The 57671-nt window shown below is 70.6% G+C and carries 47 protein-coding genes (1 of these 47 running past the window's edge); 23 read left to right on the top strand and 24 right to left on the bottom strand.

Annotated features, from left to right (window positions below; all coding sequences use genetic code 11):
• The 6 genes from BL253_RS18620 to BL253_RS18595 all read right to left on the bottom strand — a co-directional run.
• A protein-coding gene (locus BL253_RS18620; protein ID WP_076818393.1) for a transglutaminase-like domain-containing protein crosses the window boundary here: on the bottom strand, window positions 1–956 show its beginning. The gene continues 1729 nt to the left of window position 1, outside the view; 956 of the gene's 2685 nt are visible here — the first part of the coding sequence; it begins with the start codon at window positions 954–956; the stop codon falls past the left edge of the window.
• Entirely contained in the window at window positions 953–2098 is a 1146-nt protein-coding gene (locus BL253_RS18615) for a DUF58 domain-containing protein (RefSeq protein WP_076818392.1), read from the bottom strand. The genes BL253_RS18620 and BL253_RS18615 overlap by 4 nt, the downstream gene beginning before the upstream one ends.
• A complete protein-coding gene (locus BL253_RS18610; protein WP_076818391.1) occupies window positions 2095–3078 on the bottom strand; it encodes an AAA family ATPase in 984 nt (327 codons plus the stop codon). Before BL253_RS18610 ends, BL253_RS18615 begins: the two co-directional genes overlap by 4 nt.
• Before the next feature lie 132 nt (window positions 3079–3210).
• Window positions 3211–3903 carry a hypothetical protein gene (locus BL253_RS18605; RefSeq protein ID WP_076818390.1) on the bottom strand — a complete coding sequence of 231 codons (693 nt, stop codon included), beginning with the start codon at window positions 3901–3903 and terminating at the stop codon, window positions 3211–3213.
• A gap of 442 nt (window positions 3904–4345) precedes the next feature.
• Window positions 4346–5269: a LysR family transcriptional regulator gene (locus BL253_RS18600; protein WP_076818389.1), complete on the bottom strand. Its 924-nt coding sequence runs from the start codon at window positions 5267–5269 to the stop codon at window positions 4346–4348.
• A 14-nt stretch (window positions 5270–5283) separates the two neighbouring features.
• The gene (locus tag BL253_RS18595) at window positions 5284–6468 is read right to left on the bottom strand and encodes a YeiH family protein (protein ID WP_076818388.1); all 1185 of its coding nucleotides are present in this window, start codon (window positions 6466–6468) and stop codon (window positions 5284–5286) included.
• Between the two features lie 280 nt (window positions 6469–6748).
• Here BL253_RS18595 and BL253_RS18590 point away from each other — a divergent pair, with 280 nt between their 5' ends.
• Window positions 6749–9058 (top strand): serine/threonine-protein kinase, encoded by a 2310-nt coding sequence (locus BL253_RS18590; protein WP_076818387.1) that lies wholly within the window; start codon window positions 6749–6751, stop codon window positions 9056–9058.
• Between the two features lie 180 nt (window positions 9059–9238).
• Here BL253_RS18590 and BL253_RS18585 read toward each other — a convergent pair whose 3' ends face one another.
• Window positions 9239–9724 carry a carboxymuconolactone decarboxylase family protein gene (locus BL253_RS18585; RefSeq protein WP_076818386.1) on the bottom strand — a complete coding sequence of 162 codons (486 nt, stop codon included), beginning with the start codon at window positions 9722–9724 and terminating at the stop codon, window positions 9239–9241.
• Window positions 9725–9995: 271 nt separating this feature from the next.
• Here BL253_RS18585 and BL253_RS18580 point away from each other — a divergent pair, with 271 nt between their 5' ends.
• Complete coding sequence (locus BL253_RS18580; protein ID WP_076818385.1) at window positions 9996–10937, top strand: RNA polymerase sigma-70 factor; 942 nt, start codon at window positions 9996–9998, stop codon at window positions 10935–10937.
• Window positions 10938–11152: 215 nt separating this feature from the next.
• Window positions 11153–11593 carry a hypothetical protein gene (locus tag BL253_RS18575; protein WP_131831521.1) on the top strand — a complete coding sequence of 147 codons (441 nt, stop codon included), beginning with the start codon at window positions 11153–11155 and terminating at the stop codon, window positions 11591–11593.
• Between the two features lie 62 nt (window positions 11594–11655).
• Here the strand turns inward: BL253_RS18575 and BL253_RS18570 are convergent, their stop codons facing one another.
• Both BL253_RS18570 and BL253_RS18565 read right to left on the bottom strand, forming a co-directional pair.
• Window positions 11656–13497 (bottom strand): helix-turn-helix domain-containing protein, encoded by a 1842-nt coding sequence (locus tag BL253_RS18570; RefSeq protein WP_076818383.1) that lies wholly within the window; start codon window positions 13495–13497, stop codon window positions 11656–11658.
• 444 nt (window positions 13498–13941) lie between these two features.
• Entirely contained in the window at window positions 13942–14568 is a 627-nt protein-coding gene (locus BL253_RS18565; RefSeq protein WP_198946309.1) for a hypothetical protein, read from the bottom strand.
• A 780-nt stretch (window positions 14569–15348) separates the two neighbouring features.
• Here BL253_RS18565 and BL253_RS18555 point away from each other — a divergent pair.
• The 4 genes from BL253_RS18555 to BL253_RS18540 are packed head-to-tail and all read left to right on the top strand — an operon-like array spanning window position 15349 to window position 19827.
• Window positions 15349–16596, top strand: coding sequence for an ABC transporter substrate-binding protein (locus tag BL253_RS18555; RefSeq protein ID WP_076818457.1), 1248 nt, complete (start codon window positions 15349–15351; stop codon window positions 16594–16596).
• Window positions 16593–17726, top strand: a complete 1134-nt coding sequence (locus BL253_RS18550; RefSeq protein ID WP_274535221.1) for a sugar ABC transporter permease — start codon at window positions 16593–16595, stop codon at window positions 17724–17726. Before BL253_RS18555 ends, BL253_RS18550 begins: the two co-directional genes overlap by 4 nt.
• Window positions 17726–18622, top strand: coding sequence for a carbohydrate ABC transporter permease (locus BL253_RS18545; protein ID WP_076818381.1), 897 nt, complete (start codon window positions 17726–17728; stop codon window positions 18620–18622). Before BL253_RS18550 ends, BL253_RS18545 begins: the two co-directional genes overlap by 1 nt.
• 8 nt (window positions 18623–18630) lie before the next feature.
• Window positions 18631–19827, top strand: coding sequence for an ABC transporter ATP-binding protein (locus tag BL253_RS18540; RefSeq protein WP_076818380.1), 1197 nt, complete (start codon window positions 18631–18633; stop codon window positions 19825–19827).
• Window positions 19828–19910: 83 nt separating this feature from the next.
• Here BL253_RS18540 and BL253_RS18535 read toward each other — a convergent pair whose 3' ends face one another.
• The 4 genes from BL253_RS18535 to BL253_RS18520 form a co-directional block, all read right to left on the bottom strand.
• Window positions 19911–21086 carry a PP2C family protein-serine/threonine phosphatase gene (locus BL253_RS18535; protein WP_076818379.1) on the bottom strand — a complete coding sequence of 392 codons (1176 nt, stop codon included), beginning with the start codon at window positions 21084–21086 and terminating at the stop codon, window positions 19911–19913.
• A 158-nt stretch (window positions 21087–21244) separates the two neighbouring features.
• A complete protein-coding gene (locus BL253_RS18530; RefSeq protein ID WP_076818378.1) occupies window positions 21245–22984 on the bottom strand; it encodes a non-homologous end-joining DNA ligase LigD in 1740 nt (579 codons plus the stop codon).
• A gap of 88 nt (window positions 22985–23072) precedes the next feature.
• Window positions 23073–23423, bottom strand: a complete 351-nt coding sequence (locus BL253_RS18525) for a MerR family transcriptional regulator (protein WP_076818377.1) — start codon at window positions 23421–23423, stop codon at window positions 23073–23075.
• 82 nt (window positions 23424–23505) lie between these two features.
• Window positions 23506–23931, bottom strand: coding sequence for an Hsp20/alpha crystallin family protein (locus BL253_RS18520; RefSeq protein ID WP_076818376.1), 426 nt, complete (start codon window positions 23929–23931; stop codon window positions 23506–23508).
• A gap of 439 nt (window positions 23932–24370) precedes the next feature.
• On the opposite strand from BL253_RS18520, the gene BL253_RS18510 reads away from it, so the two are divergent.
• The 3 genes from BL253_RS18510 to BL253_RS18500 all read left to right on the top strand — a co-directional run bounded on the left by BL253_RS18510 (window position 24371) and on the right by BL253_RS18500 (window position 27369).
• Window positions 24371–25651 carry a hypothetical protein gene (locus BL253_RS18510; RefSeq protein WP_081438455.1) on the top strand — a complete coding sequence of 427 codons (1281 nt, stop codon included), beginning with the start codon at window positions 24371–24373 and terminating at the stop codon, window positions 25649–25651.
• 207 nt (window positions 25652–25858) lie between these two features.
• Window positions 25859–26269, top strand: coding sequence for a VOC family protein (locus BL253_RS18505; RefSeq protein ID WP_076818374.1), 411 nt, complete (start codon window positions 25859–25861; stop codon window positions 26267–26269).
• A gap of 86 nt (window positions 26270–26355) precedes the next feature.
• Entirely contained in the window at window positions 26356–27369 is a 1014-nt protein-coding gene (locus tag BL253_RS18500) for an SDR family oxidoreductase (RefSeq protein WP_241834913.1), read from the top strand.
• Window positions 27370–27621: 252 nt separating this feature from the next.
• On the opposite strand, the gene BL253_RS18495 is transcribed toward BL253_RS18500, so the two are convergent.
• Entirely contained in the window at window positions 27622–27954 is a 333-nt protein-coding gene (locus tag BL253_RS18495; protein WP_076818372.1) for a hypothetical protein, read from the bottom strand.
• A 354-nt stretch (window positions 27955–28308) separates the two neighbouring features.
• On the opposite strand from BL253_RS18495, the gene BL253_RS18490 reads away from it, so the two are divergent.
• From BL253_RS18490 to BL253_RS18470, 5 genes are all read left to right on the top strand, one after another.
• Window positions 28309–28767 (top strand): SRPBCC family protein, encoded by a 459-nt coding sequence (locus tag BL253_RS18490; protein WP_076818371.1) that lies wholly within the window; start codon window positions 28309–28311, stop codon window positions 28765–28767.
• A gap of 218 nt (window positions 28768–28985) precedes the next feature.
• Window positions 28986–29486, top strand: a complete 501-nt coding sequence (locus tag BL253_RS18485) for a hemerythrin domain-containing protein (protein WP_076818370.1) — start codon at window positions 28986–28988, stop codon at window positions 29484–29486.
• A 387-nt stretch (window positions 29487–29873) separates the two neighbouring features.
• The gene (locus BL253_RS18480; RefSeq protein ID WP_076818454.1) at window positions 29874–31088 is read left to right on the top strand and encodes a hypothetical protein; all 1215 of its coding nucleotides are present in this window, start codon (window positions 29874–29876) and stop codon (window positions 31086–31088) included.
• Window positions 31089–31185: 97 nt separating this feature from the next.
• Complete coding sequence (locus BL253_RS18475; protein ID WP_076818369.1) at window positions 31186–31890, top strand: hypothetical protein; 705 nt, start codon at window positions 31186–31188, stop codon at window positions 31888–31890.
• Window positions 31891–32221: 331 nt separating this feature from the next.
• Complete coding sequence (locus BL253_RS18470; RefSeq protein ID WP_076818368.1) at window positions 32222–33433, top strand: zinc-dependent alcohol dehydrogenase; 1212 nt, start codon at window positions 32222–32224, stop codon at window positions 33431–33433.
• A gap of 115 nt (window positions 33434–33548) precedes the next feature.
• Here the strand turns inward: BL253_RS18470 and BL253_RS18465 are convergent, their stop codons facing one another.
• Window positions 33549–33842, bottom strand: a complete 294-nt coding sequence (locus BL253_RS18465) for a hypothetical protein (RefSeq protein ID WP_076818453.1) — start codon at window positions 33840–33842, stop codon at window positions 33549–33551.
• A 170-nt stretch (window positions 33843–34012) separates the two neighbouring features.
• Window positions 34013–35698, bottom strand: a complete 1686-nt coding sequence (locus BL253_RS18460) for an alkaline phosphatase D family protein (RefSeq protein ID WP_076818367.1) — start codon at window positions 35696–35698, stop codon at window positions 34013–34015.
• A 229-nt stretch (window positions 35699–35927) separates the two neighbouring features.
• Between BL253_RS18460 and BL253_RS18455 the strand changes: the two genes are divergently transcribed.
• On the top strand, window positions 35928–36833 hold the full coding sequence (locus BL253_RS18455; protein ID WP_076818366.1) for a Rieske (2Fe-2S) protein: 906 nt from the start codon (window positions 35928–35930) through the stop codon (window positions 36831–36833).
• A 438-nt stretch (window positions 36834–37271) separates the two neighbouring features.
• Here the strand turns inward: BL253_RS18455 and BL253_RS18450 are convergent, their stop codons facing one another.
• Window positions 37272–38132, bottom strand: coding sequence for a hypothetical protein (locus BL253_RS18450; RefSeq protein ID WP_076818365.1), 861 nt, complete (start codon window positions 38130–38132; stop codon window positions 37272–37274).
• Between the two features lie 172 nt (window positions 38133–38304).
• On the opposite strand from BL253_RS18450, the gene BL253_RS18445 reads away from it, so the two are divergent.
• Window positions 38305–38670, top strand: a complete 366-nt coding sequence (locus tag BL253_RS18445; protein WP_076818364.1) for a hypothetical protein — start codon at window positions 38305–38307, stop codon at window positions 38668–38670.
• Window positions 38671–38940: 270 nt separating this feature from the next.
• On the opposite strand, the gene BL253_RS43825 is transcribed toward BL253_RS18445, so the two are convergent.
• On the bottom strand, window positions 38941–39282 hold the full coding sequence (locus tag BL253_RS43825; RefSeq protein ID WP_241834912.1) for a hypothetical protein: 342 nt from the start codon (window positions 39280–39282) through the stop codon (window positions 38941–38943).
• Here BL253_RS43825 and BL253_RS18440 point away from each other — a divergent pair.
• A complete protein-coding gene (locus BL253_RS18440) occupies window positions 39249–40013 on the top strand; it encodes a phosphotransferase (RefSeq protein ID WP_241834911.1) in 765 nt (254 codons plus the stop codon). The two genes, BL253_RS43825 and BL253_RS18440, sit on opposite strands and share 34 nt — an antisense overlap.
• 336 nt (window positions 40014–40349) lie before the next feature.
• On the opposite strand, the gene BL253_RS18435 is transcribed toward BL253_RS18440, so the two are convergent.
• On the bottom strand, window positions 40350–42227 hold the full coding sequence (locus BL253_RS18435) for a glycoside hydrolase family 2 protein (RefSeq protein WP_241834910.1): 1878 nt from the start codon (window positions 42225–42227) through the stop codon (window positions 40350–40352).
• Window positions 42228–42374: 147 nt separating this feature from the next.
• Entirely contained in the window at window positions 42375–42866 is a 492-nt protein-coding gene (locus BL253_RS18430; protein ID WP_081438444.1) for a toll/interleukin-1 receptor domain-containing protein, read from the bottom strand.
• Window positions 42867–43218: 352 nt separating this feature from the next.
• On the opposite strand from BL253_RS18430, the gene BL253_RS18425 reads away from it, so the two are divergent.
• The 5 genes from BL253_RS18425 (at window position 43219) to BL253_RS18405 (ending at window position 51500) form a co-directional block, all read left to right on the top strand.
• The gene (locus BL253_RS18425) at window positions 43219–43842 is read left to right on the top strand and encodes a DJ-1/PfpI family protein (RefSeq protein WP_076818362.1); all 624 of its coding nucleotides are present in this window, start codon (window positions 43219–43221) and stop codon (window positions 43840–43842) included.
• A 141-nt stretch (window positions 43843–43983) separates the two neighbouring features.
• Complete coding sequence (locus BL253_RS18420) at window positions 43984–45378, top strand: mechanosensitive ion channel family protein (protein ID WP_420801685.1); 1395 nt, start codon at window positions 43984–43986, stop codon at window positions 45376–45378.
• Window positions 45379–45529: 151 nt separating this feature from the next.
• Entirely contained in the window at window positions 45530–46195 is a 666-nt protein-coding gene (locus BL253_RS18415; protein ID WP_076818361.1) for a LuxR C-terminal-related transcriptional regulator, read from the top strand.
• 126 nt (window positions 46196–46321) lie between these two features.
• The gene (locus BL253_RS18410; RefSeq protein WP_116438871.1) at window positions 46322–47032 is read left to right on the top strand and encodes an alpha/beta hydrolase; all 711 of its coding nucleotides are present in this window, start codon (window positions 46322–46324) and stop codon (window positions 47030–47032) included.
• Between the two features lie 994 nt (window positions 47033–48026).
• Window positions 48027–51500 (top strand): WD40 repeat domain-containing protein, encoded by a 3474-nt coding sequence (locus tag BL253_RS18405; protein WP_076818360.1) that lies wholly within the window; start codon window positions 48027–48029, stop codon window positions 51498–51500.
• A 54-nt stretch (window positions 51501–51554) separates the two neighbouring features.
• On the opposite strand, the gene BL253_RS18400 is transcribed toward BL253_RS18405, so the two are convergent.
• The 4 genes from BL253_RS18400 to BL253_RS18385 all read right to left on the bottom strand — a co-directional run.
• Window positions 51555–53483: a Clp protease N-terminal domain-containing protein gene (locus BL253_RS18400; protein WP_076818359.1), complete on the bottom strand. Its 1929-nt coding sequence runs from the start codon at window positions 53481–53483 to the stop codon at window positions 51555–51557.
• 25 nt (window positions 53484–53508) lie between these two features.
• The gene (locus BL253_RS18395; protein WP_158230377.1) at window positions 53509–54486 is read right to left on the bottom strand and encodes a CATRA system-associated protein; all 978 of its coding nucleotides are present in this window, start codon (window positions 54484–54486) and stop codon (window positions 53509–53511) included.
• A gap of 159 nt (window positions 54487–54645) precedes the next feature.
• On the bottom strand, window positions 54646–56058 hold the full coding sequence (locus tag BL253_RS18390) for a CATRA conflict system CASPASE/TPR repeat-associated protein (protein WP_131831519.1): 1413 nt from the start codon (window positions 56056–56058) through the stop codon (window positions 54646–54648).
• Window positions 56059–56664: 606 nt separating this feature from the next.
• Window positions 56665–57671, bottom strand: a 1007-nt coding sequence (locus BL253_RS18385; RefSeq protein WP_076818356.1) for an IS256 family transposase, incomplete at its 5' end; no start/stop codon positions are given.

Here is a 57671-nt window from a genome sequence, read left to right as displayed (position 1 = left end):
TGCACGAGTGGGTTGAGCAGGGCGATGTCGTCGACGGGCGGACTGCTGTGTGCCCTGAGGTCGTACCGGTCGGCCGAGTCGATCGGCACGACGACGCCGACCACGGTCGCCAGCACCGCGACCGTCGCGACCACCGGCAGCCCGACGGCCAGCGGCCCGGCCAGCCGGGACCGGTGCCCGGGACCGGACCGGTCGTCGACGCCGGGTCCGTCGGCGCCAGATCCGCCGGCACCGGGCCCGCCCCCGGTCGGCTCGGACTGGCCGGGGAGCAGCCCCCCGCGCGCGGAGCGCACCGCGGCGAGCGCGAGCACGAGCACGACGAAACACCCGGTGAGCACCAGCTGCGCGACCCGGCGGCGCTGCCCGGCCTCGGCGACCAGCAGCAGGAACCCGATCGTCACGAGCAGCGGCGGCAGCGCCGGCAGCAGCGCGCCGCGCCAGCGCACCGCCAGTACGACGGCGGCGAACGTGGCGACCCAGAGCACCGCGCCCAGCGGCGCCAGCAGCAGCGTGTTCGGCTCGGCGGGCACGGCCGTGGTCAGCAGCGGCCGCCAGCCGTCGCGCAGCGCCCGCAGCAGCAGGTCGACGCGGCCCGCGGCCACCGCGGTGCCGTAGAGCAGGCCGGCCAGCGCGCCGACGAGACAGACCAGCTCGACCGTGGCCAGCCGCCGGGCCGCGACCGCCGCGACGACCGCCGCGACGACGACGGCGCCAGCCAGCGGCACCAGGTACCGATAGCCGTCGAACAGCACACCGAGGGCGACCGCGGCGGGCAGCATCGACGCCCCGGCCAGGAGCACGTCACCCAGCCGGAGGCGGCGGCTGCCGGCCGTCGGAGACGGGGGCGACAGGGCCGGCCGTGGCGACCTGACCGGCGGGACGGGCGGGACCGCCGGGGTCGGCGGCGGCGACGTGACCGGCGGGGTCGGCGGGGACGACAGGAGCGGCGTGGTCATCGGCGCGCCCGGGAGCCCCAGACGGCCGCGAACTCGTCGCTGGTCCGCACGTTGACCGCGAGCGCCCCGGAGACCGTCGGCGCCGGCCGGCCGTGCAGCTCGCCGACCTGGACGAGGCTGACCATGGCGTACCGGGGCCGCACCGTCGACACGGCGCCCAGCGCCGCCGGCGCCGGCTGACCCGTCACGACCCCGAGCGCGACGCCGGGAGTGCCCGGCATCATGGCCGCCAGGGCGGCCAGGCCCGGGTCGTCGGGGCGCGTCGTCACCTCGGCGAGCAGGTCCAGCATCGCCTCCCCGGCCGCGATGTCCCGGCCGGACGCGAGGCGCCCTCGGCCGGTGGTCCACAGCTCGACCGGGAAGCCACGGGTGAGCCCGGCGGCGATCAGCGACGAGGCGACCCGCACCGCGTCCTCGAAGAAGTCGTCGGCGTAGGGGGCGGCGCTGGTGTCCAGCACGACCATCATGGTCATCTCGTTGGGCACGACGTTCTGCCGGACCATGAGCTTGGCGGCCCTGGCGGAGGACCTCCAGTGGATGAGCCGCCGGTCGTCGCCGCGTACGTACTCCCGCATCGAGTGGAACGCGACACCGCCCAGCGGGGCCTCGCGCGACGTCGGCCCGTCGAGCTCGAACGAGCCGCCGGTCGGCAGCGGCGCGACGGCGAGCACCCGCGGCCGCACCCGCAGGGTCGACCGCCCGGGCAGCTCCCGGCTCAGCTGGATGAGCCRCAGCGGATCGCTGTGGCCGACGACCAGCGGCCCGACCTCGAACACCCCGCGCCGCCCGGTCGGGATCGCGTAGCCGCGCTGGGTCCCGGCCCCGGCCGCGAGGCTGGGAAGCGCGATGCCGATCGATGTGCCCGCGACCCGTTCGGCGGCTCGCAGCGGCGGGCAGCGCCGCCCGGAGACGTTGGTGACCGTGAGGACGCCGGACGCCGGCTCGCCTTCCACCACCCCGGCCGGGCGGATCTCACGACTGATCACGACGTCCGGGGCCACGAACAACCATGCGCAGGCGACGACCAGCGCCAGCGTGGCCGCGGCCGACATCACGACGAACTCCGGGTAGCGCAGGACGAAGCCGGCGACGCCCAGCACCACCGCGAGCGCGGCCACGAGGAGCCCGGAGCGGGTGATCATCGGAAGGCCGGCCGTTCGCCGGGTACCGGGATCCCGACGAGGATCGAGCCGAGCAGCTTCTCGGCGGTCACGCCGTTCAGCTCGGCCTCCGGGCGCAGGAGCAGCCGGTGCCCGAGGACATGCGGGGCGAGCGTCTTGACGTCGTCGGGAATCACGAACGCGCGCCCCTCGGCCGCCGCGTGTGCCTGCGCCGCGGCCACGAGCGCGAGACCACCGCGGGGGCTCGCGCCCAGCCGCAGCTCGCCGCGCCGGCGGGTGGCGTCCGCGATCGTCACGACGTAGCTGAGCAGCTCGCGGCTGATGTGGACGCGCCGCACCGTCGCGGTCATCCGCTGCACGTCGGCGGCGGACACGACCGGCGCCAGGTCCTCGACCGACTGGCCGGCCGACCGGCTGGCCAGCATGTCCACCTCGGCCTCGTGGTTCGGGTAGCCGACCGCGAGCCGCATCATGAACCGGTCGATCTGCGCCTCGGGCAGGTCGAAGGTGCCGCCGTGCTCGACCGGGTTCTGCGTGGCGATGACGAGGAAGGGCCGCTCCAGCGGATAGGCGGTCCCGTCGAGGGTCACCTGCCGTTCCTCCATCACCTCCAACAGCGCGGACTGCGTCTTCGGCGATGCCCGGTTCACCTCGTCGGCGAGCACGACGTTCGCGAACACCGGGCCGGGCTGGAACTCGAACTTCCTGGTGTCGGCATTCCAGATGTTGATGCCGGTGACATCGGTCGGCAGCAGGTCCGGCGTGCACTGGATCCGGCGCATCGAGCCGGCGATCGACTTCGCCAGCGCCTTCGCGAGCGACGTCTTGCCCACACCCGGCACGTCATCGATGAGCAGATGGCCCTCGGAGGCCAGGCAGAGCACAGCCAGCCGGACGACGTCCGTCTTGCCGCGGATGAGGCGTTCGACATTGCGGACGACCAGGTCGCACCGCTGCGCGAACCACGCCACCTCGGCAGGCGACACTGGCTGCTCGGACACATGCTCTCCCAGAGGGTTGTCTGCGGTTGGACGAAGGCCGTGCGCGCCGGCCCGGCCGGGCCCGCCGGGCGAGAGCTCCCGGCGCGCTCCTCGGGCTCCCCGGACCTCTCCGACCCGTCGGACTCGTGCGGCTCATCGGACGAGCACCGCCGCCGCCGCGACCGAACCGATGACGGCCAGGAGAAGCACGGTGGCCAGGACGGCTGCCCGACGGCCGAGGACGTGGAACTGGGCGTCCCGGCTGAGCCGGCCGACGAAGACCGTGGCACCGTCGGTCGCGGTGCCGGCGTTCGGCCGTCCGAGGCTGGCCAGGTCGTCGGGCCTAGGCGGGGCGGACGCCATCGGATGGGCCGCCGGGGTCAGCCCAGCCGGCCCGGTCGGCCCCCGCGGCACCTCGCGCGGTGCCAGCACCGGACTCGGCGGCGCGGCACCCGGCAGTGCGGCAATCGGCGGCATGGCACCCGGCGGCATGGCGCCGGACGAGGAACGTCGGTCGCCGCGGCGGTCGGGCGCCGGGTCGCGCAGCGCGATCTCGCCAGCCGTCGGCGACGGGCTGGCGCCCGGACCACCGTCCGCGCCGCCTGATAACGGCCTCGTCCGCCGGGCGGCCTCGCGGCGCGCGGGCGCCGGTCTCGCGGCCGGCCGCCGGGTGGCGAGCCGCCGAAACGCGGCCACCGGGGGCGAGGACGCGGCCGGAGAACTCCGCCACACGGTCAGGAAGGCGTCGGTCGACGACTCGCCGTCCGGGAGGGACGGGCCGCCGGCGCGGAAGGGGCGGTCGCCGCTGCTGGCACCGACTCCCCATGCGCGTTCGTCGTCGTCCACTGTCTCTCTGCCGTTCTCAGGTGGTGGCCCGTACATGTGACCGGCCGGCCCCCGAGCCGGTTCTGGAATCCGCCATCAGGACTGCGGTCCCCGAATGTCCCCAGACAGCCACATGCTAGCGGCTGCGGCTATTTCTACTGCTATATGTRCTGAAGTTGGGAAACTGTTAACTTTCCCGCGCAACCAACTTTCCCGCGCGACGTTCTCGACGCGTGTCGCGGCCCGGGACGTCGCGCAACGGCGGCGGTACCTGTTCCCGACGGGCCCGCGGTGGCCTCTTGGCGCGGGCCCCATGGAGGGCGGAGTGCGCCGTCGCGTCGCCAGGTCCAGACCGGCTGCCGGAAAACCACGTGGTGACTATCAACAGGCAACGAGGGGAGAAAGTGAGGGCCTGGGTGAGTCACAGCGGACCACGGATTGTCCTAAGCGATTCTCCTATGGATTAGTCCGGCGTAGGTAGTCCGATCGCGAGCCCGATGAGCTCCGCGGCCAGCGGAGTCGGCGCGTGGCCGGACCAGACCGCGTGCAGCGGCCGGACCAGCGTCAGGTCGGCCACCCGCAGCCGGACCAGCTCGCCGGTGGCCAGGTCGGCCGCCGCCGCCCGCGCGCTGACGACACCCACGCCGCCGCCCGCGCGGACCGTGGCCAGGATCGTCGCCGTCGAGCCCAGGCTGGTCGCGCGGTGGATCGGCGGGGTGCGACCGAGCGCGCCGGCGAGGGCGCGCAGGAACGTCTCGCGCGTGCCGGAGCCGGGTTCGCGCAGCAGAAGCGGCACCTCGATGAGATCGCTGGCGCGCAGACCCCGCTCGGCCCGCGCCGCCAGGGGGTAGCGGGCGGCCACGACGAGCGCGAGGCCGTCCGTGCCGACCACTCGACGGCCGAGGTCGGCCGGGACGTCGGGCGACTCGACGAACCCGAGATCGGCCCGGCCGGAGCGGATCGCCGCGCAGACATCCTCGCTGTTGGCGACGCTGGCCGAGATCTCAAGATCGGCGTGGCCGCGCCGCAGGACCATCAGCCATCGGGGCAGCAGGTACTCGGCCACGGTCAGGCTGGCCGTGATGCGCAGGCGGGCCCGCTGGTYGGCCCGCAGCGCGAGCACGCCGTCGGCCAGCGTCTGGGCCGCGTCGACGACCGGGTGGATCCAGGCGACGACGGCCTCGCCGGTCGGGGTCAGAGTGCTTCCACGCCGGGTCCGGACCAGGAGCGGCACGCCGAGCCGCCGTTCCAGCCGGGCCAGCCGCTCGCTCGCGCTCGGCTGGCTGATGCCGTGTGCCTGGGCGGCGCGGCCGACGCTGCCGGTCTCGGCGACGGAAAGCAGCAGGTCGAGCGTCGCCAGATCGGTGGCCCAGCTCGGGAGGGGCATCGCCGGACAGCGTGTCACACCGCCCCGGCGACGGCCAGGCTGGTCAGGCTCACCGTCGCCCACAGGAGCAGGCCGAGCAGGAGCGGCCGGTACCCGGTGCGGCGCAGCGCCGCGACGTCCGTGGCGAGGCCGATCGCGGCGAGGGCGACGGCGATGAGGATCATCGCGCCGAGGCGCAGGGGCTCGTGGCTGGCGCCGGGGAGAAGCCCGGCCGAGTTGGCGGCCGCCACCACAACGAACGCGATGAGGAACCCCGGGACCAGGCGGACGGCGCGGCGCGCCGCGGCCAGTTGGCGCCGCGCCGCGGCCAGCCGGCGCCGCGCCTGGTGGTCCGGCTGACGGCGCGGCTTGGCGTGCGGGTCGGACGAGGCCTCGCGGTCGCGGACGAGCGCGCCGAGCGCCAGCACGATCGGAATGATCATGAGTGTGCGGACGAGCTTGACCACGACGGCCTGCTGGACGGCGGCCGGGTCGTACGCGCTGGCCGCGGCCACGACCGAGGACATGTCGTTGACGGCGGTGCCGGCGAACAGGCCGAACGCTTCCGGGCTCAGGCCGAGTGCGTGCCCGAGCGGCGGGAAGACCAGCGCCGCGGCCACGTTGAACACGAAGATCGTCGAGACGGCGTAGGCGACGTCGGCGTTCCTGGCCCTGATCGCCGGGCTGGTGGCGGCGATCGCCGACGCGCCGCAGATCGCCGTCCCGACGCCGATGAGGACGCGCAGGTCATGTCCCACCCTGAGACATCGGCCGAGCAGCGCCGCGCCGGCCAGGCAGGCGGCGAGGGTGGCCAGCATGACCGGCAGCGAGGCCAGCCCGACGTCGGCCACCTCGCCCAGGGACAGCTGGGCACCCAGCGCCGCGACGGAGACCCGCGACAGGCGGACCCGCGCGACGTCGAGACCAGGCTGAAGGGCGCCTCCCCATCTCCGGGCGAGCGGACTGAGCAGGGCGCCCCCGACAACCGCCACGACCGGCGCGCCGATCACCGGGCAGGCCATGCCGACGGCGGTCGCGGCCAGGCCGATCGCGCCAGCGAACGCCAGCCCACCAGACATGCCGGACGCGGCGCGCGCGGCGGACACGGTCCGCACGGCAGGCACGGCGCGCATGGCAGACGCGCCGGAGACGGTGGACACGGGTGGCACGAGCCGCGTGGGCCGGGCGAGCTGGCGTTCCCGGGCGGGGGCGGTGGTCATGACTCCCAGCCTCAAACGGCCGCGGACTCCTGGGTAGCGACCGACTGCCAGGGATGGTCATAGCAAAGCCCTATGACCGGGACGGGCTCGCCGCCGACGCGTCACTCGGTCATCCCTGTTCAGCTGGGCCGGCCGCTGCGCCCGGCGCACGCGACGGAGCCACCGTCTCCGAACGGTGCATGTCCGACGACGCCGACAAGACCGATGCGGGTGTTGTCGTTGTCGCCCTGGGTAGATGAACCCCAAATTCCAAGAAGGTCATCGAAAGTGGGGTCAAACGATGCCGACCCTCGGTGCCCCCGACGAACAGGGAACGAAAGGGTACCTGGGCGGTCGGTACCGGCTGGGCAGAGTGATCGGTGAGGGTGGCAGCGGCACCGTCCACGAAGGCGAGGACGTGCTGCTGCGCCGCCCCGTCGCGATCAAGGAGATTCGGCTGCCGCCCATGGGGTCGGCGGCCGAACGMGACCTGGCCGACCAGCGGGTGATGCGCGAGGCCCGCGCGGCTGCTCGACTGCGTCATCCAACGCTCGTGACCGTCTACGACGTGCTCAAGGCGGACGGGCGTTCGTGGATCGTCATGGAGTACGTCGACGGGGTCTCCCTGTCCGAGCTCATCGAAAACACCGGACGGCTGGCGCCCGAGCGGGTCGCCCGTATCGGCATCAGCCTGGCCTACGCGCTCGAGGTTGCTCACCGTGGCGGTGTCGTCCACCGCGACGTCAAGCCGGGCAACGTCATGGTCACCGCGAACGGAGAGTCACGCCTGACCGACTTCGGCATCGCGGTCAGTCATGGCGACACGACCCTGACGGGCGCGGGGACGCTGATCGGTTCGCCGGCCTACATCGCCCCCGAACGTGTCCGGGGCGCGCGGGCCGTGTACGCCAGCGACGTGTGGGGGCTCGGAGCGACCCTCTTCACAGCCGTCGAAGGCGAGCCCCCGTTCGAGGGCAAGGTGCCCCTGGCGATGCTGGCCGCCGTCGTGGAGAACCGCAGACGACCATTCGTCCACGCGGGCTGCCTCCGCGGCGTCATCGATCACATGCTTGACGTCGACCCTGACAGGCGGCCGTCGCTCACCCAGATCCGTGGTCATCTTCGCGAGGTCCTCGACGACATCTCGCCTACCGCGCGCGGGCGGCGCAGACACCTGGGGAGGTCCGGGCTCGCTCGACGCCCCTCCCGCCCCCGCGAGGCCGACCGTGCCAACCGGGCCGATCAGGCCGACTCGTGGTTGGAGATCCTCGCTGACAGCCACCGGCCGGCGCGGGCGGATGACGCCGGACCCGGCATGGCGGCCGGCGGTCCCGCGGATCAGGAGACGAGAGCCGACGGCGGCGACGCGGCCGACGCGGCTGGCGCGGCCGAACCGCGAGCCGCCGAGGTCGATACTCCGGACGCCGAGGGCAAGGCCGCACCTACCGACGTCGTCGCACCCACCGACATCGAGCCCACCGACATCGAGCCCACCGACATCGAGCCCACCGACATCGAGCCCACCGACATCGAGCCCACAGATGTCGAGCCCACCGACGTCGTCGCACCGACGGTCGTGGCACCCACCGACGTCGTCGCACCCACCGCCGCCGCATCCACCGACGTCGCCGCACCGACCGACCACGCCGCGTCCGCCGGGGTCACCGAACATGATGAGGGCACGGCACCCGACGACGGCGCCCTCAATGACAACGCCGAACGCGCCGAGAACGCCGCACCAGACGAGAACGCCGCACCCGAGGCCGCCGCACCAGGCGATGCCGCCGCACCGGGCGCCGGCGCCGAACCGGCGCCCCCCGCCGCCCGTCGACGCGGCTCGCGCCGGAGGGTGTCGCTGATCGTGGCGGCGGCGCTCGCGTCGCTCCTGGCGGTGGGGACCACTCTGGGCCTGACGATGGCCGGCGGCGGCAGCGCCGAGCCCGCCGCGGTCCCGCCGCCGCAAAGATCGTCGTCTGTCTCGCCGGGACCGGTCACCTCGCCGACGTCGACGACGACACCGTCGAGCGCGGCGACAACGGGCCCGTCGCGTCCGCCTTCGAGCGCCGGCGGCCCGCCAGCCTCAGGCGACACGCGGACGGACGCCCCGCCGGCGCAGGACTACGACACCAGCCTGGGCTCGCTCATTCCGACCAGTACCACCCCGGCGCAGCCACCGGAGGGCTACACCACGCGCTCCGGCCAATCCGGCTGGTCGGTCGCGGTGCCGAGCGACTGGTCGACCTCTCCGCGCGGCGCCGACCGAACCGTCTTCGCTCCCGCGAGCGGTTATCCGGAACTGCTGGTCGAAACCCAGGCCGTGGCCGGATCGTCCGCCATCGGTGCCTGGCAGTCGCTGGAAGGAAGCATTCGGGCGAATTCCCCGGACTACCGGCGCCTGTCCATCCGCCCGGCCGACGGGCAGGACGGCGTGACCGCCGCCATCTGGGAGTTCACCTTCACCTCGGGCGGGCGCGTCATCCACGTCCTCGACCTCGGCGTCGTCCGCAATGGTCACGGATACGCGCTGCGCTGGCGGATGCCCCAGGACGAGTGGGACGACCAGCAGGCCCTGATGTCGCGGATCTTCGCCACCTTCCGCCCCGGGCCGTGAACGGGCCGCCTACACGATGACGCTCGCCGGTTCGTTCCGCCTGACGAGCTGGACCTCTCGAGGCAGTGGGTGGCTCTCGCGTGTGATCTCGCCTTCGGCGAGGCGACCTGCGCGGGGCCTGGCTCGGCCTCGGATCATCGATCCGAGGCCGAGCCAGGCCGGGCCGGGGCCGGCCGCCGATCAGCTCTTCATGCTGGCGAGCATGCCGGGCACGTAGGAGCCCGCCGGATTACGCACGATCACGTTGGCCCGGTTGGCCGCGTTGATCAGGGCGACCAGGCAGACGAGCGCGGCGATCTGGTCGTCGTCGTAGTGCTTGCGGACCTGGGCCCAGGTCTCGTCGGACACGCCGTGGTGGGTGTCGGCGAGCCGGGTCCCCTCCTCGGCGAGCGCGAGCGCGGCGCGCTCGGCCTCGGTGAACACGGTGGCCTCTCGCCAGGCGGCGACCAGGTGGAGCCGGACCAGGGTCTCACCGGCGGCCGCGGCCTCCTTGGTGTGCATGTCGACGCAGAATCCGCAGCCGTTGATCTGGCTGGCGCGCAGCGACACCAGCTCCCGGGTGGCCTTCGGTAGCGGCGACTGGTCGATCACCAGGCTGGCGCCCGCGAACCGCTTGCCGAACTTGGCGGCGATCTCGTTGTCATACAGGTTGAACCGCGCGTCCATGACGTCGTCCTCACTCGTGGTGTCGCGTGCTGCCGCACCGGACGAACACCAGATGCCGGCGACCTCGGTTTCTGTGACAGCGTGGCCAGAGTGACCTGTGTCACCCCGCGGGGCCGCGCCGGTGATGCTTGGCACCCCGCTGTGCACGACGCAGCATCGGCGTCGTGCCTGGGCAGCGGACGACAAGGATTGGCTACCGGCTCGATGTCACAAACCCGCGGGATCCGGCGTCTAGGTAAGTGACACCGTCGAGCGCGAACAGGAGCCACGCATGGCAGGCACGTCGCCGACCGTCCCCGGAGATCGCGGCGGGAGCACGAACAAAGGCGGCCCTTCTGACCCTGCCACCGCGGCGTTCCTCGCCCACCGCAACCTGCTGTTCACCGTCGCCTATGAGCTGCTCGGCTCGGCCGCGGACGCGGAGGACGTCCTGCAGGAGAGCTGGCTGCGCTGGGTGGGCGTCGATCTCGACGCGGTGCGGGACCAGCGTGCGTACCTGGTTCAGATCACCACCCGCCAGGCGCTGAGCCGGCTGCGTACGCTCGGCCGGCGCAAGGAGTCCTACGTCGGCCCCTGGCTGCCCGAACCGCTGCTGACCGCGCCCGACGTGGCTGAGGACGTCGAGCTGGCCGACAGCGTCTCGATGGCGATGATGCTGGTGCTGGAGACTCTTGGGCCGACGGAGCGGGCGGTGTTCGTGCTTCGTGAGGTATTCGACCTCGAGTACGACGAGATTGCGCAAGCCGTTGACAAGAGCTCCGCCGCGGTCCGCCAGATCGCGCACCGCGCGCGGGCACACGTCGCCGCGCGCCGCCCGCGCGGGGTCGTTTCTCCGGCCGAGACCCGAGGCGCGCTTGACGCGTTCCAACGGGCGGTCGAGACCGGTGACCTGCAGAGCCTGCTCGACATTCTTGCGCCGGACGTCGTTCTGCTGGGTGACGGTGGCGGAGTCAGGCAGGCCGTGCCGCGCCCCATTGTCGGGGCTGACAAGGTGGCACGCCTGCTGGCCGCCGGGCTGGGCAGGATCGCCGCCGCGGTGTCGGTGCAACCGGTACAGGTAAATGGCTACCCGGCGCTGGTTCTCCGGCTCGACGGCGAGATCGACAGCGTCGTGGCGGTGCGCATCGACGACGGTCTCGTCACCGGGCTCTACGCCGTGCGCAATCCCGAGAAGCTCTCGCACATCGAGCAGGAAACCGCCCTTCGCCGCTGAGCTCGAAGCACGGACCTCCCACCGGCCAGCGGCGCGTGTCGCCGCCTGGCCGGTGGACCGCCTTCCGGCGTCCCGGGACGCGGGGAACCCGCAGGTCGGAAAGGGGTCTTCCATCCCAGCGTCCCAGCCGGGCCGCGGGTCTTGCGTGCTCCCCAGCGTGACCTGGAGTGTGTGCCGCGCGCTGGGACCTCGGTGGTCCCAGGGAGGGAGAAAGCATGCGCAAGAGAGTGCGTTGGCTGCTGGCGATGGTGTTCGTCGCCCTCGCAACCGCCGTGGTGGTGCCAGGTTCGACGGCGCAGGCGGGTACGTCCTGCACATACCCGTACTGTTCCGAGGTGCTTAACCAGCTTCCTGCGGGGGCCTATGTCGCCGTGGCCCGCAACTGGTGCGGTACCGCGTCGGTCCTCAACCAGAACAACCCGCCGTGCGGTGCCGGCTCGGAAATCGACTACATCGCCAGCGGAACGCACACCAATTCACACCAGGACTGGGACGCCTTCCGGATCGAGAACGGCTGCTCGGTCAACTYCCAGATGTATTCCGTTCTGTTTGGCTGGGACCCGGTGTCGAACATCATCGCCGCGGGCAGCACCCACAAATGGGTCAAGGTGTCCGACGACCAGACCGCGTACATCATCTCGCGGCATTGTTACTGACCGTCCGGTCCTAGTCGTCTCACGGCGTCACCGCTGACCACCCGGCCCAGGCGCCGGGTGGTTCAGCCGGCAGTGTCGTACTCGATGAGCACCGGCTGTTCGGTCAGCCTCAGGACGCCTCCGGCGGCGGCATCGACGATGCCGCCGCCGAGGTTTCGCACCCGGACGGCATGCTCGTCAAGGGGGATGGCCGCCGCCCCGGCCTCGGTCCACGCGATGGTCCCGAGGTGGCTGCCGGCCGGGCCGCCAGGCATCTGGAAGCGGCACTGCCAGGCCCGCGGCGGCAGGTTCACCGCCGGGCCGTGTCCGCAGGAGGTGATCCGCGCCCCGTCCAGCCAGCGCTCCAGCTCCCGCACCATGAGCGCGGCCCGGGTCGGTGGGCCGTCGACCGCCTGCAGGACGATCGGCAGCTTGGTGCCGCCCCAGTTGTAGAAGTACATCCGGTCGTACCGCGCGTACAGGCCGACCAGGTAGAAGCGGACCGCGTAGTCCCCGGCCAGCTCCTCGGTCAGCGGCTTCTCGGTGGCGATCCGGTAGGCGGCGCCGGTGTTCCAGACCGGCAGGCTGACCCCGGCCTCGTGAAACGTGCGGTCGATGACGCGGGTCAGCTCGACCATGCTCTCCGGCGGGTCACCAGGCTCGCGCTGGTGCAGCTTGACCGCGGCGACGTCGCAGTTCTCGTAGCCGCCCGCGCTGGCGAAGTCGCGCAGGAACCGCTGGGACGCCGGCTCCCAGAGGTCACCGATCCCAGGGCAGACGACGGTGGCCCGTGGGTCGGTCTCATGGACGATGCGGCCGGCCCGCCGGGCCATGTCGGCGAGTGTCGTGGCGCTGCCGGTGAAGAAGTACGGGGACGGCGCGAACGCCCACAGCTCGTAGGCGGCGATGCGGCCGCGGTAACGGGTCACCACGGCGCGGACGAAGGCGTCCCAGTCGGCCGTCGAGTCCGGCGCGGAGGCTCGCGGTCCTTCGGGGTAGGGCGAGCGCGGTCCGGCCGGGCTCGCCCAGGCCGGTGTGGCGCCGAACGTGTACAGCGCCGGTAGGCCGGCCGTCCGGGCGCCGATGACCAGACGGTCAAGATTCGACCAGTCGAACCGGTCGCGGCTGGGTTCGACCTGCGACCAGCGGGTCTCGCTGTCCCAGAACCGCGTGGCGCCCGTCGGGAACGTCGGCATCGCGCCGGTCGCCGCGTTGATCGTGACGCCGAAGAACCCTTTCGGAACTGGCTCCGGCGGTTGGCTCCACTCCGGCCCGCCCACCTGCTGCGCGGCCCGGGCCTCGGGTTCCTCACCCGGGTCGGCCCGGCTGTCCACCCACAGCCGGTTCAGCCCCGCGCCCGCGATCGCGAGTGCGACGAGGCCGGCGACGACGGACAGGATCTCGTACGGCAGCCGCTTGCGCCGCGCCGGCGGCCGTGCCTCGGGTTCAGGTGCTCGCGCGGGTCCGACCGGCGATCGCGGCGCGACCGGCCGCTCGTCGGCGACCGGCCGCTCGTCGGCGACCGGCGGCTCGTCGGCGACCGGCGGCTCGTCGGCGGGCGGTGGCTCGTCGGCGGATGGTGGCTCGTCGGCGGGCGGTGGCTCCTCTGCCGACAGCGATGTCTCGGCCGATGGGGGCCGGTCGGCGGTCGGCGGCCCGGCGGCCGCGGCGTGTTCGTGCGTGGCGGGCTCGACCTGAGCCTCCGCCCACAACCGGTAGAGGGTGTCGAGCTCGCCGCGGCTGGCGCCGCAGGCCGTGGCGATCTTCTCCACGGTGCCGTAGTTCGGCGGGACGGCACTGCCGAGGCAATAGCGGTTCAGGCTCGACCTGCTGATCCTGGTACGTCGTTCCAACGAGGTGTACGTGCGTCCGCTGCGCTCCCGGAGGTGCTGCAGCAGTTCGGCGAGAGCGCCGGACGGTGCCACTCGTCAGGGTCCCCTCTGATCGCCGGCAAGGCCCACCGACGGATGATGATAGGAGCCGGACCGCTGCGGCTTCCATCGTTGGTGCCCGAGGAGCCTGAGGCGGATCTTCACCGCCGTGAGGCTCGCGCCGGCGAGGACCGCGCCGAACGAGGCCGTGACCCGCCGGCCCGATCGAGGGCCAGGAACCGGAGCTCAGCCGCCGATCACCAGGGTTCATGAGGACGTTGCGGAACTGTCGGGTTGTCGAGTTTTCGAGTTGTCAAGTCGCCGAGAAACGTCATGCTAGAACTCGCGGAGGCGAACGGCCCGGAGAACGTGATTCGGCGGGAATCCGGACCCGAACAGCAGGTCTCGCGAATTTCTGATGGGGAGTCCGACTCCTGGCGTGCGGCCGTCCCGGAGCGGCGGTGGTCCGCCGGCCCGGGACGGCCGAGCACGAGCCGGTTACAGCCCGAACAACGCGTTCAGGATCGCCAGAAGCTGGGCGACGCCGAGCACGTCGAGGAGGTTCGTCACGCCGCAGAGCAGGTTCCCGAGCAGGTTGCCCAGGCCGCCGACCGCGGTGATGTTCAGGATGACCTGGTTGAGGTCAACCACGAGCCCCAGCACGTCAAGGTGCAGCGGTCCGAGAACCAGGCTGAGAATGTCGCAGCCCGCCGTCGTGGCCGCGTTCGTCACCGGGGCCGACACAGCCTGGCTGACCTGCTGAGTCGTACCGGTGGCGTTGTCGGTGGCGGTTCCCGTGACGTTCCCGAGCGCGACGATCTGGCCGGCACGCTCCTCGAATCCGGTCGCGGTGAACGTGCCGTCGAAGGACGTCGTCCCATTCTGTCCGGTGACCGGTGTCGTCAGGCCTTCCACGGCGCTCGTCTGAGACGGCGCCGCGCTGGCGGAAGTCGCGGCCGCGGCCGCGCCGACCAGCATCGCCGCAGTCAGGACAATGGCGATCATCGTCGACCGCATTGAGCTCCAGTTTAGTTTCGTCATACGTTCGCCTGCCTTCCGGGTATCTAAAAGATCGCCGCTCGACCTTTGCGACCCGTTATGCGCCCAGCGCCAGCCCACAAACACAACGGATCCGTTCCGCCGTCGACATCCGGCCGAAATCGCAGGTTGAAGCGCAGAAAATAACTAGGTGTGCGCTGTCGCACAGGCCGAGGCCGCGGCCCGCCTCGGCGGCCAGAGCATGATCCGCCGGTCGCCGGTCGCCGGTCGCCGGTCGCCGGTCGCCGGTCGCCGGTCGCCGGTCGCGCCGGCTTGGCGCTCGCTGGGCCCGGTGCCGGCCGTGGTGATCGTTCTGGCGACGCGTCGGCATCCGCGGTTCGGGCTGTCGTGCGAAACGATCCGCGGCAGGGCTCGCCGCCACCGCCTCGACCGCGAACGCGACAGAGACCGGCGAGCCAGCGCCATGCGGCACCGCGTCGTCGCCCATCCAGCCCTACCGCGTCGCCCGCGCGATATACATGGCGTAACGGGAAGAACACGATGTGAAATAGTCCTGTGACGTCGGGTTTACATCTTCATGCACCCGGGAACGGCGGAGCCACCGCCGGTCTCCCGGCCGGTGGATGCACGACCCGGGGCGACGCGGCCCGGTCGTAGGTGGCGAAGCCGGATACCGCCGGCCAGGAACGTCTCCTGCCCGCGCGTCGCCCCTGGTAATGCGACGTGGGGTGGTGAGTACGGCCTGTGAGAATTAGTCAATCCCGTCGGCCCCGTGGACCTCGTCGACCCGGCCGACATTTTGGCCACAGTCCGGGGGCGGCCGGGTCCGCCTGTGACGGCGGCCGGGGCGTCGCTATCGGACAAGGCGCCCGGAGCGGCCGGAACGGCCGGTCCACGGTGGCCGTGGTGGGGACGCTGGTGCTGGCCGCGGGGACGGCGCTGGCCGGTTGCGGCGGTTCCGACAACRGAGGCGGCCGCGGTCCGGCCAAGCTGACCTGGTATGTCTACAACGAGTCGTCCGGTTCGTTCGCGAAGTCCGCCGCGGACTGTTCAGCGGCGTCGAACGGCAAGTACACGATCAGCATCAACGCGCTGCCGAACGACTCGGACGGGCAGCGCCAGCAGCTGGTGCGGCGGCTCGCCGCCGAGGACTCCACGATGGACATCCTCGCGCTGGACGTGACCTGGACCGCCGAGTTCGCCGAGGCCGGCTGGATCGTGCCGTTCCCGGCGACGGAGGCGAAGCGACTCACCGACGGGATGCTGCCGGTCGCGGTCGAGACCGGTACCTGGGACAAACAGCTCTACGCCGTTCCCCTGAACACCAACGCCCAGCTCCTCTGGTACCGCAAGGACCTGGTGCCGAACCCGCCGAAGACGTGGGACGAGATGCTCGCCGACGCGAAGCAGCTCGCCTCCGAAGGAAAGCCGCACTACGTCGAGGTGCAGGGCGCCCAGTACGAGGGTTACACGGTGCTGTTCAACTCGCTGGTGGCGTCCGCCGGCGGCCAGATCCTCAACGACGACGGCACGAAGGTAGTGCTCGGCCCGCCCGCGGAAAAGGCCGTCGAGGCGATCCGGGCCCTGGCGCACTCGCCGGCCGCCGACCCGTCCTGGTCGAACCAGAAGGAGGACGACAACCGCCTCGCGTTCGAGACCGGGTCGGCCGCCTTCCAGCTGAACTACCCGTTCATCTATCCGTCGGCGCGGCAGAACAACCCGAAGCTGGCCGAGCAGATCGGCTGGACGCAGTGGCCGACGCTGGTACCCGGCGAGCCCTCACACACGACCGTCGGCGGCTACAACCTGGCGATCGGCGCCTACAGCCACCACCGGGCCGAGGCGGCCGCGGCGATCGAGTGCATGACCAGCCGGGACAACCAGATCCGGACCGCGATCAACGGCGGCCTCGCGCCGACCGCCGAGGACCTGTACACCGACCAGAAGTTCATCGACGGCGGCTACCCGTTCGCGGCGGCGATCTACGAGGCGCTCAAGAACGCGAGCGTCCGGCCGAAGACGCCCGCCTACCAGAGCGTCTCGCTGCAGATCGCGCACACCTTGTCGCCGCCCTCCTCGGCCAGCGTCGGGCGGCTCGGCGACCTGCGCAAGGCGATCGCCGACGCCATCGACTCGAAGGGACTGGTGCCGTGACCGCCGTGAGCGGAGAGGAGCACGGCGCGGAACGCCCGTCCGAGGGACAGGGGCGCGGCGCCGTGCGGAGCGGGAGCGAACCGGAGACACAGCCAGAGGCGCCCACGAACGCCGGCGCGGTGACGAACGCCGGCACGACCACGAATGCCGGCGCGCCGACAAACGCGGCGACAAACGCGGCGACGAGCGCGCCGCCGAACGACCCCACACCCGTGACGAACGGCGCCGCACCCGTGAAGCGGCGCCGGGCGCCGTTGTCGGCGGGGGCGCGGGCGGAGCGCCGGCTCGGCTGGGCGCTGTGCGCGCCGGCGGTCATCGTCATCCTGGCGGTGACCGCCTACCCGATCGGATACGCGATCTACCTGTCCCTGCGACGGTACGACCTGCGGTTTCCTGACGACTCGAAGTTCGTCGGGCTGGCGAACTACGGGACGGTGCTGACGTCGTCGCTGTGGTGGCAGGCGCTCGCGGTGACCGCGATCATCACGGTGATCTCGGTGGCGATCCAGTTCGCGCTGGGGATGACGCTGGCGCTGGTGATGCACCGGGCGCTCGTCGGCCGTGGCCTGGTCCGGACGGTGATCCTCATTCCGTACGGGATCGTGACCGTGGTCGCCGCGTTCGGCTGGCGGTACGCGTGGACCCCGGACACCGGCTATCTGTCGCACCTGTTCGGCGACGCCACACCGCTGAGCTCGCAGGTCTGGGGCATCGCGGTGATCATTCTGGCCGAGGTGTGGAAGACGACGCCGTTCATGGCGTTGCTGCTGCTCGCCGGGCTGGCGCTGGTCCCGGAGGAGCTGCTGCGGGCGGCGAAGGTCGACGGGGCCACCGCCTGGCAGCGGCTGACCCGGATAATGCTGCCGCTGATGAAGCCGGCCATCCTGGTCGCGCTGCTGTTCCGGGTGCTGGACGCGTTCCGCATCTTCGACAGCATCTACGTGCTGACCGCCGGGGCGTATGACACCCGGTCGGTGTCGATCCTCGGTTACGACAACCTGTTCACGGCGCTGAACCTGGGCGTCGGCTCGTCGTTGTCGGTGCTCATCTTCCTGGTCGTGGCGCTCGTCGCGTTCATCTTCGTCAAGGGGTTCGGCACCGCCGCGCCCGGTGGGGAGGGCCGCCGCTGATGGCCACCATCGCCTCGACCGCCGGCGGGCGCACCGCCGCCGCCACCACGACACGTGGCCGGCGCCCATCCGGGGAGCGCAACGCGCTGCTCGGCTGGTCCGCCGCGAACCTCGTCATCATCGCGATATCGCTGGTGCCGCTGCTGTGGCTGGTGTCGCTGTCGTTCAAGACGCCGGACAGCATCACCGACGGCAAGTTCATCCCGCGCCACTGGACGTTCGAGAACTACCGGGGGATCTTCGGCGAGTCGCTGTTCACCCGGGCGCTGCTGAACAGCCTCGGGATCGCGCTCATCTCCACCGTGCTCGCGGTCGTGCTCGGCTCGATGGCCGCCTACGCGATCGCCCGCCTCGCCTTCCCGGGCAAGGGGTTGCTCGTCGGCCTGGCCCTGCTGATCGCCATGTTCCCGCAGATCTCCCTGGTCAGCCCGCTGTTCAACCTCTGGCGGCAGATCGGCATCTTCGACACCTGGATCGGCCTGATCATCCCGTACCTGACGTTCTCGCTGCCGCTGGCGATCTACACGTTGTCGGCGTTCTTCCGGGAGATCCCGTGGGACCTGGAGAAGGCCGCGCAGGTCGACGGTGCCACCCCGCTGCAGGCATTCCTGCGGGTGATCGCCCCGCTGGCCGCGCCGGGCATGGTGACCACCGCGATCCTGGTGTTCATCTTCTGCTGGAACGACTTCCTGTTCGCCATCTCGCTGACGTCGACGGAGCGGTCGCGGACCGTCCCGGCCGCCATCGCGTTCTTCACCGGCGCGTCGCAGTTCGCCCAGCCGATCGGCTCGATCGCGGCGGCGGCCGTGGTCATCACCATCCCGATCATCATCTTCGTGCTGCTGTTCCAACGACGGATCGTCGCCGGGCTGACGTCCGGCGCGGTGAAGGGATAGGCCCGGCCATGGCGGACATCGTTCTCGACCACGTCACCAAGCGGTACCCGGACGGCCAGCTCGCCGTGGACGACGCGAGCCTCTCCATCGCCGACGGCGAGTTCGTCATCCTGGTCGGCCCRTCCGGCTGCGGGAAGTCGACCACTCTCAACATGATCGCCGGGTTGGAGGACATCACTTCCGGCCAGCTGCGGATCGGCGACAAGGTGGTCAACGACCTGGCGCCGAAGGACCGCGACATCGCCATGGTCTTCCAGAGCTACGCGTTGTACCCGCACATGACCGTGCGGAAGAACATGGGTTTCGCGCTGGCGCTGGCGAAGCGGCCGAAGGAGGAGATCGACCGGATGGTCGAGGAGGCGGCCCGGGTGCTCGACCTCACCGAGCACCTGGACCGCAAGCCGGCCCAGCTGTCCGGCGGCCAGCGGCAGCGGGTCGCGATGGGCCGGGCGATCGTCCGCTCACCGAAGGCCTTCCTGATGGACGAGCCCCTGTCCAACCTGGACGCCAAGCTGCGGGTGCAGATGCGCACCGAGGTGTCCCGGCTCCAGAACCGGCTCGGCACGACCACGGTGTACGTCACCCACGACCAGACGGAGGCGATGACGCTCGGCGACCGGGTGGCGGTGATGCGGTCCGGGCGGATCCAGCAGTTCGGCACGCCGACCGAGCTGTACAGCCGGCCGGCGACCATCTTCGTGGCCGGCTTCATCGGCTCACCGGCGATGAACTTCGTGCCGGCGACCGTCGAGGAGGGCGAGCTGCGCACCCCGTTCGGGAACATCGCCCCGAACGACCGGCAGCGGCGGCTGCTGGAAAGCTGGAACGGAGGCGGGGACGGCAGCCGGTCGCTGATCGTCGGAGCGCGGCCCGAGCACTTCGAGGACGCCGCGCTGGAGCAGGTGAGCAACCGCGCCGGACTGCGGTTCACCGTCACGGTGGACGTGCTGGAGGGGCTCGGCTCGGACAGCTTCGCGTACTTCAAGGTGACCGGCGGTCGGGCCCAGATCGCCGACCTCGACGAGCTGGCCCACGACGCCGGCACCATCGACCTGTCCAGCGGGGTGGAACAGGTCGTCGCCCGGCTCGACGCGGCCAGCCGGATCCGCGAGGGCGAGACGGCAGAGCTCTGGCTGGACACCGACCAGCTCCACCTGTTCGACCCCGACACCGGCCACAACCTGGACGCCCCGGCCACCGCCTGATCGAAGCCCTGGGACCGCGCGCGCGGTCCCAGGGCTTCGACGCGCCGTCGCACCGGGACCGTCGTCGCGGGGCGTCTCCCGGGTCAGCTGACGGGTCCGGGCCATTCGAGGATGAGCACGGTGGCGTCGTCCTGCAGCGGGCCATGGTGGAAGTCATGGAGTGTGCGCATGAGGTGCCGCAGGGTCTCCTGAAGGTGCTCTCCGTCGGCCTGGTGACGGATGAGGAACTGGACCAGCCGGTTTATGCCGAACTGGTCGCCGCGAGCGTCGCGGGCCTCGAGGATCCCGTCGGTGTAGAGGAGCAGTCGGTCGCCGGGTTGGAGCTGTTCCTCGCAGATGGTGGTGGGCAGGCCGAGGTCGGTACCCAACGGATGAGCGGGCTCGCAGGCCAGGTGGGCGATCCATCGGCGGTCGCGGATGATGACGGGTGGGTAGTGGCCGTGACTGGTCCAGCGGAGCTGGCCGGTGTCGCTGTCCAGATCGGCGAGGATCGCGGTGGCGTAGCGGGTGGAACCGAACTGGTCGAGGAGGCTGCGTTCGATCTGCCGCGCGGTCTCGGCGAGGTCGGCGCCCTGGCGGCGGTGGGCGCGGCAGGCGGCGACAGCCAGGTTCGCGCAGAGCCCGGCGGCGGCGTCGTGCCCCATCGCGTCGAAGATGCCCAGGCGCACGGTGTGGCCGGCCAGCGCGTAGTCAAAGGCGTCGCCGCTGATCTCGTACGCGGGTTCCACCGCCGCGCCGATCGTCACCTGGTTGTTGGCGAACGTGGGCGGTGGCATGAGGTGCCACTGCATCTCCGCCGCGACGGTCATCGGATGGCTCCGGATCAGCCGGGCATAGGAGTCGCTCACAGCACGCTTGCTCACGAGCAGCAGGCCGATGACGGCGGCGAGCTGTCGGAACGCCGTCTCCATGTCCTGGTCCAGGTGGGTGGTCTCGACGCTYAGCAGTCCCAGCCGTTCGGTCCCGTCCAACACCGGCAACCAGTGGCGCGGCGGTCCTCCGTCCGCGGGGTCCACCGCGGTGAGCGTGCGGATCTCCCGGAAGGCCCGGCCAGGCAGGGTGCCGTCCACCTGTAGCTGCTCGCCACCAGCGGCACCATCGAGCCCCTGGCCCGTTATCTCCCGCAGCACCTCGCCTCGCAGATCCGCCAGATAAATCCGGACCTGGCCAAGACCGGCGGCCGCGGCGTGCTCGGCGATCAGGCCGGGAAGCTGCTCGAACGTCGCATGACGGCCTTGCTCCGCGAGCGCGCCAAGCATCTGACCCGTGTCGGCGAGGGAGACGATGGGATGCCACCTGCCACAGGAGAGGGAACTGTCCCGGTACCTTCCGCACCTACCCGACGGCTGCTTCAGGAACCCTGCCCCACACCCGGCGGYCTGAGGCCGACCGAGGCTGGTCGCGGCGCGGCCAGGTCTCAGGTGAGCGCTGGAAGGGTCTGGTTGACGCCGAGCAGCGCGCGGAACGGGTCGCCCTGCTGGGCGAGTCGGTCGAACACCGACCGGATGCTGACGCCGTCGGGCCGCGGTGTCACGTCGTCGAGCTCGTCCCAGCCGATCGGAGCGGACACCGGCGCCCCGGCGGCCGCGCGCGGGCTGTAGGGCGCCACCAGGGTCTTGTTGATCGCGTTCTGGGTGTAGTCGAGCCGGGCGGCGCCGTGCCGGTCGCGCAGCTCCCACTCCCAGCTGACCAGGTCCGGCACGACGGTGCCGATCGCCCGGGACAGGCCTTCCACCCAGCGTCGCGTGTCGTCGAAGGTGTACTCCGGCGCGACCGGGATCCAGATCTGGAGACCGCGCCGACCGGTCAGCTTCGGCTGGGCGCGCAGCCCGAGATGGTCCAGCGCGGTCCGGTGGAGCCGGGCCAGCGTGAGGACCTCGTCCCAGGTGGTGGCGGTGCCYGGGTCGATGTCGATGAGCGCGTAGGTCGGCCGGTGCACGTCGTCCGTGCGCGACGTCCAGGCGTGCCATTCCAGCGCGCCGAAGTTCGCCAGCCACACCAGCGCCGCCGGGTGGTCAGCGACCAGGTAGGTCCGGGCCTTGTCATCCTCGGCCTCAGGGTCGGTCCAACGGGTCAGCCAGTCCGGCGCGTGGCTCGGCAGCTCCTTGTGCCAGAAACCCTTCGTCGTGGCGCCGTTCGGGAACCGATTCATGTTGAGCGGCCGGCCGGCCAGGTAGGGCAGGATCACCGGTGCGATCCGCGCGGCATAGCGGACCAGGTCCCGTTTGGTGACTGGTTCTTCGCCGGCGTCGCGGGCCTCCTCGTCGCGCGCCGGGAACAGCACCTTGTCGAGGTTGGTCAGCCGCAGCCGCTGGCCGAAGACCTGCCAGGACCCGCCGGAGCCGAGCGCGTCCAACGCCGCGAGTTCATCCTCGGTCGGGCCGGCCACGTCAGCGTCGGCGGCCACCGATCCGGCCTCCGGCGATCCGGCCTCCGGCGACTCGGCGGCCGGCGACTCGGCCGTGGCCGGCTGCCTGACGAGCACGGACGCCTCGGTGGCGGGGAGGTCGGAGTGCCACAGCCGCTCCGGGTCGGCTCGAACCTCGTCGTTGGTCCGGCCGCTGAGAACCGACCGGTCATGCTCCTCCGGGTCCCAGCCGGGAACGGCGTGGTCGTCCCGCTTGTGCAGCAGCAGCCACTGCTCCTTGTCGGCCGCCGGCCCCCGCCGCACCAGTACCAGCCGGCCGCGCAGCTTCTGGCCGAAGACATCGGCGTGCAGCTCCCCGGCGGCGACGGCGGCGGCCGGGTCGTCGGTGCGATGCGGCTCCCAGGTGCCGATGTCCCAGACGATCACGTCGCCGCCGCCGTACTGACCTGCCGGGATGACGCCTTCGAACTCCAGGTACTCGATCGGGTGGTCCTCGACGTGCACCGCCATCCGCCGCACCGCCGGATCGAGCGTCGGCCCCTTCGGCACGGCCCAGCTCACCAGTACACCGTCGATCTCGAACCGGAGGTCGTAGTGCGGCCGCCGGGCCCGGTGCCGCTGCACGACGAACCGGCGCGCCCCGCCTCCGCCAGCCGAGGACGGCGTCGGCGGCGCCGCGCCGCCCGGTTCGGACGTCAGCCCGAAGTCGCGCTTGCGCCGGTACGGCGTGAGTGGGTCACCGTCGCCCGAGCCCTTGGACGGCTCGGGCGACGCCTTTTTTCTGGGCATGCGCCGCCTCCTCCCTCGCCACCGTTCCTTCCCCGCCAGCGGCGTCAGCTCCTCGGCACGCGGAAGGTCGTGGAAAGGGGTACGTCGGTTAGCCCTGGTCGGAGGCGGGACGCGGTGGTGCCGCGCGCCCGGGGCGCTCACCGCGGTGTCGCAGGGCGGCGAGTTCGGCACGGGTCTGGGCGAGCTGGTACTCGAGGAGAACGATCCTGCAGGCGGCCCCGACCGTGAGGCCCTCGTCGACGATCTCGCGGGCGCGGACGGCCAGATCGAGGTCAGCGCGGGAATAGCGTCGATGCCCGCCGTCGGAGCGGTGCGGAGTCAGCAGGCCTTCCTGCCCGAGCGCCCGTAGGAATGTGGGTTCGACACCGATCAGGTCCGCGGCCGCGCCCATGCTGTAGGCCGGGTAGCCGGTGTCGTCGATTCTGCCGTGCCTGGTCATACGCCACCCCTCCCACGAACGCGGCCGGTGGGCGACAGCCCACCGGCCGCGGATCGTCACGCCGCCTGCCCGGGACTGGCCGTCACGGGTTGAGAACCTTGTGGTCAGTCGTTTCGCGGCCGACCTCGATGCGCCGGGGCTTGGCGTGTTCGGCGACGGGGATCATCACTGTCAGCACTCCATCGCGGTAGTGCGCGGCGATGTTCTCCACGTTGAGCCCGTCGCCGAGGATGATCTGCCGGCTGTAGATGCCCGTGCCTCGTTCCGAGATCAGGTACTGGGCGTTCTCGGGAGCGAACCGCGTTCGTGCCGCGCGCACGGTCAGGGTGCCGTTCTCCKCGGTGACGTCCACCGACTCCGGGTCGACCCCCGGCAGGTCGAAGTGCAGGAGATACGCGTCGCCGGACCGGTAGCAGTCCATCGGCATCATCCGCGGTGTCCGGGCGGCTCCGAACGCCTCGCTCGCCAGACGGTCGAAGTCATGGAACGGATCGAACCGCAGCAGCATCGCTACAAAACCTCCCACAGCATGACGAAAATCGTCTCTTTGATCTTGATGAGGCCGCCGCGTCGCGGCAGGCATCGGGGAAGCGACCGGACGGACGTCACGGCCGCGTCGTGCGCCGGGCCCTCGGTCGGTGCCGCGCCCGCCTTCCGAGGGTGCGCAGTGCCCTCGCGCATGGCGGGCGCCAGCCGCCGCCTCGCGCTGTCGGTAGGAGCGCCGCCATCGTCGTCACCCCCTTCCGTCATCTGGTCCCGACTGGCATCTGGTCCCGACTGGGTATCTACCCCGTCCGTGCCACAAATTATGCATCGCTCGGCGCAGATTTCAAGTGCCAGCGATGGCGGTGGAGCACACCTGATCAAGGGGTGAAGATCTGGGCTAGGGCAACTGTTGGCCGAAGCGGGCTTCGATAGGTCCCGTTCGTGGGGCTAGCGTGCGCGGCATGCGAACGAAGGCGGACAGGTCGCGGAAGCCCGTCAGGCCGGTCGTCGCTCTGGTCTGCTTCCTGGCCATCGGCGCCAGTGCCTGTGGCTCGGGGGGCGTCGGCCCAGGTCCGGCGGTCATCTCCTCCGCCGGCGCGACGGCTGGCCCGACGGCCGGGCCGACCGGCCTGGCGGCACAACTCGCGTCGCCGAGCCCCTCGCCGGTCTCGTCACCGAGTCAGGTGGCGTCGCCGCCGCCGACGTCCGCCCCGGTGGGCGGCCAGGGTCCCGGCGAGCCGCCGGCCGGGAGCTCCGCCGCCGGTGACCTCACCGCCGGAAATCCGGCCGGGACGGCAGCCGTCCCGGCCGAGGCGGCCGCCGTCGACACCTCCCACCCGACCCGGGTCATCGGCAACGGGACGCAGGCCAGCTGCACCTCCGACGCGGTGGTGGCGGCGGTCGCCGCCGGAGGAGTCATCACCTTCGCCTGCGGTCCCGCGCCGGTCACCATCACCATGACCGCGACCGCCAAGGTGGTGAACGCGGCCAGCCCGCGTGTCGTCATCGACGGCGGAGGACTGGTCACCCTGAGCGGCGCCGGCCGGCACCGCATTCTCTACATGAACACATGCGACCAGGCCCAGGGGTGGACCACCTCGCACTGCAATGACCAGGAACAGCCAAGCCTGACCGTGCAGAACCTGAGGTTCGTCGACGGGACCTCGACCGGCGACCTGGCGGAGGGCGGAGGCGGCGGGGCGATCTTCGTTCGCGGTGGGCAGTTCAGGATTGTGCGTTCGGAGTTCGTCAACAACCGGTGCGACCCGACGGGCCCCGACCTCGGCGGGGCGGCGGTCCGCGTGCTCGACCAGTTCCAGGACCGCCCGGTCCACGTGGTCGCCAGCACCTTCGCCGGCGGGTCCTGCTCCAACGGGGGCGCGCTGAGCAGCATCGGCGTCTCCTGGACCGTCCTGAACAGCGTGTTCCGGGACAACGAGGCGATCGGGAACGGCGCGAACCCGGCTCGCGGCGGCACCCCGGGCGGGGGCAGCGGCGGCGCGATCYACACCGACGGCAACCTGTTCCACGTCCTGATCGCGGGCAGCGTCGTCGAGAACAACCGCGCGGCCGAGGGCGGCGGGGCGGTCTTCTTCGTCAGCAACGACCGCACCGGAACTCTCGCGATCAGGGATTCGACGCTGCGGAACAACCCGAGCGCGGGCTTCGAGACTCAGGGCTACCGGGGCATCTTCTTCCTCGGCTCGGGCAGCCCCTCGGTCACCGGGTCCACTCTCGCCTGACGTCACGACGACACGTCCCGCGCCCGATAAGAAGCGTCGGCCGCCCAGGCGGCCCTCTTACACTGACCCGCTGACGGGGGCGACGAGTTGACCTGAAGGTGAGTTGAGGTTCTAGCGTCATATCCCGGGTCAGCTCGAGCGCGCCGGGGACCGATGCGGGTCCGGCGGACGATATCGAGGCCGGTCTAGACCGAATCGAGGACGCAGGTGCCGACCACAGTCGGGTTCAACCACATCGCCACACTCACCGCCGACATGGACAAGATCGTCAAGTTCTACGCGGACGCGTTCGACGCCAAGGTGACGTTCGAGATGGCGGCGAGGGAGGACCATCCGCGCATGGTGATCCTCGACCTCGGCGGGGGTGCCGCGCTGAACGTCTTCGAGACGTCGGCCGAGGACATCATCGGGGACAGGCACCGCCAGGGCGGGCGGGGCCCGATCGACCATTTCGGCCTGGCGGTCGACTCGCTGGAGACCCTCGAGGCCACCCGCGACCGGCTGCGTGAGCTGGGGGCCGACATCGGGGAGATCCAGCAGCTCGGATCCGAGTGGTCGCTGTTCTTCCGCGACCCGGACGGGATGGAACTGGAGGTCTGCTGCCACGCCGCTCGATGAATCCGCCCGCCCGCCTGGTGACGGTGAGGTTGGGCCTCTGTGGCTGTGGGTAGGCGCGGCGGAGGGTGTCTGTTGGGAGGGTGAGCGTGCGGACAAGACCGCTGCACGACCAGGTCGTGGTCGTGGTCGGAGCCTCCAGCGGCATCGGCCGCGCCTGCGCGCTCGCCTTCGCGCGCGGCGGTGCGCGCGTCGTCTGCGCGGCCCGGGGGACCGAGGCGCTGGACGACCTGGTCGCCGAGATCACCATGCGGAGCGGGCCCGGCCGCGCGATCGCCGTCACCACCGACGTCGCCGACCCCGATTCCGTGCGTGCGCTCGCGGCCGTCGCCGAGGGGCGATTCGGCCGGATCGACACCTGGGTCAACGCCGCGGCCGTGAGCGTGTGGGCGCGGACCGAGGACATCACCGACGCCGAGTTCGACCGGGTGCTGCGGATCAACCTGCTCGGTCAGATCCACGGGGCAAGGGCGGCGCTGCCGGCGTTGCGGCGGGCCGGCGGGGGCGTCCTCGTCGGCGTCTCGTCGGTGGAGGGCATCCGCGCCATGCCGTTGCACAGCGCCTACGCCGCGAGCAAGTGGGGCCTGCGGGGCTTCTACGACAGCCTGCGGGTCGAGCTGGCGCAGGAGGGCGCACCGATCGCGGTGACCACCGTGTTGCCACCGTCGATCGACACGCCGTTCTTCGCGCATGCCCGTAGCCGGATCGGGGGGCGCCCCAAGCCGCCACCGCCGGTCTACGCACCGGAGATCGTCGCGGACGCGATCCTGCGGGTGGCCGTCCGTCCCAGCCGCGAGGTCCTCGTCACGGGCAGCGCGGTGGCGGCCTCGATCGCCGCTCGCGTGTCGCCCGCGTTGACGGACGCTCTGCTTTCTCTGCGTACGGTGGGCGTGGAGGCGCTACGCGAGAACCGGCCGGACGACGGCGGCGACATCGTCGACCGGCCCGAGCCCGGTCCCGGGAGGGTCCACGGCGACTACGGCGGTCGGGTTGTGCGCCACAGCCGGCTCACTTCGCTGGTGGGTACCGGTCGCCGGCCGGTGGAGCTGGTCGCGGCCGCGGTCGGTCGCCTGCACACACCGCGCGATCCGCGGCGACGGTGACCTCCAGCCCGGCGCCGAGCGCCGCCTCGGTCAGGACGCGTCGCCGACGCTGTCGGTGGAGCGGGCTTGGTATGCGGGGGACGGCCGTTCTGAGGCGATTCGGTCTCCAGGCCGCCCGGGTACCCACGATCGTCGTCGTCATGCACGGGACGGAACGCACGGGACGGACGCCAGACGCCGATCGCCCGGAGCGGCCAATGGCAGCTCCGGGCGATCACGGGTTTCAGGTGGACCTGAACGCCGGCCCGGGTGTCAGTCCCCCCGCTTCCTCAGAATGACCGCGAGCACCGCGGCGAGCGCCGCGACCGGGATCGCGATCGCGACCGCGATGATCGACGACCGCCGCCCGGCGGCGTCCTTGACGGCGCCGGCCGCCCCGCCGACGCGTTCCTCCAGCCCGCTGGTCAGATGAGATGCCTTCTGCCGGGCGGGTGCCGTGACCTCGGCCGCCTTGTGGAGAGCCGGCGTCGCCACCTCCACGGTCTTGTGTCGCACCGGGGCGGTAAGTTCATCTGCCTTGTGGATCACCGGAGCGGTAGCCGCTGTGGCCTTGTCCATGACCGTCGATGCGGTCGACTTCGCCATTGGTGTCATGCCTCCTTAACCGTGTGAAGATCGCCCTTGACGCCCCTTGATCGCGCCCGCCGGCAACGTCGACGCCACCTGGCTCGCTTCCCTCGCTCCCTTTTCCTGACCGCCGTCGGCGCGTCCGCGACGGCTTCTGATCTACTGCCCTTCCCCAGGAGTGGTTCAAATACACCTGGCCGTGAATGCGGCGAGCGGGGCCTTCCTTTGGGGTGACGAGCCTGGGGTGACGAGCCGCCTCACCCCAAAGGAGGGTCTGACGGATCGATCGACGGTGGGTGGTGTTGTCGATGGCGGAGTGGGGGAGGGGGTGGTGGTCCACAGCAGCGACAGGACGACAGGAGGAGCTACCTGATGGCCACCACAGTCGCGGAGTCGATYGACGTCGCCGTGCCGGTCCGCACCGCCTACAACCAGTGGACCCAGTTCGAGTCGTTTCCGCACTTCATGAACGGGGTGGAGTCCATCGAGCAGATCGACGAAACCCACACGCACTGGCACGTCAAAGTGGGTGGTCAGGACCGTGAGTTCGACGCCGCCATCACCGAGCAGCTGCCGGACGAGCGGGTCGCCTGGAAGAGCACCGACGGTCCCACCCACGCCGGCGTGGTGACCTTCCACCGCCTCAACTCCGACGAGACCCGGGTGACGGTCCAGCTGGACTGGCAGCCCGAGGGCGTCGCTGAGAAGGTCGGTTCGGCGGTCGGTTTGGGCGACCGGCAGGTCAAGGCCGACCTGAAGCGGTTCAAGGCGTTCATCGAGAGCCGTGGAAGCGAGACCGGGGCCTGGCGGGGCCAGGTCGACCGACCCTGACAATCTGCTCTGAAATCCGCTCCCGACGGGAGCCTTCATACCGCGCGGGACGCCGGCGAGCCTGGCCGGCGTCCCGTTGCGTCTTGGCCTTTGGCTCGCGTCGGATGAGGATTGTGGCTCTCGCGGTCCTGCTGCCCGCGCACCGGTTTGAAGGTGAGGTGGCGGGGGAGACGCGCTACAGCCGGCGCCCGCTCCATCCAGACCTCGGAGGAGGTTCAATGTCGACCGACGCGATCGTGCTCCTGAAGGCCGACCACAAGGAGATCAAGGCAGCCTTCAAGCAGTTCCAGCAGGCGGGGGAGAGTGCCACCGCTACGAAGGGCAAGCTGGTCAAGAAGATCATCGAGCTGCTCACCGTGCACACCTATATCGAGAACGAGGTCATGTACCCGGAGGTGCGGAGCCTCCTGCCCGACCTGAAGGACGACATCCTCGAGTCATACGAGGAGCACCACGTCGCTGACCTGCTCGTTATGGAGCTCGCCGCCCTCGCTCCTGACGCGGAACGATTCGACGCAAAGACGACCGTCCTCATCGAGAACGTGACCCACCACATCGAGGAAGAAGAAGAGGAATGGTTCCCGAAGGTTCGTGAGGGGCTCKGCCGTAAGCAGCTGACCGAGATCGGCGAGCGCCTGCTGGAGGCGAAGGAGAAGGCTCCGCACAGCCCGGCCCAGCCGAGCGCGATCAAGAAGACCATTGACGCCGTCGTCAAGTAGCCGGCGYGGCGTCGTCGGTGGCAGCCCGTCCGGAGACCACCAGTGGGTGGCTCGTCCCTGCCCAGGGGCCGGTGAGGCGGGTGGCGTCCGATCGTCGCATCGAGCGGCCRGTGGCTCATGCGGTTCTCGCACGAGCCGCCGGCCGCGCTGTGGGCCTAATCTCGTGCTACCTATTTCGTGAAATATCGTGCCATTTATTCGGAGGAGATGCGGAAATCTCCGGGATGGTCGCCGCGCACGGGGACCCGACCCGTCGCGTCCGATGGTTGGCCCGCGCTTCCCGGGGCACGGGGCGAACGGATCCGGATGGAGGGGRAACCCGATGGCCACCGCTGTGGCCGAGGCGATGACTCCACGCCGGCGTCCACCATCATCTGGAGGGACCCGATGGGCTTCAACCCGTTGCAGGAGAAGGGAATACCGCTCGACGAGCAGGTGCGTAACTGGTCCGAGCTTAATGTCGAGCCGTATGACAAGAACGACGTCGACCCGTACACCCGATGCCGGGTGATCGCCATGAACGGCATCGAGGTCGAGTCGGTGTTCTTCGGTCACCAGTTCAACCGGCATACCGACGTTCCCGAGGTGAAGGCGRCACTCGCCGAGATCCGGGCGATCGAGCAGCAGCAGCAGAAGGTGGTGAACTGGCTGATACCGGGCGAGGAGACCACGCTGGAGGTAACACTCGGCTACGAGCAGGAGGCCGTGGACCTGACCGCGTGGCTGGCCCGCAGCGAGCCGGATCCGTACCTGAAGCAGACTTACGACTTTGGCCTCCTCGAGGATTTCGACCATCTCTACCGGTATGCCAACCTCTACGAACTGCTGGAGGGGAAGCAGGCGGAGGCCGTGGTGGGACGGCTCACCGAGGTGATGCCGGGTCGGCCGACCGCGAATGAACATCGTGACCCGCGAGACAACATCCGTAAGCATTACGACAAGCACACGGCGGATCCGCGTAGCCGGCTGCACGCGTTGACGATCACGGCGGCCGAGCAGCAAACGATGAACTTCTACATGACAGTCGGCAACCGGTACATGGAGCCGCTGGCCCGTAGCCTCTACGCCGAGATCGGCATGGTCGAGGAAGAGCACGTCACCCAGTACGAGTCGATGCTGGACCCGGCCGAGAGCTGGTTCGAGCAGCTCGCCCTGCACGAGTACAACGAGTGCTATATGTACTACTCCTTCGCCGCTCAGGAGACCCACCGGCGTATCCGTGACCTGTGGGACCTGCACCTGGCGATGGAGATCGAGCAGCTGCGGGCCGCCTGCGAGCTGATGAAGCGCTATGACGGGCGAGACCCGGCCGAGGTGCTGCCGCTGGAGCTGCCCGAGCCGGTCCTGTTCGAACCGAACAAGACATACGTCCGAGACGTGCTGGCCACCCAGATCGACCTCACCAGTCTGGGCACGGGCTACGTGATGGACTCGCATAAGCGGTTCCAGGAGCGCCTCGCCACGGTCAACGCGGGCGGCGTGCCCAGCGAGCGGGTCATCGACGAGCACCGCGCTGGCTTCGGGACCGACTACCGGGTCGAGACGGAAGGCCCGCATCCGGTCGAGCGGCTGCGCGCCGACGCCCTTGCCCGCTCCCGCTGACCGCCGCCGCGCCGGGTGTCGCGCACCACTGCCGCCAGGCGTTTCCGCCAGAGGGCGGGTGTCCGCGCGCCCGGCGCCCTGAGGGGACTGATCAAGAATGCCGACCACAGCCGTACGGCCCGATACCGGAGCCATCATCAAGCCGGGACCCATGGTCACCGTCGTCGAGGAACGGGAGGTCACCGAAGACACCTATGCGGACTTCGCCGCCGGCAGCGGTCTGAACGGACCGTTCCTGGCCGACCAGCTGTCCGCGTTCCTGGCCCACGAGCGGATGGGCGCCAACCTGCTGCGCACCCTGCACGCCCGCACCGACAACCCGGCCCTGCGCGGACGCTACGCGGAGCTCGAGGGAGAGACGTTCCAGGCTGTTGGAGTCTGGGAGAAGCTGGTCACGAGCCTGGGCGGCAGCCAGCAGTACGCCAGCCCCGCCGGCCGGGCTGTCGAAGGACTCGACGGCAAGGCGATCGAGGCGCTGCTGCTGAGCGGGTCCGCCGACCCGATGACCTTCGAGCAGGCCGGCCTGCAGGCATACCTGTGTGCCGCGCACCTGTGCGTCGACAATGTCCGTCTGCTGGAGCGGCTGRCGGGCGAGGCGGACGACAGCCCAGCCCGCACGGCGATGAATGACGCCGTCGCCGCGCTCACCCCGAGCGCGCGCGAGCATGTCGACTGGGMGACGCAGACGCTGACACGGACCACCGTCACCCAGGCCAAGCACCCGTTCATCCGGAAGGTGGCACAGGCCGCCGAACGGGCGACCGACAAGGTCCGGACCGCTTTTGGAGCCTCTCCGGCATGACGACGCCCGAGGGCCGCTGGTAGGCCGCGTCCGAATCACCTTCCGGGAGGGACCCTGGCCCGCGGGCCAGGGCCCCTCCCGCGGCATGAGTGTGGCGGAGGCATGGCGCGCGTGATGCAGCCGCGATGGGCGCGGGGAGAGCGACGGACATGGCTCGCGTCCGACATCTCGCGGGAGTGGCGGCCAGGTGACCGGGTAGCCACGGCGTGAAGAGGGCCGGCCGGACGGGAGCGAGGCGACGGAGGCCGCCGCGGCGGCACCGTGTGTATGCCCGCGTCGTGTATGCCCGCGTCCGCGATCGGCGCCGCGATGATCGGAAAGGCGGTGGGTGATGAAGGCGTTGACYTGGCAGGGCAGGCGGGACGTGCGGGTGGAGGAGGTGCCCGACCCCCGGGTGGCAGAACCGACGGATGCGGTCATCCGGGTGACGTCCACCGCGATCTGCGGCTCTGACCTGCATCTCTATGAGGTGCTCGGGATGTTTCTGCGGCCGGGGGACATCCTCGGTCACGAGCCGATGGGTGTGGTCGAGGAGGTCGGGGCGGAGGTGACGGGCCTGCGGGCCGGTGACCGGGTCGTGGTGCCCTTCACCATTTCCTGCGGCAGCTGCTGGATGTGCGACCGGAAGCTGTATGCGCAGTGCGAGACCACCCAGATGCGGGAGACCGGCAAGGGCGCCGCGCTGCTTGGCTATACCGCCCTGTACGGCGCGGTGCCGGGCGGGCAGGCCGAGTACCTGCGCGTTCCGCAGGCCCAGTTCGGGCCGTTGAAGGTCCCGGAAGGGCCGCCGGACGAGCGGTTTCTCTACCTGTCTGACATTCTGCCGACCGCGTGGCAGGCCGTCGCCTACGCGGATGTCCCGGACGGTGGGACGCTGGCCGTGCTCGGGCTCGGCCCGGTCGGCCAGATGTGTGTTCGAGTGGCCCGGCACGTGGGGGTCGGCGGAGCCCGGGCCAGCGCCCCGCGGGACGTCCGGGTCATCGGGGTGGACCGGGTGCCAGCCCGGCTCGAGTTGGCGGCCCGGCACGGGGCCGAGGTGCTCGACCTCCGTGAGCCGGACGACGTGGCCGACCGTCTGATCGAGCTCACGGGCGGGCGGGGGCCGGATGCCGTGGTGGACGCCGTTGGTATGGAGGCGCATGGCGCGCCGCTGGGGAAGGCCGCCCAGGCCGCGATCGGCCGGCTGCCGGACGTCCTGGCCCGGCCGCTGACGGAGCGGTTCGGCGTCGACCGGATGACCGCTCTGCACACCGCGATCCGGGCCGTGYGCCGCGGCGGGACGGTGTCGTTGTCCGGTGTGTACGGCGGCGAGGTCGACCCGATGCCCATGATGGATCTGTTCGACAAGGGGGTGCAGCTGCGGATGGGCCAGGCGCACGTGCGCCGGTGGACCGGCGAGATACTGCCGCTGCTGGCCGACGCCGACCTGTTGGGCGTGGAGGATTTCGCGACGCACCGGCTCCCGCTCGCCGAGGCGCCGCACGGCTATGAGATCTTCCAGAAGAAGCAGGACGACTGCGTCAAGGTCGTCCTCAAGCCGTAGGCAGGCGTGTCAAAGGTCGTCCAGAAACGACTGTCTTGCTCCTTCGTTTCCGCTCCGAGCCGCCGGCCAGGAAAGGGGCGCGCCGACGCGGCGCGCCCCTTTCCTGGCAGAAGCGTCAGTGCACCTGGTCCATGATCCGAAAGCAGAGCGCCAGGATGCCACCGACGACCAGGGCGGCGCCCGTCGCGATCCACAGGACGATCGAGTGCGTCGGCAGCGCGAACGCGCCGAGCGCGAACCCGATTATGATCATCGTGACAGCGGCCCACGAGCCCGCGTTTCCCCGGTGATGCGGATGCGCTCTGGCCCCCTGGGTCGCCTCCGGCCGAGCCGCGAACTGTCCGGCCAGGCTGGCATCCGGCCTCGCCGGGTGCTCGTCGGCCACCGCCGCGGTGTCGCCTTCGTTCATCGCCCTGACCATCTCGCGCACCTCCGGTCGTCCTGGCCCGGGCCGGCCGGTAGCCGGGCGGGCGGGGACGCGGCGCGCGCCCCGCGATCGTCGTTCCCAGGGCGCGGGGGTCGCACTCCCGCGAGAGGGCGAGTGTGGAGACCGCCAGAGGTAATCCTGCCCTGCGACGGTCAGGCTGGTTGGGCGCCGGGGCGGCCATCCTCGATGACCCAGGTCGCGTCGGTGGTGACCGGGGAGTCGCGGCGGGAGATGTCGGCGACGACCCGCAGGTCGGCGCGGCATTCCGCGGGTGTCACGCGGATGCGGGTATAGCCGCGGCGGTCGCCGCGGAAGTACCGGACATGCGGGTTGAATCGGGCGTTGTTGTCACGGACGAAGTCATCGCTGATGAGGAAGAACGCCGAGCTGATGGAGGTGCAGACGAACTCGGTGGCGACGACCGGCGTCTCCGGTTGGTCGAAGTCGACCCGCAGGTCGTTCACCCACGCGCAGTGCAGGTCCCCGGACAGCACCACCGGGTTGCGGGCCTTGCTGTCGCGCACGCCGGTCAGCACGCGGCGCCGGTAGGGGCGGTAGCCGTCGTTCTGGTCGAGGTTCGTCAGCGTCTGCCCGTCCCCGCCCGGCAGCTGGCCGTCGAGCTGCGCCATCATCGTCTGCTGCGCTATCAGGTTCCACCGGGTGCGGGAGGCGTCCAGCCCCGTCCGCAGCCACCGCTCCTGCTCGGCGCCGGCCATCGTGCCACCCGTGTTGGCGCCGCCCAGGGCGGCGGCGCCGATGGCACTCGGATCACTGCCCGGCGCGGGCGTGCGGTACTGCCGGGTGTCCATGACGTTGAGCGTCGCCAGGCTGCCGAACGCGAGCCGACGGTAGATCTGGAAATCGGGGGAGCCCGGGTTCAGCCTGGCGCGGATCGGCATGTGCTCGTAGTACGCCTGGTAGGCGGCGGCGCGCTGGCGGGCGAACGCCGCGGGGTCCTGGTGGCGTGCCCCGGTGTCGCCGATCTCGTCGGTGAGGTTCGCGTAGTTGTTCTCGACCTCGTGGTCGTCCCAGGTGACGATCCAGGGCGCGGCCAGGTGGGCGGCCTGCAGCGCCGGGTCCGTCTTGTACTGACCGTAGCGATTGCGGTAGTCGGCCAGGGTCTGGAGCTGGTCGAGGCCGGGAGTCCGCGGGGTGGTGTGCCGCCGGTCCGGGAACTTGCTGTCCGGGTCGTACTCGTAGATGTAGTCGCCGACGTGTACGACGAGGTCCGGCCGGTCCGCGGCGATCGCGTCGAACGCCGGCCAGTAGCCGTTCTGGAAGTCCTGGCAGGACACGAGGGCGAACGCCAGCGATCCGCCTGCCGCCTCCGGGCCGGCGCCCGGCGCCGCCGCCGTCCGGGTGCGGCCGATCGGGCTCAGCACCGAGCCGGCACGGAACCGGTAGTAGTAGTCCCGCCCCGGCTCGAGGCCGCGGACGTCGACGTGGACCGAATGCGCGAGCGCCGCGCGCGCGGTCTCAGTCCCGGCCCGCACCACCGAGCGGAAGTCCGTGTCGGTGGCGACCTGCCAGTCGACGGGGATGTCGCGGGCCGGCATCCCGCCACCCTCGGTGGGTTTCGGCGCGAGGCGGGTCCAGAGGATCACGCCGTCGGGCAGCGGATCACCGCTCGCCACCCCGAGGCCGAAGACCCCGTCCGTCACTCCGGCAATGGGAGTGGGCGCGCGCAGGGTCGCGGGCGCGGGCGGCGAGGCGTCATCGGAGCCGCCGCAGGCGGCGAGGCCCACCGCCGCCAGCGCCGCGCCTCCGAGGCCCAGGCCGCCAAGCAGGAGAGAGCGCCGATCGGGGCGTGGGCGTTCGGCGGCGCCATCAGGGGTCACAAGTCCAGCAGACTAGACGAAGCCGGATCTGTGCGATCCGTTCGTTCGGAGATCTGAGCGCGTGTGCGAGACGCGAGCGTGAGCGTGTGCGAGATCTGGGCGCGTGCGAGACGTGAGCCCGTGTACGAGACGCGAGCGCGGGTATCCGCCGGTGGTCGATCGAGCCGCGGCGCGGCGCCAGTGGCCATGGCCGTTGGGTCAGGAGCGGGTATCTCACGAAGAGGTTGATATGCGCGTGTCCGAACGGGTACTCGAGCGCGTCGAGCAGGAGCGGGGACTTGACCCGGTCGCTGGGCGCGCCGCCGCGCTCTGGTCCGCGGCACTGCGCTCGGAACGGTTGCGGGATCTCCTGAGTGGCCGGCAGCTCGGGCATCCGCTGCACCCCGCGGCCGTTCTCGTACCGGCGGGGACGCTGCTGAGCGCGACCGTGCTGGACCTCACCGGTGATCCAGGCCTGCGCCCGGCCGCGCGGCGGCTCATCGGGTTCGGGCTGCTCTCCGCCGCCCCCGCCGCGGCGGCCGGATGGTCGGACTGGCTCGACACCGAGGGCGCCGAGCGCCGGGTCGGGCTCGTGCACGCGGCATCCAACATCGTCGGCATCGCGAGCTACGCGACGTCCTGGTGGCAGCGGCGGCACGGCGCGAGTGGGCTGGTCGCCGGTCTCGCGGGGGCGACCGCTCTCGGCGTCGGCGGATGGCTCGGAGGCCACCTCGCCCACGCGCTGGGGGTGGGGGTCGACACGACCGCGTTCCAGCGGGGCCCGACCGACTGGACAGACGTGCTGGCGGCCAGCGAGGTCACCACGGCCCTGCGGCAGGTCGACGTCGACGGGGTGTCGGTGCTGTTGACCAGGGTCGACGGTCAGATCGTCGCGATTGGTAACCGCTGCACCCACCGGGGCGGCCCGCTGGCCGATGGCGAACGCGACGGGGACTGCGTGGTGTGCCCGTGGCACGCGAGCCGGTTCGCGCTGGCCTCCGGTGAGGTCGTCCGGGGCCCGGCGACCCGCCCGCAGCCGGTGTACGAGGTCCGCGAGAACGCGGGGCGGGTCGAGCTGCGCCGCTCGGAGGTCCGGGCGCTGCGAGCCAACCCCGTCGACCCGGCGCCCGACCGGGTGCTGACCGGCCGGCGGTGATCCGCGGCCGCGGGCCGGCGCGGCGGGCTCCGCGGCCAGGTCGGCGCGGCGGCCTCCGCGGCCAGGGCCGGCGCGGCGGGCTCCGCGAGCCGGTGGACTGAATGGTGATTCGTGCGGACCGGATGCCACCGGCCTGGCTCAGGGGGTTTGTTACTCCGGCCTGCCTCGGTCGTACGTCCGGCCTGGTCGGCCTGACGGCATGAAGGCGTGACGCGTGACCTGTGATGCGCCGCCGTGGCGGTGCGCCAGTCTGTACCCGTGGTTTACCCACGCTTTTACCCACGGTTCGTGGAGTTCCGACTTCCCGTGAGGCGCGGGAACTGGGGTCATAGATGTGGACCAGGGGTCCCGGAACCAACGGGCGGAAAATTTAGTCATTCCGTTAGTCATCCACTAGCCATCCCGGACGCCTGTTCAGGCTTTGTCGTGGATGGTTAGTCACCTGGAGCCGCGCGCTCCTCGGCGGGATTTCGGCCGTCGGCGGGTAGGTGGATTGGCGGGGTCCGCGGGCGTGCCCAGGTCTTCGGCCTCGCCGTTCGGGAGCCTCGAGACGACCAGCGGTGGTCCGTCGTCGGGGTGACCGGGCCAGGAGAGGGCACTCGACACGGCCGGCTGGGGCTGGTCGAAGGCGATCTGCCCATCTCGGTGGAGCAGCGCCATGTCGAACATCACGGCGAACAGGCCGCGCCCGAGCAGGAAGGCGAGGTCGCTGACCGTCCGCCGGCCGTTCACCTGTGCCAGGATCTCCGCGCGGCCCTCGTCTATAGGTGGGGCCGCCGCCGTGGTCCGCGGGTGGGCTCGCGCGTGCAGGCCCAGCCCACGCCACCCGGACGCGACCGCCAGCCGGCGCCGGGTCTCCCGGACCACCCGGCCGACATCCATCCCCGGGGCGAGCGGAATGAGCGGGTCGGCGACGCCCGGATTGGGCACGCACGCGAACACGTCCGCGAGCGCCAGTGCGAACAGGGCGTCCATCGCGGCCGTCTGGGTCACCACCTGCACGGACGCGTCGCCGATCAGGCCGCGTTCGACCAGCTCGGCGCGCAGCCTGCCCTCAGGGGCGGCCCTGGCGAGGGCGTCACCCCAGTCCTCGCGAGATATCCGTCCTGACGCCAGCAGCAGGAACTCCACGCCCGGGGCGACCGGGGTGTCGGCGGCGACCAGCAGGCCGGAACTCAGGACGACCGTTCCCCCAACCAGCGCTCCTTCGGTCCACAGCGTCCCGGAGAAACGTTCCTCGGCCAGCCGGGACAATACGTCCAGAAGAACATAACCATCCGAGGCGGTGCCCACGCCCATCGCGTTCCACCCCCCTCATGCCAGTGACAGCGAACAGGGGGAAGGATATGGTGCGTTGCGACCAAGTGCTACCAGGCCGTGCGACGTCCGCGCAAACGGTGGTAGACCCGGTCGCAGTGAAAATCAACTCGGGCACAATGGTGARTTGTCCGTTGAATCGGGGAAGGGCTGTATGGACATCGATACCGCGTTGAAGGAAGCGATGGCRCTCGACGGTGCGCTGGGAGCCGCGCTGGTCGACTACGAGAGCGGAATGATGCTGGGCTCGGCCGGCGGTGGCCGCGCGCTCAACCTCGAGGTCGCCGCCGCGGGCAACACCGACGTGGTCCGCGCCAAGGCGAGGACGCTGGAGGCGCTCGGCATCCGGGAGGGGATCGAGGACATCCTCATCACCCTGGACCGGCAGTACCACGTCATCCGCCTGCTCACCCGAGGCGGCAGCCGGCTGTTCCTGTACCTCGCCCTGGACCGCGCCCGGGCCAACCTCGCCATGGCCCGCCACGGCCTCAGGACGATCGAACGTGAACTAAGCATGTGACGTCCGGGCATGTGACGTCCGGTCGGCTGTGTTGGCGCCACCCGGTCCCGTCCCGGGGCCAACCTCGAAATTGACCTCGAAGTTATGACCGGGCTATGGTCCGCCCGTGTCGCTGATGATCCCGCTGACTCTGTCGACCCGCCCGGGTGACCTACCCGCGAGCCCTGGGCGGGCGGCATGACAGGCGACGGGACGGACTTGGCGTCAGACTGGGATGCCAGGACCGAGGCGGCGCAAGCGCGAGGCGCGGAACCACGAGACGTGGACGGATCACACCGGATCGTCGACGACCCGGTTGACGTCACCCCGGCATGGCTGACCGAGGCGCTGCGCGCGGGTGGCAGCGATGTCGAGGTCGTCGGCGTGCGCTTCGAGCCGGTCGGCACCGGCCAGACCGCCGTCAGCTACCGCTTCCACCTCGACCTCGCGCCGGAGGAAGCCGGGCGCGGGCCGGCGAGCGTGGTGGTGAAGATGGCCGGTGGCGCCCCTGAGGTCCGTCAGCGGTTGCGGGTGGCCTACCGCAACGAGGTCGGTTTCTACCGGACCTTCGCGGGGCGTGCGCGGGTCCAGGTGCCCCGGTGCTGGAGCGCCGAGCTCAGCGACGACGAGCACCGCTTCACCCTCGTGCTCGAGGACGCCCGGCGCGAGCCGGCAGCCAGGTCGATGGCTGCACGGCCGCGCAGGCGGCGCTGGCCGTCCGCAACCTCGCTGGTCTGCACGCGCCGTTCTGGAACGATGACAGCGTCACCGACGGCGCCGACTGGCTGGCCCGGCTCGACGAGGCCGGAATGAGCTTCCTGGGCAAGGTCGCCACCTCGGCGGCCGCCGAGTTCACCGAGCGGTACCGGGCAGGCCTCGGGCCGCGGGACGTCGACACCCTGCTGCGCGCGGCGGAGCTCGTGGCCGGCTGGGGGAAGTACACGTCGGACCGCTTCTCACTGGTGCACGGCGACTACCGGCTCGACAACCTGCTGTTCTCCGGCGACACGTGGGTACGGGCGGTCGACTGGCAGACCGTCGAGGTCGCCTTCCCCGGCCGCGACCTCGCCTACTTCCTGTCCACCGCCCTGCCGCCGGCCGAGCGACGTGTCCACGAGCGGGCGCTCGTCGCCGCCTACCACCGGCGGCTCGTCGAATACGGCGTCCCGGACTATCCCGTCGGCCTCTGCTTCGAGGACTACCGGCGCGGGCTGCTACAGGGGCCGCTGATCACCATGATCGGCGCCGTCTACGCGAGCGCCGAGCGCACCGCCGCCGCCGCCGATCAGATGTTCCTGTCGATGGCCGCCAACGCCTGCGCGGCGATCCGCGACCTGGACGCCCTCGCGCTGCTGTCGGCCTAGCCAGAACCAGCACGGACCCCCTAGGTGATCTTCGCGTTCCGCGGGACGCACCGATCGACCGCGCTGCCAGTGCCTCGCGCCGCCCCGCGACGTCCGTCCCGCCGCCTGCGCCGTCAGGTCACGATCAGTCAGAACCAGTCAGACGCTACGCGTCACCAGCGGCGCGCCGCGTCTGACTGATCTATCGAACCGCGGCCGGCCGGACACCGATGCCTGCCACAGTGCCGGCCCTGGCCCACCGCATGTTCCTGGTCGAGGGACTCCGCCGCGGAGATCACGCGTGCTGTCGTGCTTCCGTCTTCCGGTCGGCCGACGGATTCCGGGCCGACCGGGGGATCATTCCGAGTCGCTGCCGGTGACGGGGGAGATGGTGCGGGCGGCGTCGTCGTACAGCTGCCGGTGGGCCGCCCGCACCCGGTTGGGATCCACTTTGAGAAAGGCGCGATCGTAGGTCACCAGGCCGTTGTATTCGCCTTCGACGTCCGTCGCCTGGGTGTAGATGGCGATGCTGAGGCCCCGTTCCCGGAAGAGCGCGCGCAGCTCGTCGATCATTCCCAGGTAGCGGTCGGTGAGCGCGCCGGGCGAGGCGGCCCACTCGTAGCTGAACCCGCCGGCCGAGTGCCAGGTGTGGCCCGCCGCCGGCAGCCCGATGCCGCCGAACTCGCCGAGCGCGCGGCATCGACCGGCCGAGGCCGGGACGGCGGCGGGGCCGGGATAGGCGTGCAGGTCGGCGACGTCGCCGGCTCCCGCGTCGATCCAGTGGTTTCCCGGGTCCGCGCTGCCGCTGTTCTCACTGATCAGGCGGGTCGGGTCGAGGGCCCGAACCGTCTCGGTGATGCGCTGGACGTCGTATTGTCCCCAGCCCTCGTTGAACGGGACCCACCCGATGACGGACGGAAAGGCGCGACACTGCTCGACGAGCGCCCGCAGCTCGGCCTCGAACCGCTCGCGGGCGGCCTCGTCCGGATTCCGGTCATGGGGCATGGACGGCATGTCCTGCCAGACGAGCATGCCGAGCCGATCCGCCCAGTGGTACCAGCGCGCCGGTTCGACCTTCGCATGCTTGCGGATGCAGGTGAAGCCGAGTTCCTTCGCCATTTCGATGTCGCGCCGGAGCTCGTCGTCCGTCGGCGCCGTGTACACGCCGTCCGGCCAGTAGCCCTGGTCCAGCAGCCCGAGGTGGAAGACGAACCGGCCGTTGAGCAGCGGCCGCGGCTCGCCGGACACCTCGACCACCTCGACCGACCGCATCCCGACATAGCTGTCCACCCGGTCGTGCGCGCCGGGCCGGTCTGACGGCCCGTCGGCGAGCGTCACGGTCACCCCGTACAGGAAGGGGTCCTCGGGTGACCAGACTCGGACGTCCGGGATCTCCACCGTGAACGGCTGGCCGCTGATTCCCGTCCCGGCCGCCACCGTCGCGGCCCCGGCCGCCATCCCTGCCCGCACCTCGACCCGGACCGGCACCGCCGCGTCGGGGGCGGCGGCCGCCGCGTGGTCAATGCTCGCGTCGGGGGCCGGCGGCGCGTCCTCCGCCGCGACCGCGTTCACCACGACATGGACGGCGCCGGCGGCGAGATCCGGAGTGAGCGTGAGCCGGGAGACGTGGCAGGCCGGGGTCGGCTCGAGCCAGACCGTCTGCCAGATCCCCGACGCCGAGGTATAGAAGATCCCGCCCGGGTGGCGGCGTTGCTTGCCCACCGGCTGTCCACCGCCGTCGGTCGGGTCGAAGACGTGGACAAGCACCTCCTCCTCGCGCCAGTTCAGGCAGAGCGTGATGTCGAAGCTAAAAGCGTCGTAACCGCCCAGGTGCGCGCCGACCGCGACGCCGTTAACCCATACCCGGCATGCCCAGTCGACCGCGCCGAAATGGAGGTGAACCCGGCCAACGGCCCAGTCGGGTGGCACGCGGAAGGTGCGGCGGTACCACATCCGCTCATGCGTCGTCCCGATGCCGGACAGCGTCGACTCGACCGGGAACGGGACCAGAACACGTCCCGGCAGCCGCTGGCCGACAGGCGGGTCACCGTGGTCACCGAGACCGCCACGGTCATCAGAGGTGGCGTGATCACTGAGGGTGTCGTGGTCGCCGGGACCGCTGTGGCCAGGAGCGGTGGCTGGTGCCGCCGGTCCCCGTCCTCCCTGGAACTCCCAGCGGCCATTCAGCGACAGCCAGGACGATCGCACGAGGTGTGGGCGCGGGTATTCCGGCAACGGACTTCTCGTGGCCGCCGCGCGTGGCCAGGCGGTGGCCAGCCTTCTTCCAGGCACCTTCCGGATGCTAGAAGGTTCTGTCCTCCGGCTCGTGGAGATTGCCGTGGTCCGATGCGGTGGCGGTTCCGCCGCGGGAGATCCGACCAGTTACGCGGCCGGGAACGGCGGGGCGGTCGTCGGTTTGGCCCGCGCGCCGGAGATCGCCAGCTCGGCGGTGCGCAGCAGCTCCGTCTTCGCCTGGTCCGGCGACGTGGCGAAGAGGTCGATCGACACCACCTGGTTGAGCAGGCCCGGCCGGGCACAGTCGGCAACCCTGGCGACCAGCAACTTCCGCTTCGCGCCGTCCGGGTCGACCGCCCACGCCGCCTGCCATTCCGCCGTCCCGTAAACCGACCGCGTGTATGCGTCGGACAGCACCGCGACGGTGCGAGCGGAATGCTGGACGCCGTTGTTCATCCCGGCGAGCCAGTTCGACCCCGGCACGAAATCCCAGGCCTGCACCAGGACGCGGTAGCCGGCCTCCTCCAGGGTCCAGGAGATCCACTCCGCCCACTGTCGGTCCGTCCGMGTGTAGGACACGAAGAAATCCCACTGTGCGCCGCTGCTCGCCGCGTTGTCCGACTCGCCGTCGTTAGTCACGCTAACAGTGTGCCACCGTCACGATCCGCGTCGGACCGGCCGGCAGCCCACTCGACGGTCTGATGCGGCTGGCGTCCGACTGAGTCGGACTGAGGTGGGTGCCAAAGGGGGCGTCGCCGGCTGGGACCAGCCCGATCGGTGGGGAACCGGTCCCGGTGACCGGCTGACCTGACCGGATGAGGCGCGGTCTCCCACGGCAGGCTCGTGGGAGACCGTGCCGTGCGCGGCGTCCGCCGCGGTGTTCGCGGCGCGTGCGGCCCACATAAATGACCGGCGGCCAACCGGACGGGATGGGATGGTGGGCCCGGTACGTCCGGGTGCTGGTGCCAGCCACCTACAGCGAAGGCAGGGGATGGTCGTGCAGGTCGCGGTGCTGACGTTCGACGGGTTCAACGAGCTGGACAGCTTCATCGCCGCCGCGATCATCAACCGCTGTCGCCGCGATGGGCTGACGGCCTACATCACCACCCCGACGCCCGTCGTCACCTCGATGAACGGTGTCGAGGTGACCGGCCAGCGCCCGCTCGCCTTCGCCGCGGAGGCCGACGTCGTGCTGGTCGGAAGCGGGATCAGGACGCGGGACGTCATCCAGGACGACGACCTGCTTGGCTCGTTCTCGCTGGACCCGACCCGGCAGCTGATCGGTTCGCAGTGCTCCGGCGCCCTGGTTCTGGCCCGGCTGGGCCTGCTGGAATCGGTCCAGGCGTGCACCGACGCGACCAGCCGCCCGTGGGTGGAGGCGTGCGGTGTCGAGGTGGTGGACGCGCCGTTCCGCGCGGTCGGGAACATCGCCACGGCCGGTGGCTGCCTGGCGTCGCAGTACCTCGCCGCCTGGGTGATCGGCCGGACTCTGGGCGAGGAGCCCGCCCGCGCCGCGATCGACTACGTGGCGCCGGTGGGAGAGAAGCGGGAGACGGTCGACCGGGTGTTCGCGGTCCTGCGTGCGGGTGACCAGCGGCCCGCGGCCCGGATCTGAGTCACCGCCTCCCGGCTGCCCGACTGCCCGGCTGTGAGGGCCGTCACCTGTTGGCTCGGCGCAAACCGGGGCAGGGCTGAGGTGTCGTTCATATCGGCACGCCATGCCCTGTAGGCGGACACCAACCCGGGAGCCGTGCCCGTGAGCAGCCCTTCCGCGATGTCCCTGCCCTCTGACGACTCGACGCCCGCGGTCCTCGTCATCCTCGCCGCGGCCGCCACCGCCGGCTTCCTGCTGGCGTTCGTCGTCGACTGGCTCGTCCGGCGCGCCGGACGACGCTACGAGATCGCCGCGGACATGTCCCGGCGCGGCCGGCGACCCCTGCGGATCACCGCCGTCGTCCTCGGCCTGCTCATCGCGGCGAACGCGGCGCCGCACCAGGACTGGACCCTGGCGCTCATCAGAGTCCTGGGCCTCGCGTTCATCGCGGGATTCGCCTGGCTGACCGCGGTCGCCGCGTTCGTCCTCGAGGACCTCGCGCTCGCCCGCTACCGGACCGACGTCGCCGACAACCGGCACGCCCGCCGGATCCGCACCCAGGTCACCCTGGTCCGCAGGATCACCACCGCGGTCATCACTGTCATCGCGGTCGCGGCGATGCTGATGACCTTTCCGAGTGTCCGGGTCGCCGGCGCGAGCATCTTCGCGTCCGCCGGCGTCGTGGGCATCGTCGCGGGCCTTGCCGCGCAGACCTCGCTGGCCAACATGTTCGCCGGCCTGCAGCTGGCGTTCACCGACGCGATCCGGGTCGACGACGTCGTCGTGGTCGAGGAGGAGTGGGGACGCATCGAGGAGATCACCCTCACCTACGTCGTCGTCCACATCTGGGACGACCGCCGGATGATCCTGCCGTCGACCTACTTCACGACGACACCGTTCCAGAACTGGACGCGGCGGGAGTCCGCCGTCCTGGGCGCCGTCGAGCTCGACCTCGACTGGAGCGTGCCGACAGAGGACCTGCGCACGCGGCTGCACGAGGTCCTGGCCGGCACGGAGCTGTGGGACGGCCGGATCGCCGTTCTGCAGGTGACCGACGCGGTCGCCGGATACGTGCGGATCCGCGTCCTGGTCAGCGGCAAGGACGGGCCGACGGTCTTCGACCTGCGCTGCCTGGTACGCGAGGCACTGGTGGACTGGCTGCGCAGGAACAGCCCCGCGGCGCTGCCGCGGACCCGGATCGAGACGCCCTACCCGGATCTCTTCCAGAAGCAGGACTGGACGGGTCCACGCCGCGGTGACGGAAGCTCGAACGGGCACCGCGCCGGTGAGCGGGTGGCCGTCGGCGCGGGCCGCGGGCCGTACGGCGCCGACGCCGATGCGGACGGGGGTGCCGCCGCGCGGCCGCGCCGCACGGGCGTGCCCGACGGCGACGACACCCGGCTTTTCGGCGGCGACCTGGAGGGCGAACGGCGGTCGCGGGTGTTCAGCGAGACCAGCGGCACCCACAAGACCGTCGCGACCGGCGAGGCTGGCGAGGCTGGCGAGGCTGGCGAGGCCAGGGAAACCCGGGAGGCCGGCAGCCGTCCAGGCCCGTGACGACCCGCCGCGGCCTCCAGGATTGGTGGCATCTGACGACCGCCCCGATGTCGCCAGGCTGTCCGGGTCGTGACAGCCCGCGATCGGGGCGATGCGGTACACCCGCAGGGGTGGGTGGCCGCAGCCCGTGACAGGTGGTACGCCCTTACCCATGACAGTCGAGGCGTCCGGGCCGATCACCGTGGCGCTGGTCGACGACTACGACGTGGTGCTGGCGGGGGTCGCCCGCATCCTGGCGCCGTACGCGGATCGGGTCAGCGTCGTCGAGATCGACACGAACCGTCCGGTCGCCCAGGACGTCGACATCGTGCTGTACGACTCCTTCGCCCAGGCGGAGGCCGGCGGTGACGACCTCGCGGAGGTCGTCGCGAACCGACACACAGGCCGGGTCGTCATCTACACCTGGAACTTCGGCGCGAGCCTGGTCGAGGGTGCCCTGGCCCGAGGCGCGAGCGGCTACCTGTCGAAGACGCTCACCGGCCGTGAGCTCGTCGCCGCGATCGAGGCCGTGCACGCGGGCGAGGTGGTCGTCAGCCCGCCGCCGCGCTCCCGGATCACCGCCGGCCAGGACTGGCCGGGCCGCAACGAGGGCCTCACCGAACGGGAGGCGGAGGTCCTCGCGCTGATCACCCAGGGCCGCAACAACGCCGACGTAGCCAAGATCACCTGCCTGAGCCCGAACACGGTGAAGTCCTACATCCGCGCGCTCTACCGCAAGATCGGCGTGACCAGCCGCTCCCAGGCCGTGCTGTGGGGCGTCCACCACGGATTCGCCCCGGATCACCACCGCTTCCAGTCCTGGCGAGCCCAGCTTTGAGCCGCCGAGCTCTGAGTCGCCGAGCCGCCAAGGCCGTCGGCCGCGCCTGGCGGAAGCGGGATCGCTGACTGGTACCGCCGAGGCGACGCGAACGAGGTGCGGACGCCCAAGGACAGGAGCGCGACGATGGATGACCACGCGGACGGCGTCGGCGCTCCCGGGACAATCCAGGAATCATCGTGTGACGGCCCGGCGGCGGGCGAACTGGTCACCGAGACGCTCGACTACGACGGCGGCAGGCAGGTCACGGTATACGTCCCGCCGGGTGCGCCCAAGGCCGTCGTGTTCGCCGGTGACGGACAGGTGGTCTCACACTGGGGCGCGTTCCTCGAGGCGGCCGGCACGCGGCACGCGATGATCGTCGGCGTGCACGGGCTGGCGGATGAGACGCTACGGCTCCAGGAGTACTCGCCGGTCTTCGACGCGAAACGGTTCGCGGCCCATGAGGGGTTCTTCGTCGAGGACGTCCGCCGCTGGACGCGATCGCGGTTCGGAATCGGGCTGCCCGCCGAACGTACCGCGGTGTTCGGCGCCTCGGCGGCCGGAGAATTCGCACTGGCCCTCGGGCTCCGGCATCCGGATGTCTATGGGGCGATCTTCTCCGGCTCGCCGGGCGGAGGCTACAAACCGGATGGCGCGACGCTGGGCCCGGTGCCGCGCACGTACCTCGTCGCCGGCACGCTGGAGCCGTTCTTCCTCAGCAACGCGACCCGTTGGGCGACCGCACTGCGCGACGCGGGCGCGGATGTCGTGCTCAGCGAGCGGCCCGCCCCCCATGGAGACGCGCTGTGGCGAGCGGAGTTCCCGCTTATGGTGACGTGGGCGTTTGGACGATGACTAAAAGGCTTTGGTGAGCGGCCTAGGGCCGCAGCGGGCCTGGCAAGTCCCGTGCAGCGCGACGGCCCTGCGTCCCGACTGCTGGCAGGATGGACTGCCGCTTCGAGAGGGCGCCGTCCCGTCCGATCCACCGGGCGCGCTGAACAGCAGGTTTACATGATCGTATTAGACCGTCTTTGGCTACTTCGGGGCCGTTCCAAGGATGGCGTCGTCAACGAAAGCCTGGTGGTGCGGTAGCCGGTGTACTGCGCCCKAGCCTTGCGGCGTGTGCAACGCGGGTGCGGACCGCAGGGTCGGCCCAACCACCTAACGATGCTGGTGAGACGCCTGAACCTACGCCGGCACGATGGGTACCACCCCCGGATTGCACACGTCGAGGGTGATGCCGGGACCCCACCGGCCGCCCACCCCCTGGAACGCCTCCCTGCGCAGGTCACGCACCAACGGAAACCCGTAACACTATGCGAGGCGATCACTACGCCTACGATTTCGGGCAGGAGATGTGTGTCCGCGCCCCGGCCTGGTCGGATAGACGAGGTTGCCGCGATGGCGAAGGGCGACGGGGGTATCTCCGCGTCGGCGCCTCGACGGCGCCGGCAGCGGCCAGCCTGCGCGAAGTGGCATCCATCCGGCTTCTAATGATCGCCGACCATAAACTTGCAAAGTCGATCCCGCCGGTTCGCCGATAGCAGTGGTCTGCCTTGCCACCGGTTCGGGCCTGATCTGTGGTCGTCGGCGGCGTTTGGCAGGCTCGGTCGCGCTACTTGACCTTGGTTTCGAGTTGCGGCTGATGTCTGGCTGGCGACGCAGGGTGGGATGCTGGTCGCCAACGTGACGGGCCGGCCGTACGGGTTGGCTCGCGCTGTCGGGGGGTGACAGGTGGCGGACGATCTGTTGACCGCAGAGTGGTCGCAGAGTGACTGAGCGCCCGACCGTTTCGCGGCTACCTAGGGCCGGGCGGGTCGAGACCGGACGGCAGCTCCGACAGCGACTCGTGGGTGCCGAGCAGGAGTGGCTTCAGCTGTGCAAACGGGCGTACGCGCTGGGCTTCTCAGCGGTCGACAGCCTCCTCCTCCCGTCGAGCCGTGAGTATCTGGCGCTGCGCGAGTCGACGCGTTCGTGGCGGTCTGGCAGGACCGAGCAGAATCCGTTGCGGGCCCTCGGGGAGGACGACACCGACAACCATCTTCCGGACGACGAACCTTTGCGGGACGACGAAATCTTGCGGGACGAGGACGATGACGCGTCCCCCGACCTTTCAKCGGCCAAAGCGATCGCGGCCGTAGCCGCAGCACTGTGCACCCACCGGCATCCAGCGGCCGCGGCGGTCGGCTCGGCGAGCCACTGGGCAAGGTCGAACCTCCCGGCCTACGACAATGGCCAGCCGTTCCCGGCGTCGATGTACCGCGACGGGGCAGTCAGGTCCATACTCGCAGAGCTGGATGGGACGACCGGTGCCCGCCGACGCGGCTTCCTGGCCCTGCTGGCCCTGGAGATCGCTGGCTGGCCGCTCGACCATGGCCGTGAGGCGCTGGTGCGGGTGCTCTTCGACCGTCAGGCCGCAGGCGGCGGCAGTGGCCTATTGTACCTGCGGGAGCGTCCGGGCGGACCTGCTGGCCTCCATCCCGACCCCGCCGTCATGGCGTTCCTGACGGTGGACGCCCAATTCGATGGCGCCGTTGGCCTGGCCTGGCGGCACTCGGCGCTGCGTGTTCGCGGTACGTGCGTGACCTGGTCGGTCCTCGATGGCGACGAGCCCTGCGTCGACATGGCCCACGGGTCGCTCGGCGCGGCCTTCGCCGTTGGGCTCGCCGACCTGCACCGCCGTATGYGGGTCGCCGGTCGGCTGAACCCCCGACGGCTGGACGCGCGGTGCGCGGTGACCGGCGCGCTCGACGCTGACGGCCACACGCTGCTGGCAATCGGCGGCGCTGCCGGAAAGCTCGAGGCGGCGCGGGCGACGGCGTTGCGTCGCATCGTGGTACCTGAACCGTCGCTGCGGGATTTCCAGCGTCGGCGAGGGGCATCCGACCGGTTCACGGTAGTGAAAGCGACGACGGTCCACGACGCCGTAGCCCGTACCCGTACCCGTCCGAATCCCATGTTCGTCCTGGCAGTCACGGCAATGGTCGTCGTTGTCATCGTGGGAACCGTGCTGGGAACGATTCTCGCGAGGCAGGGCGTTCAACTGGACGCGGAACAACGGCGTGCGCAGCAGGCTGCGGTCGCCGACCGGCTACTCGTCACGGCGGCCAGCGACCGTGCCAGCGACACGCGCACCGCGATGAAACTCACTATCGCGGCCGACGTACTCAGCAGCGACGGCGACAGCCTCAGTGGACTTGCGCAGGCGCTTGCCGATCCGCCGCTACTTACCGCACGACGCGACGACGACCAGACAGTGACCGCGCTCGCTGTCAGCCCCGATGGCCAGCTCCTCGCTACCGTCAGCGATAGGTCCCAAGAGGAGCGCCGAGGCGGTCGGTTGCGCTTGTGGGACGTCACCGACCCGCACAACCCTGTCGAGATCGGCCACGCCGACGACGACCAGAGTCTAACCGCCGTCGCGTTCAGCCCCGACGGCCGGACGCTCGCCACCACGAGCGACATCCAGGACCACAGCACTTCCTTCGAAAACCGGGGACACGGTGGAAGGCTACGGCTGTGGGACGTCACCAACCCGCGCGACCCCGTCGCTGCCGGCTTCGGTGACGACGATCAGAACCTGACCTCCGTCGCGTTCAGCCCCGACGGCCGGACGCTCGCCACCACGAGCGAGTGGTCGAACGAGTCAGCGCCTGAAGGCCGCCTGCGAATGTGGGATCTCACCAATCCTCTCGGACCGGTCGAGATCGCACGACGCGATGACAGCGAGAACCTGACGGCCGCCGTCTTCAGCCCGATAGGCAATACACTGGTGACGGCGGGTGGCAGTGGGGTGCGGTGGTGGGACATCGGCGACCCTGCGAGCCCCACGGAATTCGCGTTCCGCGATCCCGGGACCAATGGAACCTATACAGCCGCCGCGTTCAGTCCCGACGGAACGGTCCTGGCGACCGGGAGCGACAACGGTGGACAGCTGTGGAACCTGACAGATAATCGAAATCCCGTAGTGGCGGCTGCGTTTTCCGGCGGCAGCACAGGAGTAGCCTTCGACCCGCTTGGAAACACGCTCGCCGCGACCAGCGGTTCCGACAGCAAGACGGTAATCGACGGAGAACTGTACCTCTACGACGTAAGCAACCGCGAAGACCCCGTCCTGACGGCCAGAATCGACGACGCGGACGTGGAGGTGACAGACGTCGCCTTTGCTCCGCGCGGCGAGTTCCTCGCAACGACCAGCGAGGTAGGACCCGGTGGCGACCGCGACGTCCTCCGCGAGGGCACCCGAGGACGACTACGGCTGTGGGACACGACAGACCGTCGAGCGCCCGCACCATCGGCCGTTCTGGAGGTACCGCATGAGTTTTTCGGAACTCAATTCAGTCCGGACAGCCACACGCTCGCAGTCACAGCCCTCAACCAGCCCCTCGAGCTGTGGGACGTGAGCGAGCCCGGCAACGGCCCGCGAACGGTCGACCTGGGCGCCTACGATTCCGTCTCCTCGGTGTTGTTCAGTCCCGACAGGCACACCCTGGTCACCAACAGGGAGCACGGCGTCCAGCTGTGGGACCTGACCAGCGGACGAGATCCCCTCCCGATCGGACCGGTMGACACCTCCGAGGACTCCGGCGCGGCGGCAATCAGACCAGACGGAAACATCGTGGTGACCGAGGGCCTGCGCACTCTGGTGCTGTGGGACATCAGCGACCGGACCGCACCGCGGCAGCGGGGTGAGATCACGACTTCCGACATCTTTTCTGGCGCAAGTTTCAGCCCAGACGGCAGAACCCTCGTCACCACGACGTACGGCGGAACCGGAGCGATCGTGTCCACACAGGTATGGGACGTCACCGACCCGGACGAACCCGAGGAGCTCGACGGCTTTGACCCCGACGCCACGAGAGATATCCGGTTCAGCCCCGGCGATCCGCTGGTCGCTGCCCTGGGAAGCGGACGCCTGGAGCTGTGGGACATGACAGACCCGAGAAACATTCACCAGGTCGTGAGCGTGCCGGCAGGCGGCGACTCACTCGCCTTCAGCGCGGACGGCGAGACCCTCGTCACCGCTGGCGGCGACGACGGCCGGCACGTGCTGCTCTGGGACATCAGCAACCCGGTGATACCCGCACAGATCGCGAGTCTCGACGCGGACCAGCGCGTCACCGACGTGAAGCTTTCTCCGGACGGCGGCACCGTCGCTGCCAGCAGCGACGGCCGAGTTCGGCTGTGGGACGTCGCGTGGTTCTCCAGCGCCAGCGGTCACCTGCGTGAATGGGCCTGCGCGGCGACCGAAGGAGGGCTGTCCGAGTCGGAATGGCGATCGGCGGTGCAAGAGACCGCCTATCTCGTGACCTGTCCCGAGTAGGAGCGGCAGCGGACGGTCCGCCTCCCCACGACCGGCACGCCGTCCGCTACCTGGTCAGCCGAAATCGTGCGTGCACGCCACACCTACAACTGGCAGCAGGACCAGGAGCGTGACGAGTTCCACCGACACCAACCGCCGCGGCCAACCCGGGCGGACGACGCGGTCGGCCGCCTCGGCCTGGTCCTCGAGCGCCGCGACGGTGCCGGACTCGGTGGCCGGTTGGACAGAGATGAGAACTATGGTCCCCCGCGCTATGCCGAGCGAGGCGGYGACCAGGCATCCCGCCACGAATCCTAGCCCGGCCGCCAGTGCCAACCAGGTCCATCCGGGAGCCGACGCACCGATTCGGGCGCCTTCCGCAGTACTGCGCAGCCACCTCATCACAGCGAACGAGATGCCCGAGTAGCCGCCAGCATCCATATTGTTCGCAGTGTTGACGGTATCGATGTGAACCGCTTGACGGACAACGAAGCCRCAGAAAGCGATCGTTGTCGCGGCGGCAACGCCCGTGAACAAGACCGTGGCGGCGATATTCGACCGGGAGCGCCACAGCGAGAGAAACTCCCCGGCGACGCCGACCGTAGATACCTTCGGATACACCCCTGCGGACCCGATAAGAGATATCGAAAGCGCCAAGCCAAGCCATTTGAGTTCCGGTAATGCCTCGCTACCACGGATACCCTGGAGAAAGGTGACGCAAAGACCGGACAATGCGAATCCTACGGCAGCCAGCCGAGGAGTCGACACGAACGCGCGGAACGACCAGCCCAGCCGCCCAGTTCCGTCTGGACGCAGTACGCGCCGCGTCGTCACGGCCACGTTCAACAGCACGGCGAGYAGTCCGAAGGCGGCCACGACCCCGGCCATCGCGTTGAGCGCGAACCAGGCGGCCACGAGGCCGGACAACGCGACGGCATCGCGGGCGACCTCCTCGGCTGACCCGACCCTGACGACCCGCCAGGCTGCGGCCGCCTCCGCTTCCGCCGCTTGTTCCGCGTCCTCGACCGTCGCCGGCGGGTCCGCAGGCCGAAGTTCCAACAGGTCGTCGATCCCGTCGAGCTCGGCTCCCATGAGGTCGGACTGGACATGGTCGGCCAGCTCCTTATGGCTCAGGTGACCGCCCGCGAGCAGCACTCGTGCGGCTCCGCTGGTCGACCCCCGCGCGACCAGCGCGAGGGCCACCTCACCGGGCTGGATCGGAGCCAGCTCGTACCGGTCGCTCATCCGCGTGAGCAGTCGCAGTGCGTCCGCGACCCCGGCCGACACCGGGACGTCCCGCCAAGACCCGGACGGCCGGACCGAGGCGGCGTCTCGAGCCATCGCCAGGCCGACCGCCTCTGGTGCTCCCGTCCGCAGCCACAGCCGCTGCCATCCGGCGGCTGCCGGGCCGTCCACCTGGGCGAGCGAGGTGAGGAGCGCACCGGTGTGCACCGGCCGGGACGGTTGTCGACTGGCCTCTGCACGCTGGAAGGCATCGGCCACTGGAGCGGCCAACGGCAGGTAGTCGAAGATGTCGATCGGGTCCGTCGGCGTGGTATCCGCCCGGTGGTCGGCGGGATCGGCCAGCTGGACGCGCACCTCATCGCCGTCGAGCCCCAGGCGGGTCATGACCTCGCCCGCGACGCTGTCGGGTTGGCGAAGGAGAGCGAGCAGGAGGTGCTCGGACGATGTACTCCCGGCGCCACCGCCCGCCGCAGCGTCCCGCTCCGCGTCAGCGAATGCCTTGGCCGACGCCGCGCTCAGGGGCAGCTTGCCCTCGGGCGGGCCGCTCACCGCCTTCCGGGTCGCGGCCGCGACCAACGGCCTGGCGGCGGAGAGCGTAACACCGTGGTAAGCGAGCACTCGGCCAGCGACGCCGTCATGGTTTCGGGTGAGCGCCAGGAGCAAGTGCCCTGTGCTGACGGCGTGGCCCGCCGACGAACCGGCCTCCTGCCGGGCCACGCCGACCAGCCGCTCTTTCTCCGTACCGCATCCACCGAACATCGCCTCGCACTCCCAAGTGTGCCAGTCATCGCAGACCCGCGACGACCGATCTCCGCACCGCGTCAGCGTCGGGCCGGGATCGCGCCACCGCACGCCACGCGTTGCGCCCGGAGCGCGAACTCGCCCGCACCGAACGCAGGACCGCCGAGGCGTCCGCGGCTGTCAGCCGAGACGACGGGAACGGCGCTGTCACACTGATGTCCACCCCACCCGGCGTCGAGCCGATCTCCGCGGTCCCGCACGTCACATCGTCCTCGTCGCGCCACAACGGCAGCAGGTAGAGCTCGACATGGTCCGCGCGGCGGAGGCTTACCCCGACGACCCGCGTTTCCTCGGGAGCTTGGTCATCGACATCCGCGCCACCCCTCATTGGCTCTGTGGCGATGTCGTCGACGACTACCGAAAGCTCGACCAGAGCCCGCCCGGCGGGTCGCAGCACTATCCGCATTCCGGCGACGTCCACCTCGTTGGACTCCTCGACCCCGCCATCGGTCGTCGCCGCGAACGCGACGCGGGACGGGTCGAACAGCGGCAGCTGGACGAATCGCCGTCCGAAACGGGCCGCCAAGGCTGTCAGCCGCTCGGTCGGGCCGGCTCCGTCCCGGGACGTCTCCGGTTCGGGCGCTACCGCTGCCGCATCTCCCGGGTCGATATCGGCCTCAGGTGGCGCTTCCAGGACACCGAGCTCGTGCACGAGCACGTTCAAGATCTGCCGTACCGGGTACGGTGCCGGATTCCGGTCCGCCGCGGGCAGGTCACCCAGACGACGGGCTTCCGATATCCCGACCCGGGCCAGCTCTCGCCGGCCGCCCTCGAAACCGACCGAGTCCGTCGCCCCTAACGCGGTTCGCAGCACGGACAGTTGAACCGCGACCACGTCCCATCCGGCCGACGACAACGTCCACTCGGACACTGACTCGAGCAGTACTCGCGCGCGGCGTGCCGCTTCCACCATCCCGTCCGGCGACGACGGTGACGTAAGGTAGCCGACCTGATCCCCCATAGCCGACACGGTACTCGCCGCCCATAGGCTTACGTGTTGCTTCCATACCAGCACGACGCCCACGCACCGCTGTGGAATTGGCGCGCCGCTACTCTTCGCCGGCCGCGTGGGCCTGCCGCTGACAACCGTGCGACCTGCCCGTCCCCGTCCTCCGCCCAGCTAATCGCCGCGCGCGAGCCGCCGCAATGTCGAGTTGTACGGATATCGACGGAGCGCGACCGCGATGATCGTCCGATAAGGAGCCACGACAGCGCCGTTCTCCATCTCCCGGAGCTGCTCAGCCCACCATTCCTGCGCACTCGTGCCAGCCGAGGCCCGGTGGCGCGACCGCGGCAGTCCGGCGTCCTCGACCAGCTCGGTGGCAGCCGTACCAGTCCCGAACAGGCTCGCGAGCTCGTCGCGTAGTTCCCGCCTAGCCGTCGGAGTGAGTGGGACGTCCGCCGGAGGGTCACCAGGCTGTCCCCGCGGCGGCAAGTGGTCCTCGACGAGCCGGTCGACCAACGCCACGACAGAACTGGCACGCTCGACGGCGAGCCGCAGGAAGTCGAGGTCGGCGTCCAGCTGCCGGACCACGTGCTCCGCCAACGCCAGATCGTCTCCCAACGGGTCGTGCGCGATCGTCGAGGTCCGCTCGGCATCGAGGATAGCCCGCATGTTCTCGGCGGCGATCGCGACGCTGTGCCGCATCTCCCCGAGCCTCGACGTAACGGCACCAAGATCGACGACACCGGTTCGCACCCGTGCCAGCAGATCGTCGCGGCTAGTCGAGCGGCCGGTGGAACGCTGCTCGTCACCGCTGTCGAGAGCCGCCTCACGCAGCTGCCGCGCACTTTCGTCCAGGTTGCGCCGCATCTCGCGGAGCCCACCGCCGCCGTCCCAAATCCGGAGGTGGTAGCGGAGTTTCGCCGCGTGGCCGAGGTACTGCGGAAGCGCCGCTACGGACCCGTCTGCCCGTATCCACGTCCAATCGCTCAACCCAGCGTCACGGTCGCTCGGGGCAGCGACCAACAGCATCCGCTCGATCCGGTCGTCCCGTCCGCCGCCGGGCTCCCACAGGGCGAAGCCCGACCCTGTCGTGACGCCGCGCTCCGCCCATCCGCCGCGCTGTTCCTCCGGCGGCAAGGAGAGTGCCAGCGCTTCAGCCAGGTCAGGCGAAGCGGAAACTAGTGGAGGCGGCGATGTTCCGTCAGGACGGCTGACGTGCACCTGACAGATGAGGACAGCTCCGACGAGCGCCGAGGGCATCGCGCCGGCCACCGTGTTCCATGCCGCGCGGAGCTCGACCCAATCGACGACGCCCGGCTCGGGAACCGGAGCGAGCACCGCGGACAAGCACACGAGATCGTGTTCGAGCCGCACGACGGCCTGGAAGACCTCGTCCCCTGGACGCTCCTGGGCCGCGAGCAAACCGTCCGGCGAGGCCGGGACAGATCGCGGCATGACCACCGGCAGACCCAACGCGGCGACCGGCTCGGCCATCCCGAGGTGCTCCCGACAGCCGGCCCAGACCTCGCGCAGGTACGCGTACGCCGCAACAGCGCGCGGTCCGTCGGTCGGCGCGAACAGGTGCACCACAAGCTCCGCACCGCTGAACACAAGATCCTGGGATGCCGACGGCCGCGACACGCCTGAAGCTTAACGTGCGCGGCCGAGCTCTGGCTGTCTCGCGAGTCCACTGGCGACGTCTCCGGTTCATCGCCAGTGGCGATGCTGTCCTTCGAGATCGAGGGGCTGCTCGCCGCCGCAAAAGCCTCGAGGGACATCAACGATCGGTGATCGTTCGGAGTGTCCAGCGGACCGACCCAGCGAGCGAGGCGTCGGGGACGCTGACAGCAGGTTCGCGTGATCGTATTTGACCGCTTTCAGCTCTGTCAGGACTATCTCGCGACGACGTCGTCAAGGAGCATCTGACAGATGGTGCGGTGCCCCGCCGTGCTGCGCTCGAGCCGTGATGTGTGCAACGCGGGTACGGACCAAGGGCGTCCGTCCGATCGCCAAAGATGCTGGTCAGAAGCCTGAGTTTATGTGAGTACGACTGGTACCACCCCCGGGTTGCACATGTCGCTCGTGTGCGTTGGCTGACGGGTCGGACTACCAGGTCGCTGCGGCCCCAGCCGCTGCCGCTCCGCCATGAGTGGGGCTGTCAAGTTAACGGTGTAACGGGTTGTAGTTTGTCTGCTACTTTCGGCCGGCGGTGAGGCGGCCGTCGAACGCGAGGTCGAAGGCGTTGAGGGGGGCTTTCCAGCGGATCATCCATTTTGCTCGGCCGCGGCCGGTGGGGTCGAGGCTGGTGACGGTGAGGTAGAGGTGTTTGAGGGCGGCCTGCTCGTTCGGGAAGTGGCCGCGGGCCTTGACGGAGCGGCGGAACCGGGAGTTCAGCGACTCGATCGCGTTGGTCGTGGCGATGACGGTCCGGATCTCGGCGTCGAAGCGGAGGAAGGGGACGAACTCGGCCCAGGCGTTCTCCCAGAGCCGGATGATCGCCGGGTATTTCTTCTCCCAGACGCCCGAGAAGTCGGCGAACCGGTCGAGCGCGGCGGCCTCGGTCGGGGCGGTGTAGACGGGCTTGAGGTCTTTCGCGAGGGCGGGCCAGTCCTTCTTGGACGCGTAGCGGAACGAGTTGCGTAGCAGGTGCACGATGCAGGTCTGGACGATCGTCGCCGGCCAGACAGCGGCGACGGCGTCGGGGAGGCCGGTCAGGCCGTCGCAGACGAGGATCAGGACGTCGGCGACGCCGCGGTTCTTCAGGTCGGTCAGGACGAGCTGCCAGTGTTTGGCACCCTCGCCGCCGGTGCCGGCCCAGAGGCCGAGGATGTCGCGTTCGCCGTCGGCGGTGACGCCGATCGCGGCGTAGATCGGCCGGTTCGCGACCTGCCCGTCGCGGATCTTCACCATGATGGCGTCGATGAACACGACGGCGTAGACGGCGTCCAGGGGGCGGGCGCGCCAGGCCTCCATGCCCTCGATGACCTTGTCGGTGATGTCGGAGACCTGCTGGCGTGACACGGTGGTGCCGTAGATCTCGGCGAGATGTGCCTGGACCTYGCCGGTCGTGAGTCCTTTGGCGACCAGCGAGACGACGAGGTCCTCGACGCCGCCCAGGCGGCGTTGGCGCTTGGCGACGATCTTCGGGGTGAAGCTGCCGTCCCGGTCGCGGGGCACGTCGATGGTGACCGGTCCGATCT

Source organism: Pseudofrankia asymbiotica (genome assembly GCF_001983105.1).
GTDB lineage: Bacteria > Actinomycetota > Actinomycetes > Frankiales > Frankiaceae > Pseudofrankia > Pseudofrankia asymbiotica.
The sequence above is the reverse complement of the archived record's forward strand: the minus strand, read 5'-3'. Positions and strand labels throughout refer to the sequence as shown.

What these genes read in the sequence shown, in the direction of transcription:
- BL253_RS18580 (WP_076818385.1), top strand. Translation starts at nt 9,996, where the DNA reads ATGGCAGGCACGTCGCCGACCGTCCCCGGAGATCGCGGCGGGAGCACG.
- BL253_RS18455 (WP_076818366.1), top strand. Translation starts at nt 35,928, where the DNA reads ATGCGCGTGTCCGAACGGGTACTCGAGCGCGTCGAGCAGGAGCGGGGA.
- BL253_RS18425 (WP_076818362.1), top strand. Translation starts at nt 43,219, where the DNA reads ATGGTCGTGCAGGTCGCGGTGCTGACGTTCGACGGGTTCAACGAGCTG.
- BL253_RS18585 (WP_076818386.1), bottom strand. Translation starts at nt 9,724, where the DNA reads ATGGACGCGCGGTTCAACCTGTATGACAACGAGATCGCCGCCAAGTTC.
- BL253_RS18415 (WP_076818361.1), top strand. Translation starts at nt 45,530, where the DNA reads ATGACAGTCGAGGCGTCCGGGCCGATCACCGTGGCGCTGGTCGACGAC.
- BL253_RS18545 (WP_076818381.1), top strand. Translation starts at nt 17,726, where the DNA reads ATGGCCACCATCGCCTCGACCGCCGGCGGGCGCACCGCCGCCGCCACC.
- BL253_RS18495 (WP_076818372.1), bottom strand. Translation starts at nt 27,954, where the DNA reads ATGGCGAAGTCGACCGCATCGACGGTCATGGACAAGGCCACAGCGGCT.
- BL253_RS18450 (WP_076818365.1), bottom strand. Translation starts at nt 38,132, where the DNA reads ATGGGCGTGGGCACCGCCTCGGATGGTTATGTTCTTCTGGACGTATTG.
- BL253_RS18525 (WP_076818377.1), bottom strand. Translation starts at nt 23,423, where the DNA reads ATGACCAGGCACGGCAGAATCGACGACACCGGCTACCCGGCCTACAGC.
- BL253_RS18465 (WP_076818453.1), bottom strand. Translation starts at nt 33,842, where the DNA reads ATGAACGAAGGCGACACCGCGGCGGTGGCCGACGAGCACCCGGCGAGG.
- BL253_RS18395 (WP_158230377.1), bottom strand. Translation starts at nt 54,486, where the DNA reads ATGGGGGATCAGGTCGGCTACCTTACGTCACCGTCGTCGCCGGACGGG.
- BL253_RS18595 (WP_076818388.1), bottom strand. Translation starts at nt 6,468, where the DNA reads ATGACCACCGCCCCCGCCCGGGAACGCCAGCTCGCCCGGCCCACGCGG.
- BL253_RS18410 (WP_116438871.1), top strand. Translation starts at nt 46,322, where the DNA reads ATGGATGACCACGCGGACGGCGTCGGCGCTCCCGGGACAATCCAGGAA.